This is a genomic window from Microbulbifer sp. ABF4_143, assembly GCF_056160225.1.
The window spans coordinates 1-57,671 of sequence record NZ_JBSWWT010000011.1 but is presented as its reverse complement, the minus strand read 5'-3'; the positions used below and the strand labels follow the sequence as shown (position 1 = coordinate 57,671).

Here is a 57,671-nt window from a genome sequence, read left to right as displayed (position 1 = left end):
TGCTATTCCTGGTGGTGATGTGGGTGATTGCCGGCCCATTGGTTCTGGTGCCTCTGACAGCCGTATTTGCGCTGATTATTCCAGGGCTGCTGGTGCAGAGAAAGTTGGCCAAGTTGGCCTCTGAATCGATGCGTGAGTCCTCGCTGCGCAATGCCATGCTGGTGGAAACCATCCAGGGCATGGAGGATATCAAGGCCCTGCAGGCGGAGCAGCGCTTCCAGCGCCAGTGGAACCACTACAACGCGGTGACTGCGGACTCCAACCTGAAACTTCGCTACCTGGTCAATATGCTGATGACCTGGACGCACAAGGTCCAGTCCTCAGTATTTGCGTTTATCGTTCTGTTTGGTGCGCCCATGGTGATGAGTGGAGATATGACCACCGGCTCCCTGGTAGCGGCATCGCTACTCGGCTCGCGCATGATGTCACCGATGGCGCATATCACTCAGGTACTGAGCCGCTGGCAGCAGGCCAAGTTTGCACTACAGGGGTTGGACGAGATTATGAAGCTGCCGGTGGACCACCCGGAGGGCAGCAAGCGCGTACACAAACCGGTGATTCACGGCGAATACCACTTCAAGCGCGCGATATTCCAATACGGGGAAGGTGCTGCAGAACCGGCGCTGATGATTTCGGAGCTGTCGATTGAGCCCGGGGAGCGCATCGCGATATTGGGCAGAAACGGTGCCGGCAAATCGACCCTGCTGCAGGCGCTGGCCGGCGTGCTGGAAGCCAGCAGTGGCCGCGTCAATCTGGATGGTGTCTGTATGGCCCATATTGATCCAGCGGATATCCGTCGTGACGTTGGACTGCTTAGTCAGAATGCGGGGCTCTTTCACGGTACTTTGCGGGAAAACCTGATGCTTGGTGCGCCCCACGCTACGGATGCGGAGATAATCTGGGCGCTGGACATGAGCGGAGCGCTCGAACTGGTACAGAAAATGCCCAGCGGGCTGGACCATATGATTCTGGAGGGCGGGCAGGGGCTGTCCGGTGGCCAGAGACAGTCGCTGTTGCTCTCGCGTCTGCTGATACGCCAGCCTCATATTCTGCTGCTGGATGAACCCAGTGCGTCGCTCGACGAATCGACGGAGCGCCGCTTGATCCAGCGCCTGGACGAGTGGTGTAGCAATCGAACCCTGATTGTGGCGACACACCGCACCAGTATGTTGAACCTGGTGGAGCGGATAGTGGTGGTGGATGGTGGCCGCATCGTGGTGGACGATTCCAAGGATAGGGCGCTGGCGAAACTGTCCGAGTCCGTCAATCGTGAGCAGCGCGAAAGCGAGCAGGTGTCTTGATGGCGAGCGAAAAGCGCGCGACCCTCGACAGCAGATCCTCCGGCACCACGAGCATTCCCCTGCTGGAGGCCGACTATCACAGTGGGGAGCAGCATTACAGTGACGAGGTGGACGAAGCCACCATCGTCCGTTCCACCCGGGTAGTTCAGGTATTTTTCCTGCTGATCGCAGTCCTGATCGTCTGGTCCTACTTTGCCCGGGTGGACGAAGTCTCCTCCGGCGCCGGCAAGGTGATACCCACTTCCCGCGCCCAGGTGATCCAGTCCCTGGAAGGGGGGATATTGGCCGAACTCAAAGTCGCGGAGGGGGATATCGTCGAGCGCGGACAGGTGCTGGCGCAGCTGGACCCGACCAAAGTGCGCTCCAATATGGAGGAGAGCGCGGCCAGATATCGCGCCGCGCTGGCCAGCGTGGCCAGGCTCACCGCCGAGGTCAACGGCACGACCCTGGTATTCCCTGAGGAGCTCGCCTCCTACGAAGATCTAAAGGCCAAGGAAACCAAGTTGTTCGCTACCCGGCAGAAAGGCCTGGCAGAATCCCTGAAGGGACTGCGCGAGTCACTGAAACTGATCGAAAGCGAACTCTCCATCACCAAATCCCTGGTGAGCTCCGGTGCCGCCAGTAATGTGGAGGTGCTGCGTCTGAGTCGGCAGAAATCGGAGTTGGAGCTGAAAATCCGCGAAGTCCGCTCGGAATATATGGTACGGGCGAGAGAGGAGCTCGCCAATGTCAGCGCCGAGGTCGCGGCGCTGTCCTCGGTTGTCGAGGGGCGTTCGGACTCGCTGACGAGGCTTACACACCGCTCTCCGGTGCGCGGTATCGTCAAGGACATCGCGGTTACCACGATTGGCGGCGTGATCCCACCCAATGGTCGGCTGATGGAAATCGTTCCCCTCGACGAAAAGCTGCTGATAGAAGCGCGGATATCACCTCGGGATATCGCATTTATCCACCCCGGTCAGCACGCCAAGGTAAAGATTACCGCCTACGACTACGCTATCTACGGCGGTCTGGACGGGAAGGTCACCACCATCTCGCCGGATAGCATCCAAGACGAAATCAACCCGGATGAATTTTACTATCGAATATTTATCCTCACGGAATCCGACGCATTGGTAAACAAGGCGGGTAAACGATTTCCGATAGTCCCCGGGATGATTGCCTCGGTGGATGTAAAGACAGGCTCTAAAACAGTGTTCGATTACCTGATTAAACCGATTAATCGTGCGAAAGAGGCGCTTCGGGAAAGATGAATATAACGAGAGATAAAAATATGTGTCTTCCGCGAGCCCCTATCTTTCTGCTTTAACCGAAAAGGCGATAGAAAATGTCTGAAGAAGTTACCAAGGAAAAAAAGGGGTTCAACAATCTCCATCTGAACAAAAATGCGGCAGCCATCTTCTATGCAGAGGATCCGGAGAGCTACATAGGTTTGGGCAATGTTAATCAAGTATTGTTGCGGCGATCATGCGCCGTGAGAAATATAAAATTTGAAATACTAAAAAAAAGGAAAAATGGAACCGTATGGGCTGCCGTCGGAAGAGATAGAATAGTAAGATTTATAAAAAATATGCCGGCTCAGACATCTTTAGCTGCGAGAAGGATCGCAAGTAATAAAGAGAAGACAAAGGAATATTTGAGAAGATGCGGCGTAAAAGTTCCTGACGGAAAACTAATAAACTATGAGGATATAGATGAGGCTTTGCGATGGTTCAGTAGATTGCAAGTTAAGAAAGCCGTCGTTAAGCCAGTTTCTGGATCCGGTGGTAGGGGAGTTACTTCAGCTATAACATCTTCTTCCGACCTGCTTCAAGCCATCGATAAATCCGGGTCCAGGAAGGTGATTCTAGAGCAACATATCGATGGAAGCGATCACAGGCTACTTGTAGTTGGCGGAAAATTCATTGCAGCTATACGGAGATTGCCCGCTTTTGTTATTGGAGACGGGCAATCGACCCTGGAGGGGCTGGTTCAAATAAAAAATCTTGCGCGCTCCCGCAATCCCTATACGAGAAAGTCCCCCTTATCCTTGGATGATGGCGTGCTAAAACGTCTTGGAAAAGTAGGAATAACCAAAGATAGTATCCTGCCGGAAGGCTATAGGGTGCAGCTTCAAACTATTGCAAACATCGGAGTGGGTGGGGACAGTGAAGATGTCACCAAGGACGTTCACCCGGATTTTGTTTCTATAGCGGAGAGTTGTTGGCATGCATTACCTGATATAGCTTTTTGTGGGATTGACTTAATAGCAGAAGATATAAGTAAGCCTGTTTCGGAGCAAAGCTATGCGGTAATAGAGATTAATTCAAACTGTGATATAGCGATGCATCATTTCCCTACATATGGGGGTGCAATTGATGTGGCTGGTGCGATTATTGACTACATATTTCCACGCGAACCTATGTCTAAATTACATGGCGTTAAAGTTAGTACTTCTTGTAAGGCCCATGGTGTTGGATTCAGGAATTGGATTAAGAAGAAATCAACTTTATATGGCGTAAACGGATACTGTGAAAGTGTTGATGATGGAACAGTAGTTGCCGTTTTTGAAGGGAGTGAGTTTTCTGTTAATGAAATGGTTCTTTTGTGTTGCAAGTGGCCGGAAGAAAGTTCTCCTCCATTTGTAGATTTCAAGTTGCAGTCAGTGACAGGGTATAGGAACTTTACTGTCAAATGATTTTTTATGAGCTTGTTGGTTTAGAGATATTTATCTTTTTCCCGCAGGGATGTATGTCGTATCTTGCTTAGAATACTGAACTTTGAAGGTGTGCATAAGAGTTAAAGATACTGCTAGAGGCTATAGGATATGCCTGAGGAAGAGATCGTCAGAAGTGGAATGGGGCTAAATAGTCTTCCGGTTACTAAGAAGGTGGCGGGCGCTTTCTATGTGGATGATCAGGAAGACTACATAGGGCTAGGTAATGTCAATCAGGTGTTGTTGAGGAGGGCATGCGCCGTAAGAAATATTAGATTCTATATATTGGAAAAGCGGAAAAATTTAACGGTGTGGATGGCTTTGGGGGAAAACAAAGCCGTCAGATTTGTCAAGAATATGCCGGCTCAAACGACTTCGCGTGCCCGCAGTATTGCAGTTAACAAGCAAAAGACAAAAGAATACTTGAGTAAATTTGGAGTTCAGGTTCCTGCCGGAAAGTTAATAAATCATGATGATACCGATGAGGCTTTACGCTGGTTCGACCAGCTGAATCCCAGAAGAGCTGTAGTTAAACCGAACTCTGGATCATCGGGTAGAGGCGTAACCTCATCTATAACTTCATCTGATGACCTCATCAAGGCTATAGAAAAGGCCGGATCAAAGAAAGTGATTCTGGAGCAGCATATCGATGGGAGTGAGCACAGGCTGCTCGTGATTGGCGGAAAGCTCACCGCAGCTATACGGTGGTTGCCTGCTTTTGTCATTGGAGACGGGGAGTCAACCTTGGAAGGCCTGGTTGAAAAGAAAAATCTTGTGCGCTCCAGAAATCCATATATAAGAAGGCTTCCATTATCTTTGCGAGGCGACGTTTCGAAGTATATAGAAAGCATAGGATTGACAAAAGATAGTGTAATTCCCAAGGGGTATAAGGTGCAGCTTCAAACAAATGCAAGCAACGGTCTCGGTGAGGATATTGAGGATATTACTCAAATTGTTCATCCGGATTTTGTTTCTATAGCGGAGAGATGTTGGAGTGCATTACCAGATATAGCATTTTGTGGGATTGACGTAATAGCAGAAGATATAAGTAAGCCCGCTTGTGAGCAGAGTCATGCGGTTTTGGAAGTGAACGCTAATTGTGATATAGCGATGCATCATTTCCCTACATACGGGGCCGCAATAGATGTGGCTGGAGCTCTTATTGATTATGTTTTTCCGGATAATCCGCCCCCAAAATTATGTAACATCAAGGCCTCGATTAGTGGCAAAGTCAGCGGTCTTATATTCAGGAAGTGGATTAAGAAGTTGGCGGTAATGTATGGAGTAAATGGGTACTGCAAGAAAGAGGATGATGGGATAGTTAGTGTGGTTCTAGAGGGTAGTGAATTCTCTGTCAATGAAATGCTCCGCTGGTGCTGTAAGGGGCCAGAAGAAGTCTCGCCATCATTTGTAGACTTCGAAAGGCAGGATGTGGAGGGGTATAGAAACTTTACTATCAAGTAATGTGTATTGAGTTTGTTGAGGATCTGGATCTGCTATTGGTGGTTGACGCAGAAGGTGCGTGTCCATGGCGGGATTTAATATTCAAGTCAAACAGATTGCTGGTATCAACACCGAGAGGTGATGGCGATGACCGAGAAAGGATTTACGTCAAGTTGTACTCAGATAATCGAGGGCAATTCGAATACAGGTCGTATTCCCCGCTATGTGAATAACGTCAAAAGAGTCTTGGTGACATCTTTGGTTTTGATGCTCGACTGGTTGGGGGCGTCTCTGGGATTTGCTGGTCAGACGCATCCGGTCACGCTGACTGCGGAGGTGACGGTTGTCAATGATTCTGATCTGGATATACGTGGCTATATCCATAGGTTCTCAGTTCCGGTTGCCGACCACATGCAGCAAAAACTGATCGCTATCAGATATGAATACGATGAAGGATTTAAACGGAAGAAGCGCAGGCGAGGTGAGGGAGAGTATGTCGAATTGAAGTGGGATATTCCATCGAGATCGTCCTCGACAAGGAGGATCCACTTTGACTTGGAGTTGTCAGACTATGATTACAGAAAAGAAAGTCCCCATAGTACTCCAGTACCGAAAAAGGTCTATTTGAATCCCTCAAAGTTTATCGAGTCAGAAGCGTCTTCCATAAAAAATCTAGCGCAGAAAATACAGAGTGATTTTCAACAGGATGATCAAAAGCTAATAGCTGCCTTTATGTTGCCTCAGGAAATGATCGACTACAAAGTTCAGAGCACAAAGGGAGCGCTGTATGCGATTCAGAATGGAGAGGGAGACTGCACGGAATTTTCGGCTCTGTTTGTTGCCCTGGCAAGGGCCATGGGCTACCCGGCGAGAATGACAACAGATTTTCTCTTCACCAAAAAATCTGAGTTCAGGAGACCGAATCATCATGCCGCCGAGGTGTACTTTAACGGAGGCTGGATTCCTGTGGATCCGAATCTGGCCCTGGATCCAACGTTTGGTTACGGATTTGGGGTGGGAAAAAGCAAAAAAATAGTGATTAATCGCAATCTTCAGTGGGTGTGGGCAAACCGGTGGCCAAAGGACTTTAGGAAGGCCTCAAAACATGCAAATGTGAAGGTCCGGTGGTTGGTTCACTAAACGAATAGGTGGGTTAAATATGTACGATGAGTTGCCGGCAGAGTTGGAGAAGCTTACAGGGCGTGAGAATGATTTTTCCGACTCTCCATATTTAAACAGCAAGTCGGTGGTTATAGATTTGATGAGTGAGGCTGCTAAAAGCCGTGGAATGCAGGTAAAAATGCATCGTGGTTTGGTATATGAAATTATAAATGATAATAAGCGTGTACCTTTTCGGCAAAACTCTCCAGCAAATTCCTCTGTATTTAGCTATTGCGCAAGGCAGAAGCATCTCACAAAAATTCTGTTGGAAAAGAGGGGGATACCGGTTCCACCTGGAAAGGTGTTTACGAGCTATGAAGATGCCCTGCGCTACTTCGAAAAGTGCGACTCGAAAGTGGCTGTTAAACCAGCAGATGGTGCCCATGGAAGTGGGGTCAGCACGGGTATATCTTCTCGGGATGAGTTTGAGTGCGCGTGGAATGTCGCCAAGTCTATCAGTAATAACGTGATCGTTGAGCAGTCGATTGAGGGGCACGATCTCCGTGTTCTTGTTATTGGCGGCCGAGCGGTGGCGGCGTATATCAGAGTGCCGGCGAATGTGGTTGGTGACGGTGTGAGTACCATAAAGCAGCTGGTTGAAAGGAAGAACAATCACAGGAAACTGAATCCCCATACTAGGAAATCGTTTTTGCGTAGATTTGACTTGCTTGAACGTGCAGGTCGCTCACTAGAGGACATTCCTGCGGTCAATGAGCGGGTATGGCTCAGGAGTGTATCTAATACGTCCGCAGGTGGGGATGTGGTGCAAATTTTTGACCATGTGAATCCCGAAGTGCTTAGAGTGGCAGAGCAGGCGGCGCAAGCCTTTCCCGGGCTGCCACAGGTTGGGGTTGACTTGATGGTTGATGATTTGGAGGGGGGGGAAGATATCTGCGTGATAGAGGTTAACTCAAACCCCACCATTGTCGGTGCTGTATTCCCGGGCTATGGAAGGCCGATTAACGTGCACGAAACCTTGCTTGATTATGTGTTTGGCCAAAGAGCACATATGCAGAATGGTCAGCGCGGAGTAATGCGGAGGCTAGCTTGTCTGCTTCCTGCAGGAAACGCCTGCGCCTATAAGTCTGGCAGTCTGAATTCATCGGAAAAAGACAAGGGCCAGATTGAGTTGATCAAGGAGGCGGCGATTTTTCACGGTATTGAGGTTGATGACATTTCTAAAGACGTTTTTACGTTATCATTCGGCGGTGAAATCGTAATTTTTAGACAGGGAGTTCCTGATAGAACAAATGTAATTTCTAGGCGAATTTGCCGGAACAGGAAGTGGATGTCGGATGTTCTTCTGCAGAATGGTATACCGTGTCTTCTGAATTCTGAGGTGTCGAAGGAGTCTTTTCAGTACCGTATTACCGTTGTCGATAGCGCCACTGTGGCGGGACTGTACGGTGGTAAATATAGGAGGTTGAAAGACGAGAGGTGTCGATTCAATCAGGGGCTACGGGATATTACCGAAGAGATACATCCGGAATTCATTGATATAGCGATAAATTCGGTCAATGCGATTTTCAGTCCGTTCCTGGCAGGTATCGATATTATTGCTGAGGATATAGGGCTGGATCCGCAACGGCAGTCCTGGTCGGTGAATCGTATTTTGTGTAACCCTTCACTTTCCTGGCACCACTTTCCGGACAGCGGCCCGGGGAGGGATCTGGCCGGAGCCCTGGTTCGTTCCCTGTTCCCTGAGCTGGAGAATATCACCATGGAAAATCGATGTGTCTTTGTAACGGTGGAGGGTAGGGTTCAGGGTGTCGGGTTTCGCAAATGGGTACAGAGGAATGCCGTTTTACAGGGTGTCAACGGATGGGTGCGGAATACTCCGGATGGCAAGGTTGAAATCTTGATGGAAGGCGCGCCAAAGGCCGTGGAATCGTTGTTGAAATTGTGCAAAACCGGTCCTCAGACCGCATCCGTATCGGAAGTTTCGGTCAAAGATTGCGATGTTTCCGGAATGTCATCCTTTTCGATTCGCCACTAGTGTCGGTAAATGGACTTATCGCTAGGTATCTCTTATGCACATTATTAAGACTGCTTTCAGTACTCCGATACTAGTCCGGGACTGGCCGGACGCCACTGGTTTCAACAAGAGGCTGAGTGAAATCCTGCTCGAGAAAGAGGCAGAAATGCCGGTCGTGCAGCGATCGAATATCGGCAGCTGGGATTCCAGGAAGGATCTGCTGGAGTGGCCCTATGAAGAGATTCGGGAACTGAAGCAGCGGATAGTGGAATCGGTCAAGGAGATGACCCTGAGCGCCACCAAAGGAAAATACGATCCGGATCCCGGAGAAATGCTCGCGCACGCCTGGGCTAATGTGTCCCGTGCAGACAGTTACCGCAAGATCCATAACCACGAGTCCTGTACCTGGTCTGGCGTCTATTATGTCAACTCGCAGCTGGTAAAGGAAAAGAGCAAGAGCAGTGGCAACATCGAGTTTCTGGACCCGAGGATGCTATGTATTTCAACGGAACTGCCGAGTAGTAATTTCGGCGGCAGAGTCAAGGTGACGCCCAGAGACGGCAGGATGGTGTTATTCCCGAACTGGCTGCACCATTACGTCAATCCGGTGGAGGACAGCTCTCTGAGAATCTGTATTGCCTTCAACGTCAAGCTGGAAACCAAGTCGGCCCGGAGACGCCTGGGTACGATGCGTGCACTCAGCGACGTTAAAAATTCCTTGGAAGTTCAGGCCTGAACGGATTGTCTATAGCTTGTCAGAGGATGAATTTCTGCCAATCGGGAGTTATTGGGATGGTGCTGAGTTATTAACCCGGCAAATGAAATTTGCGCGGGTTAATGCGGCACAGGGATGTGGCGCCGCCGGCCGTAGGCCGGCGCGAGCCCTTGAAATACCAGCAATTCCGCGCAATTGGGCCAGCATTTCAAGGGCGACAATCAAATATTTCAGGGCCGAAGGCGCCGCGGAAGCGGCTGGACCGAAATATTTGATTGCCGGGTTAATAAGTATATAGAACTGTATTGTATTTTTCGTGCACAACTTTCCCCGCTGTCTATACTGAGGCGGGCTGCTTTTCTTTCCCGGATTGGAGCGGGCAAAAAAGTGGAACAGTGCCGGTAAACCAGGGATATGCCGAAAATGTAACTGGGTAATGAGGCAGGGAGAGCGCCCGCGAAAGACCTGACGATAGAAGGTCGAGTGGACATGTGATGTACAAGGAACACGGGTGCAACTACGCCGGTAACGCGCTCTATGAGTCGAGTTCACCGCCGCACTCCCAAGGCTCGGGGGTTATTTTATCGTGTCTCACAGCTTAACGAAATTTGGAGTACTCGGTGGCGCCGGTCCCCTCGCGTCTGCCCAGTTTGTTTCGGACATCTATAACGGCAGCTCTTGCTTAATGCCAGAACAGGCGCGCCCAGGTGTTGTGGCAATACATGAGCCGCGCCTGCCAGACCGCACAACGGCAATTCAGAACGGCACCAAGGATACCCTGGTTTTTCCCCTCAAGCAGAACCTTGATTTACTGATCGGGCTCGGCTGCCAGAAGATTCTCGTCGCCTGTTTTACGATTCACTCGGTTTTCCCGTTGCTGCCGGATACATACCGGACTGTCTTGATCGATCTATTTGATATCGTCCGTACTGCGACCGAAGCCAATCGACGCTACCTTGTGCTGTGCACCAACGGCAGTCGTCGCGAGAAACTGTTCGACCGCGCCTTTTCCGACCGCCCGGATCAAGTGTGCTTTCCCAATAGTCCGGATCAGGATGCGGTGCATGAGCTGATCTACCGCTTGAAAGCGGGGGAGCGGCCAGACGGCCTGTGGCCGGAGATGGCCTCCATCGTCTCTGGATACGATGTGCAGGGAGTGATTGCCGGTTGCACCGAGATTTACCTGCTTCGCCGCCATCTGGCAGATTTCTGTTTGCAGCGAAAGTGGCATCCGGTGGATGCTCTCGGTGAATGGTTGGCAATGATTTACTAGGGAGCCTCTGATTAAGTCCGTAATGTCTCTGCGGGGCCTGAAGGCTGCAGATGTTAGGCGCAGCTCGCCGCGAATGGCCAGCCCTTTGCAAGAGCTGCAACGCCGCAGATGCGGCCTTCAGGGCCCGCCCTGCGGGGCTTGCAGAGCGATCCACGCTCTGCGTTGCGACTTCTTGAAAGGTCTAGACATTCCTGCGAAGCCGCGCCTTGATTGTGAACCGCTCCGCAAGCCAGAGGTATCGCGGAATTATTCAGAGGTTCCCTAGGCACGAAAGGGTGGGCTTGCGGCGCAGGTCCGTCAAGCCTCGACAACAAATCATAGGTGCTTGATTTGCGACCAGCCGATGCATGGCCGGGATATCCGGCCAATGATAAAAGTTTTTCTGCGGCCGGTTAGGCATAGCTGCTGCTTTTCCGCGCCTCCCCGAACAGCAGGCTGGATACCAATCCGAAGTCTGAATCCCGTCTGGATCCCTTGATGAGTATCAGGTCGGACTGGCCGGCGAATTCCACCAGGTAGCTGACCAGCTCGGGGGCCGTGGAAAAGTGCGGGCCCAGCAGTCTTTCCGGCAGCACGGCGCGCAGATACTGCATCTCATCGCCATGGGTCACCACCCAATCCACTCCGCTGGACAGGAGCGGCTCGGCCAGGCTCTCGTGGAGTGCCCGGGACTGCTCGCCGAGCTGAACTATGCGTCCGAGCACGGCAACCTTGCGTCCACCGCTTTCGACCTTCGTCTGCGCGAAAACAGAAAAGGCGTTCAGCATGGAGCTGATAGTCGCATTCCAGCTGTCGTCGATAACGCTCAGCGAACGCTCGCCCAGGTCGAGTTTTCTGCGGCGCAGATGCCCGTCGTCCAATTCCAGCTGGTTCAGTGTCTCGGCAGCGGTGGCTAGGTCGCGTCCCATGGCGTAGACGGCGCAGATGGCTGCCACTGCGTTGTACACCATTCCGATACTGGGGGCCGGGACGCGGAACTCCAGCTGCTGTTGCGGTGTGCGCAGGCTGACCCAGCTGCCGTCCTCGTCGCCGCGGATATCGACTATCCGCACTTCCGCTTCGTCGCTGGTGCCGAAGACGATGACCCGTTTGGCATGTTTATTCGCCCGGTTGAGCAGATAGTCGAAACACTGAAGATGTTCGCCGATGATGGCCACCGCCGGTCCGGTCAGGCCGTCGAAGATACGCGACTTCCACTTCGCCGTATCCTGCACCGTTTTCACGCGCTTGGTGGTTTGAGATACGCCGATCTCGGTAATCAGCGCAATGGTTGGTTTGATCCTGCGCGTGATCGGGCCGCGTTTCATCCACAGGGCGCTCTGTGCGACTTCGATAACGGCTGCCTCGTGATCCCGGCTCAGACTCGCGAGCATGGACGGGGCGCCGACGCGGGAGTTGTAATTGCCGAGGCTGGTCAGTGCCCTTTCCCGGCCGCCGAGCATCTGCCCGAGCATTTTCAGCGTGGTGGATTTGCCGGCGGTGCCGGTAATCGCGATCACATCGCCGTCGAAGCGGCTGCGTGCGGCCAGCCCCAGCTCGATAATCGCCCGGATGGGATCGTCGACCTGCAGGACCGGCAGATCCGGCGGCAGCCCGGCGACGGGCCTTGCGACTATGGCGCCGGCGATAGTATCGGCGAGGCCCGGCAGCCTGTCGTGCAGGTCCCAGCCGCGGGGCCAGGGGCTTGTACTCTGCTCGTGGTGGGCGCGGTCCAGATTGGTGTGGGCGACGAACATTACCGGCCCCAGGGACTGCTCGATAAAGCCTTTTCCCGAAACCACGCTGCGCACGTACCAGCCCTCGGGCGGCCGTACCAGCCAGGTACCTCCGGTCACGGTGGTGATCTGCTCGGCGTTCCAGGTCTGTCCGGGATGGTGCTCGTGGACCACTGCGGGGAACTCCGTCTGGTAGGCAGGCACTTTCCTTTTGCCGGCGTCATTCGAAGTGCCGGGTACGTCCAGCTTGGCCTGCATACCCGCGACGGGAATGGGCTCCACGCGGTGCTGGTTGGAGACGAGCCCCAGATATAACTGCAGGGTGCACTTGGTAAATGTCTTGGATGCGGGCGGCCGCAGCCCGTAAAAGTCCCGGTATATCACCCCGGGCTGCCAGCGGCTGGTGGGCATCTGCCAGTCGCAGGGATCGTGGTCCATGGACTTGCCCCAGTAGGGCATGCTGGTTTCCTCGGTGGGAATGGCGCGGAAGTCGATTCTGTAATCTTCCTCGACCGGGTTGTCCGCACGCCAGAAGGATTCGACCCACAGCAGTTGCCGCGACTTGATCTCGCGCGGATAGAATCGCAGCCCCAACAGGGTCAGGGGGCCGATGCGCACCTGCGTGATGCGGGCGTCTTCCGGCACCTGGTCCACCTGCCAGGCCGCTTTCACGGGGCGCTTCTGCGGTGCCAGTGGGGCGAGATCGTAGACGGTTTTGGGGGCGGCGGGACAGCGGTAGAACGGGCGTGGCGGCGGATCCAGTGTAATGGTGCCGCGCCCGTCTTGCAGCAGCTGCAGCTCGGTGCCGAGTGCGGCGCAGAGTTCCGCGTAGCGGCGGCACGAAATCAGGGCCTCGGATCCGCCGAGCTGTACGCTGAAACCGAAGCCGACACCTACGGGGACAAAGGTCACCCGCTCCACGCCCCTGGCGCTCAGCTCCAGCCGGAAAACGCCGCTCTCTGCGAGGGTGCGGCGTACCGAATCGAACAGCAGGTCCCCGGCGTCGTGAATGATCGGCCGCTGCCGGTATATCTCGATACCCTGTAGTACGTGGGCACTGGTGCCGAGTACCCCATCGGCGCCGGCGTCGATAATCGCATGGCCCACGGCGATCTCCTCCGCGCCGGGCTGGCGCTGCAGATTGGGGCCCCAGTGCACGGCGACGAGGACGACCTGGGCTTTCTGCCGCGCGGCGCTGATCCTCGGTTCCAGATGGGTCCGCCACACAGTCGGGTTCGACAGGGGCAGGTGGGCGCACCCCGGTTGCCCGCTGTCGGCGCCGAACTGCTTCTGGGTGGCGTCCAGGGAAAAAATGGCTACATTCAGTGGGCCGGCGGGCCTGATCACCGGGGTCAGGGCCTCCGCGAAATTGGCGCCGGAACCGGTATGGCCTATGCCGCACGCATCGAGCCACCGCTGCTGTTCCAGCAGCGCCTGCGGGCCATAGTCGCCGCTGTGGTTGTTGGCCGTGGTGACCACATCGATGTTTGCCGCGGCGAGCAGGCGCAGCATCTCCGGTCTGGCCCGGTAGTAGTAGGGCGACGCCTCGCCTTTTTCCGTACCCTGTTCTCCCTCGGTAGCCACCACGCACTCCAGGTTCACTACGCTGAGGTCGGCGTCGTTCAGGGCGGGGATCTGTCCCAGAACCTTTTCCTCGCCCAGCTGTGCCGCGCGGTAGTGCTGGCGACGGGCCAGGTTGACGTCGCCGCCCCAGGCGAGTACCGGCGCATCGCTGGGAGGAAGTGGGGAGAGCAGTGAGCGATCGACCTGCTTCGCCGGCTCGGCGGAGCGGTCGGCGCTTAGCAGGTACTTGCGATAGGCGACGAAGCCGGAGAGGTAGTGCTCCACATCGTCGATGCGTACGCGGAAGGCGTGGTGGCGAATAAAGAAGCTGCCGAGGATTTTCTGCGGGTTGCGGAAATACATCGCGAATTCCGGCCAGAAGTAGCCGTTCAGCAGGTAGTTTGCGCGCTTGTGCAGGGCCCGGTAGAACTGCTCCAGGTCCAGCTGCGCCAGCAGGTGAGGGTATTTCTCCCCGTGGCGCAGTCGGGCCACCATTTTTTCCGCCGCCATCATCAGCTCCAGCAGCGTGGGGAAGGTGGTGATGCGGTTCTCGACAAAGTCCAGGTGATCGGCGACATTCCTGATGCCGAACTGGTAGTACTTCTCTTCAGGCCGGTAGATGGTCAGCTCATTGACGCAGTAGCTGAGCCAGTGATCGTGGGCCTGCCAGTGGTTGGCGGCGATAAAGTAGGAGAAGGCTTTTTCTACCATGGCCAGCCAGCGGGGATCTTTGCTCAGCCCGTAGAGCCGCATCAGGCCGAAGGCAGCCTCGCCGTCGTAATAGACGATGCGAAACTCTTCCTTGACGCTGAGATCCGGGTAGTGCAGCACGTGTGCGAATCGGCCACTGCGCGGATCCTGCATATGCCGGATGCCCAGCGCCAGTTGTTCCATCAGCGCCGCGTACTGGTTCGATTGCGTGAGCTCGCTGAACTTGACCAGCGCCAGCAGGCAAACCGCATTGCCGCCGAGTTTTATCTCGGAGTTGCTCTCCACCAGAAAGGCGAGCCGTTCGCCGGAGGGCAGGGAAATGCGCCTGATCAGCTTGTCTGTCAGCAGCGCCAGTGAGCGGTCGATGGCGGATTTCAGTTTCCGGTCTCCGGTCACCTCCCAGGCCTCCAGCATCGCGTAGGTGCTGCTGGCGTGGCGCAGCGTGTTGTAGGTGTCGATGGATCTGTCGAAGCAGGCGTGCCAGCCATAGTAGAAGCGGCCGCTGGATTTGACCTGGCTGCACAGGTATTGGCTGCTGGTCTCTATCAGGTGGGTTACGGTTTTTTCGTCCAGTACTTCGATCACGCGGCGGCCCGCGTTGCGGCCGGGACCGTAGAGTTTCACCGGCCGCGTCTTTCCGTCGCAGAAGACACCCTCGGTGGACAGGACCAGCACGGTGTTTCCATCGGAAAAATCGACTTCCTGCTGTGCGCCGTAGCGCCGGTGCACATAGGAGCGGAAATTCTTCTCGTTGACGACTGCGTGGTCGATTTTATTGCCGCCGTAGAGCATGGCGTTGCCGTTGAGCTCCTGCTCCAGGAAGGCGACCTTGAGGTCCGGGTCCAGTGCCAGGCCGTAGCGGAAATAGGCGCGTTTGGTGCCGCTCAATATCTGTTTCAGGTCCTGCCAGGTTATCTCCTCGGCCGCCGTCACCCAGTCTATTCGCAGCCAACAGACATCCATCTTTGCCGACGCGGCGGTTTTCTGGATCAACTTGGCGGCGGACTGCCAGGCGCTGGTGATGTCCCCCGCGGTTGCGTGTTGCACCTTGGCGCGCTGCTTGCCGTCGGAGATGGAGAAGAACAGGGTGAAGGGCGGTGTCAGATCGCGCAGCGCCCGATCTACGGCCGGGCGGGCCTGCATCAACAATTTGGAAAGTGACATGGCTATCCGTTCTTTCAAGGTTGTGGCGCTTGAGTGGGGCCGGCTCGGGTAACGCCGTCGACGCTGATCGGGGCTTTGTCTTATGCCGGGACGCGAAAGCGGTTATAGCCGTCGCGCCGCCAATCACAGTACCGCCATCGCCAAAGTGACCGGGTGGCACTCAGGGGGTGACCAGATTGTTCGGGGGAGTATCCGCGGCGCAGAGTCGAGGGTGACGCCAGGAGAGGCGTCGAACTGCTTTCATCCCTGGGGAGTTTCGCTCCCAATCTATTCGTCGCTATTGCCGTATTGGAGTATAGACCCGGGGAAGGTTTCTGCCCGGCGGCGGCGCCGTTTGCGCGACTCGAGGCGCGCCCGGAAATTGCGGCGGGCGGCCCGTGTTTTGTTGAAACTTCCGCTTGCAAACGGCATTCACTCGGATACCATGGGGAACGATCGTATTCAACGTAACCGTGGCGTCTGGCGAAGTTCCCGATGAAATCTCCGAATCTCTCAATTGCACCGCGCATGCGCGCAGCCCTGCACTGCCAGCGACAGCTCGTCGCACGCCTGTGCTGTGTGGATGCCCGCGTCCTGTGCGTAGTGCGCGCGAGTGCCTCTACCAAGCGCCCGCTAGCCAGCGCGATGACCTAGTACACCCAACAACGCGACAGGCGATGGAAGGTGTTCAGCCTTCCTCCCCAAAAACCCGGAAGGCAGCCCTTCCGGGTTTTTTTTTGCCGAAATTTTCCGGCAGTTTGGGACATATCATCGACCAGGAGTTATGAGCAATGGACCGGCAGTGGTGGCAGCGGTTAAGCAGTTTTCCGCCTTTAATCTGGATTATCCTGATCGGCAGCTTTTTCGGCCGCGGCACCTATTTCATGGTGTGGCCTTTTCTGGCGATCCTGCTCTACGAGAGATTCCACCTGGGGGCGGCGGAGATAGGCCTGATCCTGACCGCCTCGGCGGCCGGCGCGGCGCTGCTGGGTTTCTATGTGGGCGCACTGTCGGACCGTTACGGTCGCCGCAATATGCTGTTCGCGGGTACCGGGATCAATTTCTTCGCCTTCGCCATTCTGGCGCTGGCGCAGTCGTTGCCGGTGTTTATTCTGGCGATGACGCTCAGCGCCATCGGCCGCGCCGTGTGGGAGCCGCCGGCCAGCGCGCTGATCGGCGATCTGGTCCGCGATGTGCAGAGCCGCGAGTTGGCCCTGCAGTTCCGCTACTTCCTGATCAACGTGGGGGCGGCGCTGGGGCCGATCGTCGGTGTCTGGGCGGGATTGAGTGCGCAGCAGTCCACCTTCGGCCTGACCGCCCTCAGTTATTTGCTGTTGAGCCTGGCGTTTCTGTGGGGCTTCGCGCACACGGAGAGTGGCCGGCTTGCGCACAGGCACCGGGACAGCAGCGTGACGCTGCGCGGCACGCTGGCGGTATTGCGCAGCGATCGGGTCTTCCTGGTGGTGATCATCGCCAATGTGCTGACGCTGTTTATCTATGCGCATATGGACTCGAGCCTGGTGCAGTACCTGACCAGGGCCGGGGCGCCGAGGCTGGTGGAGCTGATCTCGAGCATGATCCTGGTCAACGCATCCACTATCGTGTTGTTGCAGTTTCCGCTTCTGCAGCTGATGCGCGAGATCGATGTGAACGGGCGCATTGTGATTGGCCTGGGGGTTCTGGCCGCGGGGCAGGCGTGGTTTGCACTCAACCCGGTGCACTGGTTTGCCGGCTGGATGGGGGCAACCTTCGTCGTGAGCCTGGCGGAGGCCATTCTGTTTCCGACCATGAGCGTACAGATAGACAGGCTGGCGCCGGACCATCTGCGCGGCAGCTACTTCGGCGCTTCGTCCTTTTACTCGCTGGGCTGGTCTGTGGCGCCGCTGATCGGAGGGGTATTTATCGAGTACTGGGGCGGGCCGGCACTCTACTGGTCGATGTTCGCGCTGTGCGGACTGGTGTTTGCGCTCTACCGCCTGACCGCGCGGCTCAGCCGGCCGCAGTGGGATACGCCGGACGAGGCGGGGATAAATCCGGCAAGCGCTCGACTTGTTGCGCGGCGCTTGCCGGTTGCCGCCGTGGATTAGAGTTCCGCGGCCAGGCGCGAGCCCTGGTCGATGGCCCGCTTGGCGTCCAGTTCGGCGGCCTCGTCCGCGCCGCCGATCAGGTGGACCTTGACTGCGCGCTCGCGCAGCGCGTCGTACAGGGCCCGCGCCGGTTCCTGGCCGGCGCAGATGACGATATTGTCCACTTCCAGCAGTTGCTGTTCGTCGCCGATGCGGATATGCAGGCCGCGGTCGTCGATCTTCTCATAGCTGGCGCCGGCGACCATCTGCACATTGCGATGCTTGAGGCTGGTGCGGTGAATCCAGCCGGTGGTCTTGCCGAGGCCGGCGCCCACTTTGCTGGTCTTGCGCTGCAGCAGGGTCACCTGGCGCGGCGCGCTTACCGCCGCGGGCTGTTTCAGGCCGGCGCGGTTTTCGAGCCGGATATCCACACCCCACTCATCGAAGAACTCCTCCTTGCTGCTGGCGATCAGTTCCCGGCTGTTGTCGCCCTCGTGGGTCAGGTATTCCGCCACATCGAAGCCGATACCGCCGGCGCCGATAATCGCGACCTTTTTGCCCACCGGTTTTCTGTGCTTCAGCACATCCAGGTAGCTCAGTACTTTTTCGTGCTCTATGCCGGGAATCGGCGGCGTGCGCGGCTCGATACCGGTGGCGATAATCACTTCGTCAAATGCCTGCAGGTCTTCGGCGGAGGCGCGGGTGTTGAGTTTGACCTCGACGCCGGTGATTTCCAGGCGGCGCTTGAAGTAGCGCAGGGTTTCCTCGAACTCGGCCTTGCCGGGAATCCGCTTGGCGATATTGAACTGGCCGCCGATTTTGTCTTCGGCCTCGAACAGGGTGACCTGGTGACCGCGTTCCGCGGCGACGGTGGCGGCGGCGAGACCGGCCGGACCGGCGCCGACCACGGCGATCTTTTTCGGGTTTTCCGTCGGCAGGTATTGCAGTTCCGTCTCGTGGCAGGCGCGCGGGTTGACCAGGCAGGAGGTCAGCTTCAGTTCGAAGGTGTGGTCCAGGCAGGCCTGGTTGCAGCCGATACAGGTGTTGATTTCGTCCGCGCGGTTCTGCGCGGCCTTGTTGACGAACTCCGCATCGGCGAGGAAGGGGCGCGCCATGGAGACCATGTCGGCGTGGCCGCTGGCCAGCACCTCCTCCGCCACCTGGGGCATGTTGATGCGGTTGCTGGTCACCAGCGGCACCTTGAGGTGTTGTTTCACCCTGGCGGTGATTTCGGTAAAGGCGGCGCGGGGCACGCTGGTGGCGATGGTGGGGACGCGCGCTTCGTGCCAGCCGATGCCGGTGTTGATTATGGTTGCGCCGGCCTCTTCAATCGCCTTGCCCAGTGCGATGACCTCATCGAAGCTGCTGCCGTCCTCGACCAGGTCGAGCATGGACAGGCGGTAGATGATGATAAAGTCCTTGCCCACCGCTTCGCGCACGCGGCGCACGATTTCGATCGGCAGGCGGATGCGGTTTTCGAAGCTGCCGCCCCACTCGTCGCTGCGCTTGTTGGTGCGCGAGACGATGAACTGGTTGATGAAATAGCCTTCCGAGCCCATGATCTCGACGCCGTCGTAGCCGGCCTCGCGGGCCAGGGTGGCGCAGCGCACATAGTCGTCGATCTGGCCTTCGATTTCCTCGCCGGTCAGTTCGCGCGGCGTGAAGGGGTTGATCGGCGCCTGTATCGCCGAGGGAGCGACCAGGTTCTGGTTATAGGCGTAGCGGCCGGCGTGCAGTATCTGCATGCAGATCTTGCCGCCTTCGGCGTGCACTGCGTCGGTGACTTCCCGGTGCTGCTGCGCCTCTTCCGCGGTGGTCATCTTGGCGGAGCCCATAAACACGCCGCCCTCCTCGTTGGGCGCTATGCCGCCGGTCACAATCAGGCCCACGCCGCCGCGGGCGCGCTCGGCATAGAAGGCCGCGAGCCGCGTGAAGCCGCCCTGGTGTTCCTCCAGATTGGTGTGCATCGAGCCCATCAGCACGCGGTTCTTCAGTGTGGTAAAGCCCAGGTCCAGCGGGGCCAGCAGGTGGGGGTAGGCTTGTGACATGGCGGTTCTCTCTACTCGTGCTTCTTGTGACCACTGAGGTATATGCAAAGAGTTGCATAATGTTGGGGTCGAGAATAGCAAGGGAGGGGTGGGGCGGCAGTGACCGAATCGGTCGAATTCTTTGGCCTGTTCGGGAGGCACTGAGGTGAATGTAGGGGCCGAAGGCGCCGTGAATGCCTGGATGGTCCCGGGCAGCAGGGCCTTCGCAATACCCTTCTTGACAGAGGTCCCGAGTCCCAAATCAAACGAACAGTTCCATCAACTGCTCCCGCAACCACCGGTTGGCCGGGTCGTCGTGCTGGTTCTTGTGCCAAAGCAGGTGCCAGTCCATCTGCGGGATCTGGAACGGCAGCTCGAACAGTCGTGCCGCGTACTGGTTGGCGAGGCTGGCCGGCACCGTCAGGGCCAGATCGGTGCGCAGCACGACAAGGGGCGCCACCCGGTAGTGTTGTACGCGCAATTTGATACTCCTCCGGCGGCCCAGTTTGTTCAGCGCGATATCCACCAGCCCCGGTCCGCTGCGGCGGCTGGAGACGTGAATATGCTCGAGCTGCAGGTACTGCTCCAGGGTCAGACTGGTCTGCTCCGCGAGCGGGTGGTCGGCGCGCAGCATACACAGGTAGCGGTCGTTGATCAGGCGCCGCTGTTGCAGTTGGGTGGCGCTGGCGAGGGGGATATCGAGGCCGAAGTCCAGGGTGTTTGCGGCCAGTTCCTTGACCAGCTGGTCTCTCGGCACATAGTAGGATTCGACACAGATACCCGGCGCCCGCTGCTGCAACCGCTCCAGCAGCCGCGGCAGCAGCAGCGTCTCGGCCATATCGTTCATCGACAGCCGCAGCGTCTTGCGCGCGCTGGCGGGATCGAACTGGCGCTGCTCGTTCAGGCTGCGGCCGAGCAGCGTCAGTGCCTGCTGCACCCGCGGCATGATGCGCTCGGTCAGCGGTGTCGGGTTCATGCCCGTCGGTGTGCGGGTGAACAGCGGGTCATCCAGCGTGCGGCGCAGGCGCGCCAGGGCGTTGCTGACCGCGGGCTGGGTGATATGCAGTTGTTCGGCGGCGCGGGTCAGGTTGCGCTCGTTATAGATCGCCTCCAACACCAGGAACAGATTCATATCCATCTGCTGTAGCTGCACGGTTGCCACCATCAATGCTGTGAATGGTTGGATATTCGCATAATAAACTTTGATGATTCAACGGCCGGGGCTAGGGTAGGGATCCAGATAAGAGGGGATTCCATTGGCTGAGTTCTACACGGTGCGCCACGGCCAGGCCTCGTTCGGTGCCGCCGACTACGACAAGTTGTCCGAGCTGGGCTGGCGCCAGGCGCGCTGGCTCGGGGAGCACTGGCGGGGCGCGGGGATGGGCTTCGACCGCATTCTGTGCGGCAGCCTGCTGCGCCACCGGGAGACGGCTCAGGGTATCTGCGAGGGCATGGAACTGGACTCCGCCCGGGTACAGATAGTCCCGGAGCTGAACGAGTTCGATTTCCACAGTGTGCTGCAGTGCTACGGCGAGCGGGATCCGCAGTCTGTGCCGCCGCCGGGCGCCGGCCGCTCCGATTACTACCGCTTTTTGCAGCGGGCCATGTTGGCCTGGGCCGGGGGCGATATCCGCCCGGCGGAGAGCTGGCGCGACTTCGAACAGCGCATCGAAGCGGCGCTGGGACTGATCGGCGACAGCCCGAAGGGCAGCAGAACCCTGGTGGTCAGTTCCGGCGGCGCCATCGCGATGATGGTGCGCCAGGTGCTGGGCGGCCACGCGGAGGCGGTGACCAGACTCAATATGCAGATAAAAAACACCGCGGTGAGCCGTTTCTTTACCGGCGCCGGCAGCATCAGCCTGCACAGCTTCAACCATGTGCCGCACCTGGAAACGGCAGACCGGCAGGAATTTATAACCTACAGCTAAACAGGGCACTCCGCGATGGATTTTGAATATTCGGACAAGGTGAAAGGGCTGCTCGAGCGCCTGAGACGCTTCATGGACGAGCACATCTACCCGGCCGAGCGGACTTTTTATGAACAGTTGCTGGAAGATCGCTGGGGCGAGCCGCCGATACTGGCGGAGCTGAAGGCGAAGGCCCGCGAGGCGGAACTGTGGAATCTGTTTATGCCGGATCCGCGCTTCGGCGCCGGGCTGACGAATCTCGAGTACGCGCCGCTGGCGGAGGAGATGGGCCGGGTGATCTGGTCTTCGGAGGTCTTCAACTGCAGCGCGCCGGACACCGGCAATATGGAGGTGCTGGCCCAGTACGGCAATCCGCAGCAGCAGGCGCAGTGGCTGAAGCCGCTGCTGGCCGGCGAGATCCGCTCCGCCTTCGCGATGACCGAGCCGAAGGTCGCGTCTTCGGATGCGACCAATATCGAAACCTCGATAGTGCGCGACGGCGGCGACTATGTCATCAACGGCCACAAATTCTATATCAGCGGTCTGATGAACAAGCGCTGCAAGCTCCTGATCGTGATGGGCAAGACGGATCCGGAAAACCCGAATCGACACCGCCAGCAGTCGCAGATCCTGGTGCCGAGCGACACGCCGGGTGTCAAAATCCTGCGCCCGATGACGGTGTTCGGTTACGACGACGCTCCCGAGGGCCACGCGGAGGTGATCTTCGACAATGTGCGCGTGCCGGCGGGCAATTTGATTCTGGGGGAGGGCCGCGGTTTCGAAATCGCCCAGGGGCGCCTGGGGCCGGGCCGCATCCACCACTGCATGCGCCTGATAGGCCAGGCGCAGCGCGCGCTGGAGTCTATGGCCAAGCGTGCCGAGCAACGTATCGTATTCGGCCGCCCGATGAGCAAGCAGGGCTCGGTGCGCGAGGATATCGCCAGGTCCGCCTGCGAAATCGAACAGGCGCGTCTGCTGACTCTGAAGGCGGCGCAGCAGATGGACAGCTACGGCAACAAGGCGGCCAGGGACCTGATCGCGATGATCAAGATAGTCGCGCCGCAGATGGCCTGTAGCGTGATCGACCGCGCGATACAGATCCACGGCGCCGCCGGTCTGAGCCAGGACTACGATCTCGCACACCACTACGCCTACGCGCGCAGCATCCGCCTGGCGGACGGACCCGACCAGGTACACATGATGCAGCTGGGGCGCAACCTGGCGGCGCGCTACGGCGCGGAAGAGTAACGGGGGCAGTGAATGACGGAAGAAATGGTGTCCGGCGCACGCGATGCGGTGGAGCGGTTACCGGTGGAGAAACTGGAAAAATATCTGGCCGCGCATGTCGATGGCTTCAGGGGGCCGCTTGCGGTCAGTAAGTTTCCCGGTGGCCAGTCCAACCCCACGTTCAAATTACAGGCCGCATCCGGCACCTATGTACTGCGCCGCCAACCGCCGGGCAAACTGCTGAAATCCGCCCACGCGGTGGATCGCGAGTTTCGTGTGATGCGCGCTCTGGCCGGTACCGGGGTGCCGGTGCCCCGCGTCTTGCACCTGTGCGAGGACCGGGCGCTGATCGGCTCACTCTTTTTTGTCATGGAGTTCTGCCAGGGGCGCATCTTCTGGGACGCCGCGCTGCCGGAAGTGGACAAGGCCGAGCGCTCGGCGATTTACGACGAGATGAACCGCGTGCTGGCCGCACTGCACAGTGTCGATATAGACGCCGTGGGCCTGTCCGACTACGGCCGCCCGGGCAATTATTTCCAGCGCCAGTTTGAGCGCTGGAGCAGCCAGTACCGCGCATCGGAAATCGACAAGATCGACGCTATGGAGCGGCTGCTCGACTGGCTGGGTGCGGCGCTGCCGCCGGACGATGGACGCGTCGCGCTGGTGCACGGCGACTACCGCCTCGACAACATTATTTTCCATCCCGGCGGGCCGCGCGCGGTGGCCCTGCTGGATTGGGAGCTCTCCACCCTCGGACACCCCTTCGCCGATCTGGCCTACCAGTGTATGCAGCTGCGCTTGCCGGCCCAGGGCGACAAGATATCCGGGCTGATGGGGCTGGATATCGACGCGCTGGGTATTCCGTCGGAAGCGGAGTATGTGGCGCGTTACTGCGAGCGCATGGGGATCGAAAAAATCGACAACTGGACCTTCTACCTGGCGTTCAGCTTCTTCCGCCTGGCGGCGATTATCCAGGGCGTGGCCAAGCGCGCGCGGGATGGCAATGCGTCCAACAGGAGTGCGGCCAAGCTGGGCGCGCTGGTGGATCCCGTGGCGCGCCTGGCGCTGGATGTTATCGAAAAAGGAAACTGACCTTCGTCAAGAATATCGGAGAAAGAAATGGCGACCAATCTTTTTGATCTGAGCGGAAAAATTGCCCTGGTAACCGGCGCCAGCCGCGGCATCGGTGAGGCGATAGCCAAACTGCTGGCGGAACAGGGCGCCCATGTGCTGGTTTCCAGCCGCAAGGCTGACGGCTGTCAGGCAGTGGCGGATGCCATCGTCGACGCCGGTGGGTCCGCCGAGGCACTGCCGTGCCATATCGGCAGTATGGAGGACATAGAGCGGCTGTTCGCCGAGATCCGCAACAGGCACGGGCGGCTGGATATCCTGGTCAACAACGCCGCCACCAACCCCTATTTCGGCCATATACTGGATACGGATCTGGGGGCCTTTCAGAAAACCGTGGATGTGAATATTCGCGGTTATTTCTTTATGTCAGTGGAGGCGGGCAAGCTGATGCGCGAGCAGGGCGGTGGCTGCATCGTCAACACCGCCTCGATCAATGCGCTGCAGCCCGGGGTCGGCCAGGGCATTTACTCGATCACCAAGGCGGCGGTAGTGAATATGACCAGGGCTTTCGCCAAGGAGTGCGCGCCGTTCAATATCCGCGTCAACGCGCTGTTGCCGGGGCTGACCAAGACCAAGTTTGCCGGTGCGTTGTTCAGCCACGAGGAGATTTACCAGACCGCTATCGACCATATTCCGATGCACCGCCACGCGGAGCCGGAGGAGATGGCCGGTACCGTTCTGTATCTGGTTTCCGACGCGGCGAGCTATACCACGGGGGAATGCATCGTGGCCGACGGTGGCATGACTTCCTGTGGGGGCATCTGAGTGCACTGCGATCCGATACTCGATTTCTCCGGCCAGGTCGCGCTGATTACCGGTGCCGCCAGTGGTCTCGGTGCCGCGCTCGCCCGTGCGCTCGGGGCCCGGGGTGCCAGCCTGGTGCTGGGCGATATCAATGCGCCGGCGCTGATGGAGCTGGCGGATGAACTGGGCGGCGGCGGAGTGGAGGTGCAGGCGCAGCGCTGTGACGTCTCCGTGGAGCGCGACTGCGCGGCGCTGGCGGGCCTCGCCGAATCCCGCTGGGGGCGGCTGGATATCGCGGTGAATAACGCCGGCATAGCGCCACCGATGATGGCGATCGAAGAGACCAGCGAGGCGGAGATGGACCGCCAGTACCGCGTCAACCTGAAAGGCGTGCTGTTCGGGATGAAATACCAGCTGCCGCCGATGAAGCGGCGCGGGGCCGGTGTGATTCTGAATGTCTCGTCCATGGCGGGCCTGGGCGGCGCGCCCAAAATCGCCTCTTACGCCGCCGCCAAGCACGCGGTGGTGGGGTTGACCAAAACCGCGGCGGTGGAAAATGCCAGGTACAATATCCGCGTCAACGCCATCTGTCCCTTCTTTACCTTGACGCCGATGGTGGCCGGGATCGAGACTCCCGGCGTCAGCAAGCGGGATTTTCACGATTTCCTGGCCTCGGGCACACCGATGAAGCGCCTGGGGAATGTCGGAGAGGTCGTCGCCGCGATGCTGATGCTGATCTCCCCCAAAATGACCTATGTCACCGGCCAGGCGCTGGCCGTGGATGGCGGGTTGTCGGCCTTTTGATAAGACAATCTGGAGTAGACGATGCCAACAATCATTCCCCGGGACCGGATTCAGGACTTTATCGGCTCCGAGACAGAACCCAGCGATTGGTTGCGGATAGATCAGAATCGCATCGACGCCTTCGCCGAGTGCACCCTGGATCGCCAGTTTATCCATGTGGACCCGGAGGCCGCGAAGCTGACCCCCTTCGGCACGACTGTTGCGCACGGTTTCCTGACCCTGTCACTGCTGTCGCATTTTGCCGAGCAGCTGCAGGTGGGTATCGAGGGCGTGCAGATGGCGCTGAATTACGGCCTCGACCGAGTGCGCTTTATCAATCCGGTCAAGGTGAACAGCAGGGTGCGCGTGCGCGCGAAGGTGATGGATATTCTGGAGAAGGGGCCGGGCCAGTATCAACTGAAGCTGGAAGTTACGATGGAAATCGAGGGGGAGCAGAAACCGGCGCTGATCGCCGAGTGGCTGGTTATGCAGTTCGTCTGACGGTATTTCCGGCGGAGGCGCCAGGGGCTATCGCCCCGTCTAAAATGCTGTAACCGCGGTGCCGAACTCACTATAAAGGAAGGGGATAAGAGCCCGGAGGCCGCTATGCGCGCATTGGTGTGTGAGGAGTATGGCTCGGCGGAACTGCTGGTCATTGCCGAGCGAAAACTGCCGGAGCTGAAGGATGACGAAGTCCGGATCGATGTACGCGCGGCCGGCCTGAATTTTCCCGATGTGCTCGTGATCGCCGGCAAATACCAGATCAAGCCGCCGCTGCCGTTCGTGCCCGGCGGCGAGTGCGCCGGGGTGATCAGCGCGGTCGGAAGCCGGGTGCAGCGTTTCAAGGTCGGCGACCGGGTCATCGCCATGCCCGGCCTGGCGGCCTTTGCCGAACAGGTGCAGGTCAAGGAGCACCTGCTGGTACCTATGCCAGACAAGCTGAGCTTCGAGCAGGCGGCCGGTTTCTGCATCACCTATTCCACCTCTTATTACGCGCTCAAACAGCGCGCGGCGATACAAGCGGGCGAGACGCTGGTGGTGCTGGGTGCGGCCGGCGGCGTCGGCGTGACCGCGATTCAGCTGGGAAAGGCGCTGGGTGCGCGCGTGATCGCCTGTGCCTCGTCGGAGGATAAACTGCAATTCTGCCGGGATATGGGCGCCGACGAGCTGATCAACTACTCCCGCGAAAACCTGAAAGAGCGGATCAAGGCGCTGACCGGTGGCCGCGGGGCCGACGTGATTTTCGATCCGGTGGGCGGCGCCTATACCGAGGAGGCCTACCGCTCTATCGCCTGGAGCGGGCGCTACCTGGTGATCGGTTTCGCCTCTGGCGATATTCCCAAGCTGCCGCTCAACCTGCCGCTGCTGAAGGCCGGGGATATTATGGGGATCTTCTGGGGCAGCTGGGCGCAGCGGGACCCGCGGGCCAATCTGGAAAACTTCGCCGAGCTGTTGCAGATGGTCGAGGACGGCAAGCTGAACCCGCTGGCCACCGAGGTCTATCCCTTTGAGGAGTATGTCCGCGCCTTCGCCGCCATCACAGAGCGGCGCAGGCGCGGGAAGGTGATCCTGGTGATTGGCTAGCAGGCTGCCGAAAAAGTATTTTTCAGCAGCCTGCTAGCCCGGCCATGGATGGCCGGGTCGCAAATCAAGCACTTAAGTGCTTGATTTGTCGTGGAGGGTTTGCGGACATGCGCCGCAAACCCGGGCTGAAAAAACCATGGATGGTTTTTTTAGCAGCCTGCTAGCGGCGCCGCAGCTCAGGGCAGCAGGCGGCAGTGGGCGCGGGCCTCGTCGGCGAGGTCGCGCGGCAGCGGCTCCGAGACGGCGTTGCGCTGCTGGCGGCGCCAATGGCTGCAGAGCTCTATATAGCTGCCCGCGTCCACCTGGCTGCGCAGGGAAAACCATGGATCCACCGTCTGTGCCGGTACCGGTTTGTGCTGCCAGTTGGCCAGCGGACCCCGCTGGGGAGCACTGGACGGGCTCAGGTTGGGGGTCAGGGCGCCGAGGTATTGGGCCGGGTGCACCAGCAGAATGGCGATCGCAATCGCCGCGCAGCCGCTCGCCGTTTTGGAAACCCAGCGCCTGTTCCCGTTGACCGGCTTGAACTGCCGGGCCCGCTGCAGGATTTTTTCGTCGAGGGAACCCGGAGATGTGATCCCCGCTACCGCGTCCCGGTATTGGCGTTCCCAAACACTCATACTGTGACCTCTTTGACTTCTTCGACAGGCCAGGGCTGTCTGTGCGATCCGTGCAGCATTTCCTGCAGCCGCTCCTTGCCGTTTTGATACAGCGCCTTGCAGCGCTTCAGAGAAATTTTTTCGATATCCGCGACGGTGGCCAGTGGCAGTTGGCACTCGGTGTGCAGCAGCAGAATGTTGCGTTCGGTTTTCGGCAACTGCTGGATGGCGGCGAGCAGTCTGTTGTCCCGCGGCACGGCCTGGCGGGCGACGTCGGGATCCGCTGCGGGGCGGTTGCGCAGCAAATGGTTGATGCGGATATACAGCCAGCTGCGCAACAGGCGCCCGCGGAGCTCCGGCGGGCGTTCGAGCAGACTGTGCCACAGTGCCTCCAGCAGGCTGTCGGCAGCGGCGGGATTCATTTGTACACAGTAGCGGTAGAGGCCGTCCTTGTGGCGGGCGTAGAGGTGGCGGAAGGCGCGCAGGTTCCGGGTGGCGTGATAGTGGTCGAGCAGCGCCTCGTCGCTCAGGTACTGAAAGTCTCTCCGTGACACGTTACCGAGCCTCCATGCTCTGGTGAATCCAGCTCAAGCGGTAGCGGTTGCGGGCCCCGCTCCGATCCGCTTCTGTCAGGGGCGAATCTGCCTGGCGCTCAGGGACCGCGACCGCCGGCGCGCGGATTTTCCTTTATCCGCTCGCCACTCCCTCTGCCGGCAAATTTTTCCGTCACTTCGGGATCCGGGCGGCCGTTGTGAGGCTTTTTTCTACTGCCCAGGTAGAGTGTGGCCAGCCCCAGAAGAATCTCGTCGACAAATGGCAGCAGGTCCGGGATAAACAGGTTGACCAGAAAGATGGCGCAAATCCACTTGAATAGCTGTGGGTGCTTTAGTCTCTCGGAGTAACTCAGAAACCAGCCAACGAGGGCACTGGGAAGCACTCTTTTCATCGGCCTGTGCTTAAGTGTCGGTTCGAGAAGTATAGTTGGCGGCCGGATGGCGCATCGATGGCGGAGTGTGGGGCGACGCCATATTTACTGACTGGTAAGTGTTGCCCGGTATCGACCTATGCCGACAGGCGCTTCCACTCCGGCAGCGGCAGCGGGAGCTGCTCCGGGCCCAGCTCGGCGCGCAAGTCCCTGAGTTTGACCCCCACACCGAGCAGGCGTATCGGGGCCGGGCGCCTGTCCCAGCACTGTTGCAGCAGCTGGCGGAACTCGGAAATACGGCCCGCGTGGCTTGTGCGTTCCTGGGTGGTGAGGGAGAAGTCACCGTACTTCACCTTCACTGCGGCGCCGCTGATCTGGTAGCGCTGGTCCAGGTTCTGCAGCCGTTCGAGCAGCTTCATATAGAGCGCCGTGAGCTGTTCCAGCCATTCCTCCAGCGTACACAGATCCTCGCTGAAAGTGCGCTCCACGCTGACACTCTTGCGCGAGCCGTCGCCGTTCACCGGGCGCTCGTCGATACCGCGACACAGCTCGTACAGGCGGCGGCCGAACTTGCCGTAGGCCTGGCTCAGTTCGATCAGGGAAAAGCGGCGCAGATCCGCGCAGGTGCGGATGCCCTGGCGGTGCATCTTCTCCGCGGTGACCCGCCCCACACCGTGGATCTTGGCCACCGGCAGGCGCAGAACGAACTGGTCCACCGCGTCCGGCGCAATCACCGTGAGACCATCCGGCTTGCGCCAGTCGCTGGCGATCTTGGCCAGGAACTTGTTCGGCGCCACGCCGGCGGAAATGGTGATACCCAGTTCCCCGCGCACCCGGCGGCGGATTTCCTCCGCCATCAGGGTGGCACTGCCCTGGCAGCGGCCGCTGTCGCTGACATCCAGGAAGGCCTCGTCCAGGGATAGAGGTTCTATAGTTTCGCTGTACTCCAGAAAAATATCCCGGATCTGAGCGCTGACCTCTCGATATTTTTTCATGTTACCGGGTACTACAATCAGATCAGGGCAGAGTTTTTTTGCCTGGGCGGTCGGCATGGCGGAGCGCACGCCGAAGCTGCGCGCCTCGTAGTTGCAGGTGGAGATGACGCCGCGCCTGTCGCTGGCGCCGCCCACTGCCAGGGGGCGGCCGCGCAGGTTCGGATCGTCGCGCATTTCGACCGAGGCGTAGAAGCAGTCGCAATCGCAGTGGATGATCTTTCGCATGCTGGGATTATATACAGTACCGTGGTGTTGCGGAAAGCGGATATCAGCGCAACAGTGCAGGCTTGGAACAGATTGGGCAGGTGAACTATGAGCCGTATTCCTCTGGTGGAGAACCCCGCGGAAGATCGGGTGGAGGCGTTATTCGCCGAGATTGAGGGTGAGCTGGGCGCGGTACCCAGCCTGTTTCGCGCCTTCGCCCACCAGCCGGATCTGCTGGAAGCCAACTGGCACAGGTACAAGGTGGTGATGGTCCACGGCGTCTTGTCGCCACAGTTGAAAGAGGGCATCGGGCTGGTGATCTCGTCAGACAGCAACTGCAACTACGGTATCTACCACCACAGCGTTACCCTGAAGGACCTGGGCGTGGACCCGGCGGAGGTGATGCGCATCCGTACGGATCCAAAGCATGTGCACTACTCGGAGAAGGAGCACGTGCTGTTCGACCTGGCCCGCAAGGCCAATAGTGCGCCAAACGACCACGGCGAGGGGCTGATTGCCGAGGCGCAGAAACTGGGCGCCCGCGACGATGAAATCATCGAGGCCCTGGGGGTGATGGAGCTGGTAGTGGGGTTCAACCGGGTTGCGGATTTTCTCGGCCTGGAGCCGCACCGGGATAGATAGGTAGCGGCGTTCACCGACAGCAGAGGAATAGGGTATGAACACAGCGCGCAATCGATCGCGGGCCGTCGTGGCACTGGTGGCGGCGGTTTTTGTCTGGGCGAATGGCGCCGTGGCGCAGAGTGGCGCGGGGGATAAGGAGGCCTCTCTCTATCAGCGTCTCGGTGGGCTGGCGCCCATCTCGGTGGTGGTGGACGAGCTGGTCGACGCCCTGGTAAGCGACTCGGTCCTGAACGGGAATCCCGCGGTCGATGCGGCGCGCAAGCGGGTTCCGGCCCCCTACCTGAAATATCAGGTGACCGCCCTGGTCTGCGAGTCCGCCGGTGGCCCCTGCAAGTATCACGGGCGCGGAATGAAAGAGGCGCACGCGCATCTGAATATCACCGAGCGGGAGTGGCAGCGGTTTATCACCCTTTTCAAGCAGATACTCGCCAGGCACAAGGTGCCGCCGCAGGAGACCGGGGAGCTGCTGGAAATGGTGGAGTCGACGAAGGCGGATATCGTGGTGTCGCCGCAGCAGTGACCGCCGCATTTTCACGGACGAGGGTCAAACGCAAAAACGGCGGTCTGTGACCGCCGTTTTTGCGTCTTGGCTTGTATGGAGCGGGCAGAAGAAAAGCCGTCGACGACGGTTTTCTGCGGTGGCTCTTGTGGGCTCGCCGATCAGCGCTCGAGCAGATCCAGCTTGCCTTTCTTGCCGTCCCACTCGGCGGCATCCGGCAGCGGGTCCTTCTTTTCGGTGATGTTGGGCCAGATCTCCGCCAGCTCCGCGTTCAGTTCGATAAACTCCTGCTGGTCCTCGGGCACCTCGTCCTCGGAGAAGATCGCATTGGCGGGGCACTCGGGTTCGCACAGGGCGCAGTCGATACATTCGTCCGGATGGATCACGAGGAAGTTGGGGCCTTCATAGAAGCAGTCCACCGGGCAGACTTCCACACAGTCGGTGTATTTGCACTTGATGCAGTTTTCCCCAATTACGAATGTCATGCTTGTCCCTCGATAGTCCTACTGAGTTGGCGCCGCAGAATCGGTGAAGCAGCGGATTTTAGCAATTACTGGCGCGAATTGTAGTGGCTTTTCAGTCGAATTGGTTGGGTGCTTATAACCCGGGAGCGCGGAGCCGTTGGTTCTAGGTACTGAGGGCTCCAGCTCCGCTCGGGCGAACACAGGGTTCGCCCCTACTGCCTACTGTAGGAGCGGCCCGTGGCCGCGATCGGGCTGCGCCATGTGCCACAGCGTGCTCATAGCAGCGCCCGCAGCGCGTACAGCTTCTCCAGCGCCTGCCGCGGCGTCAGGTCGTCCGGGTCCAGTTCCTCCAGTGCCTCCACCGCCGGGTGGCTGGGGGCGCCGAACAGGTCCACCTGCTGGGGGGAGGCGGGGGCCGGCTGCGGTTCCGGGTGGACCTCCGGCCCGCGCGGGCGAACACAAGCTTCGCCCCTACGGTTCGGCGCTTCCGTACCGGATTCCAGCGCCGCCAGGCGCTGTTTCGCCTCTACCAGCACCTCCCCGGGAATGCCGGCCAGCTTGGCCACCTGCAGGCCGTAGCTCTTCGACGCCGGGCCCTCCTGGATGCGGTGCAGGAAGACGATGCCGTCGCCGTGCTCTGTGGCGTCCAGGTGGATATTGGCCGCCTGCGGGCACTGGCTCGGCAGGTCGGTCAGCTCGAAATAGTGGGTCGCGAACAGTGTGAAGGCGCGCACCTTGTCCGCCAGGTAGTGGGCGCAGGCCCAGGCCAGGGACAGGCCGTCGTAGGTGCTGGTGCCGCGGCCGATCTCGTCCATCAGCACCAGGCTGTGCTCCGTCGCATTGCGCAGGATATTGGCCGTCTCGGTCATCTCCACCATAAAGGTGGAGCGGCCGCCGGCCAGGTCGTCGGCGCTGCCGATGCGGGTGAAGATGCGGTCCAGCAGGCCTATTCTGGCCTGGTCCGCCGGCACATAGCTGCCCACATGGGCCAGCAGCGCGATCAGCGCCGTCTGGCGCATATAGGTGGATTTACCGCCCATGTTGGGGCCGGTGATCACCAGCATGCGGCGGTCGTCCCGCAGCTCTATATCGTTGGCGACGAAGGGCTCGTCCAGCACCTGTTCCACCACCGGATGGCGGCCGGCACTGATATGCAGGCCCGGCTCTGTGCCCAGCTCGGGGCGGCACAGGCGCAGGTTGTCGGCGCGCTCCGCCAGGCAGGCGAGCACGTCCAGCTGCGACACGCCGGCGGCGGCGGTCTGCAGTTCCGCCAGGGACTGGTTCAGCTGGTCGATCAGCTCCTCGTACAGGGCCTTCTCCCGCGCCAGAGCGCGGCTCTTGGCGGACAGCGCTTTGTCCTCGAACTCCTTCAGTTCGGGGGTAATGAAGCGCTCGGCATTCTTCAGGGTCTGGCGGCGGATATAGTCCGCCGGCGCCTTGTCGCTCTGGCCGCGGCTGATCTCGATAAAGTAGCCGTGTACGCGGTTGTAGCCCACCTTGAGGGTTGGGATGCCGGTGCGCTCCTTCTCCCGCTGTTCCAGCTGCACCAGGTAGTCACCGGCGTTCTCGCTAATCGCGCGCAGCTCGTCCAGCTCGCTGTCGTAACCCTCGGCGATTACGCCGCCGTCGCGGATCACCACCGGCGGGTTCTCCACCAGGGCCCGCTCCAGCAGCTCGACGGTTTCCGGCCACTGGCCTATCTCCCGCGCCAGCTCCTGCAGCAGCACCGCGTCGGTCTCCGCCAGCTGCCGCTGTATTTCCGGGAACTGCGCCAGGGACTGGCCGAGGCGCGCCAGGTCCCGCGGGCGCGCGGAGCGCAGGGCCAGGCGACCGAGGATGCGCTCCATATCGCCCACCGGCTTCAGCGCGTCGCGCAGCGGCTCGAAGCGGTAGCCGTCGATCAGCGCGGCCACGGCGTCCTGGCGGTTGTTCAGTGTGGTCAGCTGGCGCAGCGGGTTGTTCAGCCAGCGGCGCAGCAGGCGGCTGCCCATGGCGGTCTTGCAGCTGTCGAACACCGACAGCAGGGTGTTTTCGTCGCCGCCGGTCAGGTTCTGGTCGATTTCCAGATTGCGGCGGGAGGCGCCGTCCAGGGCCACGGTCTCGTCGCTGCTCTCTGTCTGCAGACTGCGGATATGGGGCAGCTCGGTGCGCTGGGTGTCGCGGGCGTACTGCAGCAGGCAGCCGGCGGCGATGATGGCGGCGTGCATATGGCTGCAGCCAAAGGCCTCCAGGTTCAATGTGCCGAACTGCTGATTCAGCAGGCGCAGGGCGGTTTCCAGCTCGAATTCCCACGGTGCGCGGCGGCGCAGGCCGGGGCGGCGCTCGATGTCCACCGGCAGGGCCAGGTCCTCCGGCGCCAGCAGCTCCGCCGGGCTGTGGCGCTGCACCTGCTCCGCCAGCGCCTCCAGGCTGTCCACCTCCTGCACCACGAAGCGGCCGGTGGCCAGATCCAGCAGTGCCAGGCCGAAGGCGTCGCCCAGCTGTGCGGTGGCCGCGAGCAAATTGTCGCGGCGCTCGTTCAGCAGCGCCTCGTCGGTGACGGTACCGGGGGTGACGATACGCACCACCTTGCGCTCTACCGGGCCCTTGCTCGCCGCCGGATCGCCTATCTGCTCGCAGATGGCCACGGACACGCCCAGTTTGATCAGCCGCGCCAGGTAGCCCTCGGCGGCGTGGTACGGAATACCGGCCATCGGGATCGGCTGGCCGCCGGATTTGCCGCGGGCGGTCAGGGTCACATCCAGCAGCTCGGCGGCCTTCTTGGCGTCGTCGTAGAAGAGTTCGTAGAAGTCCCCCATGCGGTAGAAGACCAGTTCCTGGGGGTGCTGGGCCTTGATGCGCAGGTACTGCTGCATCATGGGGGTGTGTTCGGACTTTTGTGCGGCGGCCGGGCTGGTGTTGGAATTCATTCTACTTCTAGGCTGGATTGCTGTTGCTTGTGGTAGGCATCAGCGCGGCAGAATACCAAAGCGCCTGGAAAATCACTATCTGACCATGGGGTCGACCCGGCCTATAGGGGCAGCAAGGGCCCGCCGTGGGTGGCCCCCGGGTCCGGGTCACGGATTTCCCCGGGCGCCATAGCCGCGCGACTGACAGCCTCGGTCAATACTCTACTCTAACGGTGCGGATTCTTGCCGGTGCGCCGCTCGGCGTCGTAAAGCAAGCCGTGGCGGGCGGAATAGAAGTGCCAGGTAATGAGCAGGCAGATAACGTAAAAGGCGAAAAAGCACCACAGGGCGGCCAGGGGGGTTCCAGTCAGCTCGATCGAAGAGCCGTACGCCTTGGGAATAAAGAATGCGCCGTACGCGGCGATGGCGCTGGTGAAGGCAATGATGGCGGCGCTCTCCCGGTCGGTCTGTTTCTGCCGTTCCGCGGCGGACAGATTCGGCATCAGGCGGGGGATCTCCCTGCCCATGATGACCGGAATCATCTGGAAGGTGGACGCATTGCCCACACCGGTGAGAAGGAACAGGGCCATAAAGCACATAAAGAAGCCCCAGAAGGCTCCGGGCATCTGGTTGTTCATAAGGAAATAGATGACGCCGGCAACGGCGACAATCATCAATGCAAAGGTCCAGAAAGTGACCCGTGCTCCGCCATATTTATCGGCGGCCCAGCCGCTGCCGGCGCGGCTTAAGGCGCCGACAAGGGGGCCCAGGAATACCAGCTTCAGCGCATCCACGTCCGGGAACTGTAGCCGCGTCAGCAATGGAAAGCCTGCGGAATAGCCGATGAAGCTGCCAAATGTGCCGGTATAGAGAATGCACATCAGCCAGTTGTGCTTGCGTTTGAATATGATGGCCTGATCGCTGAAGCTGGCGCGGGCGTCGGCTATATCGTTCATGCCGAACCAGGCTGCCGCCGTAGAGGCAATAATCAGGGGTACCCAGATAAACCCCGCATTTTGCATCCACAGCAGAGTGCCGTCGTCGGCTTTCTGTGGGGCGCCGCCCACTATGCCGAAGACGCCAACGGTAATCACCAGCGGCACCAGGAATTGCATGAGCGACACGCCGAGATTTCCCAGCCCCGCATTCAATGCCAGCGCGTGCCCTTTTTCCTTTTTCGGGAAAAAGAACGCGATGTTCGCCATCGAAGAGGCAAAGTTGCCGCCACCGAAGCCGCACAGGAGGGCGAGAATCAGGAAAATCAGAAATGGAGTCTCTGGATCTTGTACCGCGTAGCCCATGCCGAGCGCCGGAATCAGGAGCGAGGCGGTCGACAGTGTCGTCCACAGGCGTCCACCGAAGATGGGTACCATAAAGCTGTAAAAAATCCGCAGCGTGGCCCCGGACAGACCGGGCAGGGCCGCGAGCCAGAACAGCTGGGCGGAGTTGAAGTCGAATCCGATGGCCGGCAGGCGGGCGACCACTACCGACCAGACCATCCACACCGCAAACGCGAGCAGCAGCGCCGGGATCGAGATCCACAGGTTGCGGCGGGCAATGGCGCGGCCCCGGGTTTCCCAGAATTCAGGATCTTCGGGGCGCCAGTCCACCAGTACCCGTTCGTCGCCGGCGCGCTCCATTTCCGGGCGCATCGCTTCCGCCGGCGGTGCCATTTCCCCCTCCACAGCGCGGCGCTCTTCCGCGCGGATGGCAAAATGCATCCAAACCAGCGACAACACCACGATGATAAACAGGATGGCGAAACAGCTGGTATAAATACCCGTGAGATCGAGCGCGACGCCGAAGATGATCGGCAGGATAAAGCCACCCAGACCGCCGATCATGCCGACGAGCCCTCCCACGGAGCCGACGTGCCCGGGGTAGTACATCGGAATGTGCTTGTAGACCGCCGCCTTCCCGAGACTCATAAAAAAACCGAGCGCGAACAAGGTCACAACGAAAGGCCAAAGCCCCATTTCGGTGGTCAGTGTCAGCGGCCCGCGCTTGGTTTCGATAATGTATTGCGTCGGCGGGTAGGAAAGCATGAACAGCAATACCAGCGACAAACCGAAGGTCCAGTACATGACGGACCGCGCACCAATGCGGTCCGAGAGGTGCCCCCCGTAAGCGCGGAAGAGCGAGGCCGACAGTGAAAAGGCAGCGGCGCACATGCCGGCTGTGCGCACATCCACTTCGTATACTTCGACCAGATAGTGCGGCATCCAAAGCGCTAGCGCGACGAAACCACCGAATACGAAGAAGTAGTAGAGTGAAAAACGCCACACCCGAATATTATCCAGGGGCTTGAACTGCTGCGCGAAGCTGGGCGGTTTGCTATCCGATGACCGCGCGGCAATCAGCTTTGGGTCGTCCTTCGCAAACAGATAAAATACAATGGCCATCAGTGCCAGACCGGCTGCCCAGACATGCGCCACGGCGTGCCAGCCGTAAGCCACGAGAATGAAGGGCGCTACAAACTTCGTCACCGCCGCCCCCACATTGCCGGCGCCGAAAATACCCAGGGCGGTGCCCTGGCGTTCCGCTTCATACCATCGCGATACATAGGTCACGCCGATGATGAAGGAGCCCCCGGCAAGGCCGATACCCAGTGCGGCGACGAGATACATCGGGTAGGTGGAGGCGAGTGTCAGCAGCCACGTGGCGACGGCCGTGAGCAGCATCTGTAGCGAGAATACGATGCGGCCGCCATAGCGCTCAGTCCATATGCCGAGAATCAGGCGGCTGACGGAGCCGGTCAGGATCGGCGTGGCCACCAGCACGCCGAACTGAGAATCACTCAGATCCAGTTCTTTCTGGATTGCAATGCCGATGATCGAGAATATCGTCCAGACCGCAAAGCAGGCGGTAAACGCGATGGTGCTGAGGCTCAGCGCGCGGACCTGATCCGATCTCGATACGGCCGCTAGTGAATCCATGGTGAACCCTCCCTATCGAAGCACCCGGCTCAGGGAATCAGAAGGTATAAGGTGATCAATAGGCAGGCCACGGTCACTATCGCCCAGACAAGCGGCCAGAGTCGCCGTTTTTGCGGCGTCACCGACACCGTTTGCATCGGGTCCTGCCCCTGTTGATCCGGGCCATAGGACTCGTCGCGGGTGGCGTGCAGTTCTGGGTTCAGCTGCGTTTCCTCGGGCGGTTTTTTCTCACTCATGGGGGAGTCGCTCACTTTCCATGGCCTCGGGATCGAGTTGTACGCCCTCGATACTGGCGCGGCGCGCCAGTGCGAGGATGTAATGCGATGCGGCAGTCACCCAGGCCCTCGCTTCCAGCATGTCGAAGATTTTGTCCCTGGCCAGCTCGAACGGCAGCGTCTGTCCGCAGATCCTGCGCTGCAAGCGGATCAGGTGCCAGCCGAAGCGGCTGCGAATCGGCTGCCGGGTCGTGCGCCCCTCGGGCAGGGCTTCCAGGGCGTCGTGCAGGGCCGGCTCGAGTTCGCCGCGCCGCACCTGGCCCAGGGCGCCGCCCTGCGGGGCGGTGGGGCAGCGGGACAAAGCCTTCGCCGCTTCGCTAAAACGCCGCGCATCGTCGCCCACCTCGGCGGCGAGGGCGCGGGCCGTCTGCTCCGCATCCCGCCAGCCGTTCTCGCCATCCTCACCGGGTTCGATCAGAATGTGAGCGGCCTCGAACAGGTCCGGTGTTCGGAAGCGGTGGATGTGGCAATCATAGTATCGGCGGCACTCCTCCTCACTGATGCTCGCCGGCGGCAGCTGTCGCTCCAGCAGGGTACGCACTCTGGCGTCGTCGTCGGTCTCGATGCGGCCGGCCGCGTCATATTCCGGTTCAGCCTCGATCTGCTGCCTGGCCGCTTCCTGCAGCAGCAGCTCTCTAATCGCCAGGGCCCGGGCCGCGTTTCGCCATGCGGTTTCGCCGTTATCGGCGGGATGATTCTGCATCTCGCGCGCGATCTGCTCCGCGGTAATTTCCACGTCGTTGACACGCACCCTGCCGAAAGAGGGCATAGGAGTCGGCGCCTGCCTTGCGGGTGTCCCGCAGCCACCGGTCTCACACATGGACGGTAGAGCGGGCGGCGGATGTGGTTCCGATGTCGAAGCCGGCGTTATGTCTACATAGCGTATGGCGCTGTCTTTGCTCATTGCCCGCGCTCACTTCGTTGTCGTAGGCGTGGAGCCGCCGGTGTCCGGCCTGACGGGCGCCGGCACGGGGGTGCTTGCTTTTCGACCCAGCCGCCTTGAACGGACGACCTGATAACCCGGCCGCAACAGGTACCAGATGGGCGCACTCCAGATATGCACCAGGCGTGAAAACGGCGTGACCAGGAACAGCGTCAATCCGAGCACAATATGCAGCTTGTACACGAGCTGCGCGTCGATGATCAGGTCGGCGGCCTGAGGGTTAAAGGTGATTACCCCCTGCGCCCAGCCCATGAACAACACCATCGCGCTGCCATCCAGGTGGTCGATGGTCCAGACGGTGGTCGCCAGTCCGAGAAACAGCTGCAGCCAGAGTAAAACCAGTACCAGAATATCGCCGACCGATGAGCTCCGCCGCACTCTCGCGTCGAACAGCCGGCGATGCAGCAGCATACTGCAGCCGATAAACGCGAGCACACCGGCGATACCGCCCACCACCAGCGCCATTATCTGTTTGAAGCCGTGGCTGATGCCAAAATAGTCGAAAAAACCGATGGGCGTGAGCAGGCCGACAAAGTGGCCGAACAGCAGGATCAAGACCCCGAGGTGAAACAGGTTGGATCCGACCATCATTTGCCTGCGGCGCAGGAATTGAGACGACTGGGATCGCCAGCTGTACTGTCCTTTGTCGAAACGTATGATGCTGCCGAGTATCAGCACGGTGAGGGCTACATATGGATACCAGCCGAACAGTAAATAGTTGATGACGCCGTCCATGGGGATATCTCTCAGGTGTCTCTCGATGTAATGATCAATTTGCCGGCGGCCTTCAGCCTTGAAATGACGTCCTGTGCCGGCCGGTCCTGACTGGCCGCCATAAAGGTCACCGGCGGTTCTTCCCAGTTGTCATCGATGGAGTCCGTTCTGGCTTCCCGCCCCCGTGCCAGAAGCTCCCGAACCGACTCGGGGTCGGGTTTTTTCCCGGCCAGGCAGAGCAGTGCGTGGAAGAGGCCCGCATACTCCGATTCCCGTTCGTCGAGCCGCGTCATCAGTGCGGCGAATACATGCGCCGGTTGCGAAAGCCAGTCAGTGGCCTCGTTCTCCGGCAGGCAGGAGGCAAACTCCAGAAACATCGGGATGAAATCGGGCAGCTCGTCGCGCACGATGAAAAAGCCGCGCTCTGTGTACTCCTCGCCAAGATCGATCATGGCCTGGCCGCGTTCGCGATTTTCTCCGTGAATATGTTCGAAAAAGTGCAGCGAGAAAGTGCGGGAACTGTCAAACAGTGCCGAGTAATCGAGCTGCAATTCCAGCAGCGGGCGCCGTTCAAATTTCTGCAGCAGCGGCTCGAGGCGGGCCAGGGCGTCAGAGGGCAGTAGCGCATCGGCTTCTAGTGCCTCCCGCACCTCGGAAATATGCGCCTGCAGTGTCTCTCTGGGGTAATCCATCAGAAGCGCCAGAGCGCGTAGCGTTCTTCTCATCAGGGGACATCCGTGTAGGGTTTCCGGGGCATGCGTTTTGGTCCGCCGAATACATCCCTGTGCTTGCTCCTGCCATTGCGCGGCTCGGTGAACCCGAAACCCGTCGAGCCCCGCAGCTGGTAGGCGTTTTCGTCAGATTCCCGGTGGTTGGTGGGAATGACATAGCGGTCCTCGTAGGCGGCGAGGGCCATATAGCGGTACATGGTCTCAATGGTGGCGCCGCTGAGGCCTACGCTCTGTGGGATCTTCTCGTCCGTCACGCCATCTACGGTCTTGGCGCGCATGTAGGCGCGCATCGCCAGCATTCGCTCCAGCGCCCTGGCAATCGGTGCCTCATCGCCGGCGGTCAGCAGATTGGCGAGGTAGCGCAGCGGGATACGCAGAGATTGCACATCGGGCATGCCGTGATTGACGGCGAGCCTGCCGGCTTCCGCTGCGGACTGGATTGGAGACAGCGGCGGTATGTACCACACCATGGGCAGGGTGCGATATTCCGGGTGGAGCGGGAAAGCGACCTCCCAATCCATCACCATCTTGTACACCGGAGACCTTGCCGCCGCATCTATCCAGGCCTGGGGTACGCCATCCCGACGCGCCTGCCGCTGTACCTCGGGATCGTGCGGGTCGAGGAAAATGCCCCGCTGCGCTGGGTAGAGATCTTTTTCATTCTCGACCGCGGCGGCGTCCTCGATCCGGTCCGCATCGTACAACAGTACGCCGAGATAGCGGATTCGGCCGACGCAGGTTTCCGAGCAGACGGTTGGCATACCGGCTTCGATACGGGGGTAGCAGAAAATGCATTTTTCGGATTTTCCGCTAGACCAGTTGTAGTAGATCTTCTTGTACGGGCAGCCGGATACGCACATGCGCCAACCGCGACATTTATCCTGATCGATGAGGACTATGCCGTCCTCTTCCCGCTTGTAAATAGCGCCGGAAGGGCAGGAGGCGACACAAGAGGGGTTGAGGCAGTGTTCGCACAGCCGCGGGAGGTACATCAGGAAAGTCTGTTCGAACTGGCTGTAGATTTCTTTTTCTACGCCCGAAAAGTTGTAGTCCCTGGAGCGTTTGCTGAACTCTCCGCCCAGATCATCCTCCCAGTTTCCGCTCCACTCGATCTTTGTCAAAGCCTCTCCGGTAACCAGAGATCGGGGTTTTGCGGAGGGCTGTGCCTGTAGTTCCGGCGCCTTTTGCAGCCAGTCGTATTCAAAAGTGTAGGGTTCGTAGAAGTCATCTATCTCCGGGAGGTCAGGATTTGCGAAAATATTGGCCAGAAGCCGCCATTTTGACCCGGCCCGGGGCTGCAGCTTGCCGTTCTTTTTACGAATCCAGCCGCCATTCCAGCGATCCTGGTTTTCCCAGTCCTTGGGATAGCCGATGCCAGGCTTCGATTCGACGTTGTTGAACCACGCGTACTCGACCCCCTCGCGGTTGGTCCATACGTTTTTGCAGGTGATCGAGCAGGTGTGGCAGCCAATACACTTGTCGAGGTTCAACACCATCCCGATCTGCGCTCGGATTTTCATCGCACCGTCCTGTGCCTCAGTGAGTCGAGATTGAATTCCATGTCTTTTTCCACTGCTGGGCTCTGAAGGGCATGCGCGCGGCAGATGCCCGGCTTTTACGTCTCGAGGGTTTTCACTTCCTTGTCGAACCAGTTTATCTCGCTCATTTTGCGGATAATCACAAACTGATCCCGGTTTGCGCCGACGGTGCCGTAGTAATTAAAGCCGTATGCCAGCTGGCAGTAGCCGCCGATCATATGCGTGGGTTTCATGTTTACCCGGGTCACGGAGTTGTGAATTCCGCCGCGCTGACCGGTAATCTCTGAGCCGACGGTGTTTACAATCTTTTCCTGGGCGTGGTACATGATGGCCGAGCCGGGCATGATGCGCTGCGAGACAACGGCGCGCGCTGTCAGGGCACCGTTGATATTGAAGGCTTCAATCCAGTCGTTGTCCTCGATGCCCGCCTTCTCGGCGTCGATCTCGCTGATCCAAACCACCGGGCCGCCGCGGTTTAGGCTCAACATGATCAGGTTTTCGGTGTAGGTGGAGTGGATGCCCCACTTCTGGTGCGGCGTCAGGATGTTCAGCTGAATTTCCGGGTTGCCATTGGGTATTTTCCCCAGCACCTGTTTGACCGAGCGGGTGTCTATGGGCGGGCGCCAAGTGACGAACCCTTCCCCGAAAGCGAGCATCCAGGCGTGGTCCTGGTATAAGTGCTGCCGCCCGGTCAGTGTGCGCCAGGGAATCAGTTCGTGGACATTGGTCCAGTTGGAGGTATAGGAAACATGTTCGCTCTCGATACCGGACCAGGTGGGGGAAGAGATGATTTTTCGCGGCTGGGAGATAACATCGCGAAAGCGGATCTTCTCCTCTTCCTTGCCTTCGGCCAGGTGTGCATGGTCGCGGCCGGTGAATTTTCCCAGGGCCTGCCAGGCTTTGACGGCGACTTCTCCATTTGTCTCCGGCGCCAGCATCAGGATGGTTTCACAGGCGTCTATTTCGGTTTCGATTTTCGGGCGGCCGGCGCAGTCGCCGGCGGCGATAGTTCCGTTGAGCTTGGCCAGGTTGGCGATTTCGCTGTCGGTATTCCAGTTCAGGCCCTTGCCGCCGTTACCATTCGCCTCCAGTTGCGGGCCCAGGGAGATGAAACGCTCGTAAGTGGCGGGATAGTTCCGCTCAACCAGGGTCACATTGGGCATGGTGCGTCCCGGAACGGGTTCGCATTCGCCGCGCTTCCAATCCCTGGGGTGATAGGGCTGTGCGATTTCCTCAGGGGTGTCGTGGAGGATCGGGGTCAGTACCAGATCCTGTTCGACTCCGAGGTTTTCCGGGCAGACTTCGGAAAACTTCTTGGCAATGCTTTTGAAAATATCCCAGTCGCTGCGACACTCCCAGACCGGGTCTACCGCCGCGGTCAGCGGGTGAATGAACGGGTGCATGTCCGAAGTGTTCAGGTCGTGCTTTTCATACCAGGTCGCCGTCGGCAGGACTATGTCGCAGTAAAGGCTGGTGGTCGACATTCTGAAGTCGATATTGACCATCAGGTCCAGCTTGCCGGTGGGTGCCTCGTCGTGCCAAGTCACTTCCGTGGGGCGCTCATTGCCGGAGCCGTTTTCGGTGCCCACCACGCCGTGTAGGGAGCCGACGAAGTGCTTGAGAAAGTACTCGTGCCCCTTGCCGCTGGCCCCCAACACATTGGAGCGCCAAAAGAACATATTGCGCGGCCAGTTCTGCGGGTTGTCCGGATCCTCGCAGGCAAAGGCGAGCTCTCCGGACTTCAACAGTTCCGGGATGGCCTCCCGGGGAGAGGAGCCGGCTTCCTTGAGCCGTTTGGCCAGGTGCAGTGGGTTGGTCTGCAGCTGTGGCGCCGAGGGGAGCCAGCCCATGCGCTCGGCGCGCACGTTGTAGTCGATCATCGCGTGGTTCCAGTCACCCTCCGGTGCGAGCGGTGACAGGATGTCGGAGATCTTCAACGATTCGTAACGCCATTGATCCGTGTGGGCATAGAAGAAGGAGGTGCCGTTCATATGGCGGGGCGGGCGGCTCCAGTCGAGCCCGAAGGCCAGCGGTAACCACCCGGTTTGTGGGCGCAGCTTTTCCTGGCCGACATAGTGCGCCCAGCCTCCGCCGGACTTGCCGACACAGCCGCACATGATCAGCAGCGCGATGATGCCGCGATAGCTCATGTCCATGTGGTACCAGTGATTCAGACCGGCGCCCAGAATCACCATGGAGCGACCTTCAGTGATCTCCGCATTGGTGGCGAACTCGCGCGCGACATGAATGATTTTGTCGCGTTCTACACCGCAAACGGACTCGGCCCAGGCGGGGGTGAAAGGTATGTCATCGTCGTAGCTCCGCGCTACGTCGCTGCCGCCAAAGCCCCGATCGACGCCGTAGTTGGCGAGAAAGAGGTCAAATGTCGACGCAACGCGACAGGGCCCTTCCTTCAGGTCGATGGTTGCAACCGGTACCGTCCGCTCGAGGATTGTATCGTGCCCGGTTGCGACGAATGTCTCGGGCGCGTCGGCGCCAAAATAGGGGAAGGCGACGGCCTCCCTGCGCTCGGCGATATCCGCAAGGCTGAGTCGCAGCCGGGTTTCCCGGCCCCGGCCATCCTTTTCCTCCAGGTTCCACTTGCCCGGTTGACCCCAGCGGAATCCGGCGCTGCCGGTGGGGCTGACAATTTCGCCGCTGATTTCGTCGTAGGCGACCGGCTTCCAGTCCGGATTGTTGGTTTCGCCCAGTGCGTCGGTAAAGTCGGCGGCTCTCAGCAGACGGTCTGGCACCAGGCGGCCATCGCGTTCGACCAGCTTTACCAGAAAGGGCAGATCGGTATAGCGCCTGGCATAGTCGATGAAATAGGGCACCTGCCGCTTCACATAAAATTCGGACAGAACCACATGGCCAAGGGCCAGGGCCAAAGCGGCATCCGTGCCCTGTTTGGGGTGCAGCCACAGGTCGGCAAACTTAGAGGCTTCGTTGTAGTCGGGGGAGATGACTACGCTCTTGGTGCCCTTGTAGCGCACCTCAGTATAGAAGTGGGCGTCCGGAGAGCGCGTCTGGGGGACGTTGGAGCCCCAGACAAGCAGGTAGCCGGCGTTGTACCAGTCGGCACTTTCGGGAACATCGGTCTGCTCGCCCCAGGTTTGGGGTGAGGATGGGGGAAGATCGCAATACCAATCATAAAAACTCAGCAGCACGCCGCCGATCAGCGACAGGTAGCGACTGCCGGCGGCGTAGGAAATCATCGACATCGCCGGAATCGGCGAGAAGCCGGCCACCCTGTCCGGCCCGTATTTTTCAATGGTATAGGCGTTGGCGGCGGCAATCAGCTCGGTGACTTCATCCCAGTCAACCCGCACGAAACCGCCGCGGCCCCGGCGCGATACCCAGCTCTGGCGGGTGGGGGGCTCCTCGACGATGGAACGCCAGGCCGCGACCGGCGTTTTGCTGGCCCGGGCGGCGCGCCAGGCTTCGATCAGCTGTGCGCGCACCAGCGGGTATTTCACCCGTGCGCCAGAATAGAGGTACCAACTGTAACTGGCGCCGCGGGGACAACCGCGCGGCTCGTGATTGGGGAGGTCGGCGCGTGTGCGCGGGTAGTCGGTTTGCTGGGTTTCCCAGGTGACGATGCCGCCTTTGACATAAATTTTCCAGGAGCAGGACCCGGTGCAGTTGACGCCGTGGGTCGAGCGCACGATTTTATCCGCGGCCCAACGCCTGCGATAAGCGTCCTCCCAGTCGCGCGACTCATCGGTGGCGATGCCGTGCCCGGCGGCGAAGGGTTCTGCGTGTTGACGGAAGAACGTCAGGCGGTCGAGAAAGTGACTCATCGGGAGCCCATCCTTGGGATCGTGCTTTTGGCGATGAATAGTCAACGTAGTTTTGGCTCTGGAGGCTGTCAAATCGGGCTTTCCGGGAGATCGAATGTGTGCGCGCGATGCGACCCGGCAGAGGATGCCGGCGACATTTCGCGGCGAAGGGGCTCTGGTTCCGGGCTTCCGGCGGGGCGCTTTCCCGGCCTCCATTGAAGGCGCTATCCTTGCCGTTTGCTCAAATGGAGGCAGGTAATGGGGGATGAACTGGAGATCTCCGCGCTGGCGCAGTCGCTCGGCGAGGAGTTGGAAAAGCGCGGCTGGCGCGCCACTGCGGCGGAGTCCTGCACCGGCGGCGGCATCGCCGCGGCCATCACTTCGGTGCCGGGCGCCTCCAACTGGTTCGACGGTTCGCTGGTCAGCTATGCCAACCGCATCAAGCGCGACATGCTGGCGGTATCGGGGGAGGACCTGGACACCTTCGGCGCAGTCAGTGAGCAGGTGGCGCGGCAGATGGCCAGCGGCGTGCTGGCGATGATGGATGCCAATATCGCGGTCGCGGTCAGTGGGATCGCCGGCCCCGAGGGCGGCAGCGAGGAGAAGCCGGTGGGCACCGTGTGGATCGCCTGGGCGCATTCGGTCGGACAGGAGCCGGTGGATATCGACGCCCGGTGTTTTCACTTCGAGGGCGACCGCGCGGCGATCCAGCGGCAGACGGTGGCCGCGGCGCTGAAGGGGATGCTCGAGCTGGTGCGGGCGCATCCGCTGTAGCCGATTACTGGTTGCTTATACAGTAATCCTTCGCTAAGCTTGCCCCCAATCAACAACATTCACGTACACGGGAAGGGTCATGGATTCCAACAAAGACAAGGCACTGCAGGCGGCGCTGTCTCAGATCGAGCGCCAGTTCGGCAAGGGTACTGTGATGCGCATGGGGGACAAGGGGCGCGAGCGCATTCCGGCGATCTCCACCGGCTCCCTGGGTCTGGATGTGGCCCTGGGCATCGGCGGCCTGCCCCGCGGCCGTATCGTCGAGATCTACGGTCCGGAATCCTCCGGTAAGACCACCCTGACCCTGCAGGTGATCGCCGAGGCCCAGCGCAAGGGCGGCACCTGTGCCTTCGTCGACGCCGAACACGCGCTGGATCCCATCTATGCCGAAAAACTGGGCGTCAATGTGGACGAGCTGATCGTGTCCCAACCGGACACCGGCGAACAGGCCCTGGAAGTGGCCGATATGCTGGTGCGCTCCGGCGCCGTGGATGTGCTGGTGGTCGACTCTGTGGCGGCCCTGACCCCGCGCGCCGAGATCGAGGGTGAGATGGGTGACTCCCACGTGGGTCTGCAGGCGCGTCTGATGTCCCAGGCCCTGCGCAAGCTGACCGGCAATATCAAGAACACCAATACCCTGTGTATCTTCATCAACCAGATCCGCATGAAGATCGGCGTGATGTTCGGCTCCCCGGAGACCACCACCGGCGGCAACGCCCTCAAGTTCTACTCCTCCGTGCGCCTGGATATCCGCCGCATCGGCTCTGTCAAAGAGGGCGACGAGGTGGTGGGCAACGAGACCCGCGTCAAGGTGGTCAAGAACAAGGTGGCGCCGCCGTTCAAACAGACCGAGTTCCAGATCATGTACGGCGAGGGTATCAACCTGCTCGGCGAGATCGTCGACTACGGCGTCAAGCTGGGCCTGGTGGACAAGGCCGGCGCCTGGTACAGCTACAAGGGCGACAAGATCGGCCAGGGCAAGGCCAACGCGGTGAAATTCCTGAAGGAAAACCCGGATATCCGCAATGAGATCGAGGGCCAGTTGCGCGCGCAGATGCTGGGCGACGTGGTGGCCCAGCCCGAAGAGGTCGCAGAGGCCCCGGAAGAGTAAGTGTCTTCCGCGGACGCCCCCTCCAGCACAGAAGCGGCTCAGGCGCTTTTCGGCGCGGCGCTTGAGCTGCTCGCCCGCCGCGAGCATTCGCGCTTCGAATTGAAGCAGAAGCTCGCGGACAGGTTCCCCGGCGCCGATTTCGATGCGCTCTTCGAGCGCCTGCAGTCTCTCAACTATCAGTCCGACCGGCGTTTTGCCGAAGTCTTTGCCCGCTCCCGGCTGCAGCGCGGCCAGGGGCCGCTGCGCATCCGCCGCGAGCTGCAGCAGCGCGGAATCGACAACCGCCTGGCGGAGGACGCCCTGGCGCAGCTGCAGGCGGACTGGTTCGCGCTCGCCGCGCAGCAGTTGCAGCGCAAGTTCCGCAGGCCGATCGATGCGGCGCTGCCGCGCGAACAGCAACTCAAGGAGCGCGCGCGGCGCAGCCGCTATCTCGCCTACCGCGGTTTCCCCGCCGATGCCATCCACTGGGCGCTGGACGCGGAGGAGCCCGGCTTATACTCTGACCCGTAGCAGCCCCGCTGGCATGGCTCCGGTCCGCCAGTGGCGGCCTTTTGGAAGCAGAGAATAAGAACGAGCACTCCAGATGATCTTGTCCATCGACCAGGGCACCACCGGCACCACTGCCTTCGTCTTCGATACCAGCGGCACCCTGATCGGCCGCAGCTACTCCGAACTCCCGAATTACTACCCCAAACCCGGCTGGGTTGAGCAGAAAGCCGACGAGATCTGGCAGGTCAGCCTGCGCGTCTGTGCCGCGGCGCTGGAGCGCGCGGGTATCGAGGCGTCGCAGCTGGCCGCGGTGGGCATTACCAACCAGCGGGAAACGACCATCCTGTGGGACAGGGAGAGCGGCGAGCCAGTGTGCCCCGCCATCGTCTGGCAGTGTCGCCGCTCGGCGGATATCTGCTCGGAGCTGGTTGACGCAGGCAGGACCGAGTGGCTGCGCGACAGAACCGGCCTGCTGCCCGACGCCTACTTTTCCGCGAGCAAGTTGCAGTGGCTGTTCCGCAACCAGCCGGAACTGTTGCGGCGCGCCCGCGCCGGCGCGCTCTGTTTCGGCACCGTGGACAGCTGGCTAATATGGAAGATGAGCGGCGGTCGCGCCCATCTGACCGACCACACGAATGCCAGCCGCACCCTGCTGTACAACCTCGACAACAAGGACTGGGATCCGGAACTGCTGGCGCTGTTCGGCTGCCCCGAGTCCCGCGGGGCGGGCCTGCTGCCGGAGATAAGGCCGTCCGCCGGCCATTTTTCCGACACAGACCCGGAATCCTTCCTCGGCGCGCGGATCCCTATTTGCGGCGTGGCCGGAGACCAGCAGGCCGCACTCTTCGGCCAGGGCTGTACACGCCCCGGCGACATCAAGAACACCTACGGCACCGGCTGCTTTATGCTCGCCTATGCAGGCAGCGAGCGGCCGCAGCCGCCACAGGGGCTGCTCGCCACCATCGCCTGCGATGCCGGCGGGCAACCCGCCTACGCGGTGGAGGGAGCCGTATTCACCGCCGGTTCCGCGGTGCAGTGGCTGCGCGACGAGATGGGGCTGATCCAGCAGGCGGCGGAAACCGAGATGATCGCCCAGGGCGTGCCCGACACCCGCGGCGTCTACCTGGTGCCCGCGTTCAGCGGACTCGGCGCCCCGCACTGGGATTCCTCGGCCCGCGGCACCATCTGCGGCCTCAGCCGCGGCACCGGCCGCGCCGAACTGGTGCGCGCCACCCTGGAATCAATTGCCTACCAGAGTGACGAACTGGCGCGCCTGATGGGCGACGCGCTGGCGCTGCCGATCAGTCATATGCGCGTCGACGGCGGCGCCAGCGCCAACAATTTCCTGATGCAGTTCCAGGCGGATATCTCCGCCCTGCGGGTGGAGCGCCCGCGGCAGATTGAGTCGACGGCGGTGGGGGCGGCGCTGCTGGCGGGTATCGGTGCCGGCATCTGGCGGGCCGGTGATCTGCCGGAGAGCCTGCTGGAAATAGAGCGCGACTTCCTGCCGCAAATGGCCGCAGCGCGGCGCGAGCAGCTGCTCGCCGGCTGGCGCCGGGCGGTTGCTGCCTGCCGGGCATTTTGAGCCAGTCGTCCTATTCTCTTATTAATCCGGCGCAAAAATCGTCGCCGCGTGCAATAAGTGGAGGTGGATCCGATGTCCGTCAACGAAGAGTTGCAGAACACGATAACCGATATGGTGGACGGCCGCCGCGGCATACTGGCCGCCGACGAGAGCAGCGGCACCATCGCCAAGCGGTTTGAGTCGATCGGAGTCGAGTCGACGGAGGAGAGCCGGCGTTTCTACCGCGCCGCGCTCTTGTCCACCGAGGGACTGGGCGAATACGTCAGCGGTGTGATCCTGTTCGAGGAGACGCTCGCGCAGGCCGATGATGCGGGCAGGCCGCTGCCCGAACTGGCGTCGGCGCAGGGCATAGTGCCCGGCATCAAGGTGGACAAGGGCAAGGGGCCGCTGGCGGGCAGTCCCGGCGATATGATCACCTACGGTCTCGACGGGCTCGCCGAGCGGCTGGCGGGCTACAAGGCGCAGGGGGCGCGCTTCGCCAAGTGGCGGGAGGTCTATCCGGTCAGCCCGCACAACCCGACCCGGCTCGGCCTGTCGGCAAACGCGGAGATGCTGGCGCGCTACGCGGCGGTCTGTCAGTCCCTGGGGGTGGTGCCGATCGTCGAGCCGGAGGTGCTGATGGATGGCGACCACGATATAGAGCGCAGCGCCGAGGTGAATGAACAGGTGTGGCACTCGGTGTTCCACGCCCTGCACCGGCACGGCGTCCGGCTCGAGTGGATGATTCTGAAGCCGAGTATGGTGACCCCGGGAAAAGACAGCGCCAAGGCCCCGCCGCAACAAGTAGCCGAATACACAATGCGCAGCCTGCGCCGCGCGGTGCCGGCGGCGGTGCCCAGTATCAATTTCCTGTCCGGAGGGCAGGGGCCGGAGGAGGCCACCGCCAACCTGAATGCGCTCAACCAGCTGTGGCATGCGCCCTGGCAGCTGAGCTTTTCCTACGGCCGTGCGCTGCAGGAGCCGGCGCTCAAGGCCTGGCGGGGCGATGCCGAAAACGGTCCGGCCGCGCAGCAGGCGCTGTTGAAGCGGGCGCGCCTCAATCACCTGGCGATGCTGGGCGAATACCGGGAGTCCATGGAGCGGGAATAACCCGATCGCCGAACACCGAATAACAAGAGGGGGAGAGCAATGGAGTTTGTCACTCGCGGAAACCGCCTGCACTACCGGCGCTGGTGGGTTGAGAAGGCGCTCGGCGTCGTGGTTATCGCCCACGGCCTCGGCGAACACAGCGGCCGCTACCGATCGCTGGCGCGCGACCTGAACCGCGCGGGCTTCAGCGTCTATGTGCCGGACCACTTCGGCCACGGCCAGTCCGAGGGCAAGCGCGGGCATATCGACGACTTCGCCCACTACAGCGAAGACCTGCACCACTTTATCCGTCTGGTGAAACGCGACAACCCGGGGACCGGCCTGCACCTGCTGGGGCACAGTATGGGCGCCGTGGTCGCCTGTGGCTGCGCCGTCCGCTACGGGGGAATCGACAGCCTGATCCTGTCCGCACCGGGCTTCCGCGGCTACACAGAGCCCCGGGGCCTGGAGCTGTGGCTGCTGCGGCGTCTGGCAAAGCTGGCCCCGCGCCTGACGCTGCCCAACCGGCTGGATGCCGGCCTGATCTGCCGCGATCGGGCCGTGGTCGAGGCCTACAGGGGCGACGAACTGGTGCACGGGCGGGTGTCGCTGCGCTGGTTCGAGGCGTTTCTGCGCGAGCGGGATTACCTCTACCCGCGTCTGGGGCAGATCGCCGAGCCCTGTCTGATGCTGTTGCCCGAAGGCGACCGCCTGGTGGACGCGGCCACAGGGCGCGCCTGGTTTGAGCGTCTGGGCAGCGACGTGAAGCGGCTGCACGCTTTCCCCGGGGCCTATCACGAGGTGTTCAACGAGGTGGAGGAGGGCCCCCGCGCGCGCGAACTGCTGCTCGAGCACCTGCGCGCCAGGTTGCCGGCGGAGGAAGCCGCCACTTCCGCCTGAGCGGTCCGCGGGGGCGCCGCAGAAGCTGCTGCGCATACGGTGAAAAACCCCATCAACCGTTGTACTATACGCGGTCATTTTTGACCCCGGGCACTGGGCCGCGGGGTTTTGTGGGGTGGAAGATGGACAAGAAGTTGCTGAGCCTGTTGGTTTGCCCGGTGAGCAAGGCGCCGCTCGAGTACCGCGAGGAGACCCAGGAACTGGTGTGCAAGGCGAGTGGCCTGGCCTATCCGGTGCGCGATGGCATCCCGGTGATGCTGGAATCCGAGGCGCGGCCGCTGACCGCCGAGGAAAAGCTGGAAAAGTAGCGATCATGTCCCAGTCGTCGCCTGAGCCCAGCGTTTTCAGCCGGATCATCGCCGGCGAGATTCCTGCCGAGCGCGTCTACGAAGACGAGCAGTGCATCGTGATCGAAGACCGTGCGCCACAGGCCCCGACCCACCTGCTGATCATCCCGCGCAAACCGCTGGTCAACCTGTCCGACGCGGAAGCCGGCGACAAGCCGCTGCTCGGCCACCTGATGTGGGTGGCCGCTGAGCTGGGCAGGAAGCTGGGGCTCGAGGGCTTCCGCCTGGTGGTCAACAACGGCCGCAGCGCTGGACAGACGGTCTTCCACCTGCATATCCACCTGCTGGCACAGAAGACGATGCCGGAGCAGAGCCTGGGCGCGGGCTGACAAGGCGCAGTTTGGTACGCGGCCGGGCGGAGGCGCCGCGGCCATGTGCTGCGGTGGGACTGGCGCAACAGGAGCCGGATCGAACAAGCCCCGGCCTCGCCGTGATGGCAAGCGGAGGCTTACTGCTTGCATAACCGATTTAATTTGATTAACGAAGTGGAATTACGCCGGATGAAGAGCGCACAGATTCGCGACGCCTTTCTGAATTACTTTGCCGAGCAGGGCCATACCATAGTGCCCTCCAGTTCCCTGGTGCCGGGCAACGACCCGACCCTGTTGTTCACCAATGCCGGCATGGTGCAGTTCAAGGACACCTTCCTCGGCCAGGAGCAGCGGCCCTACAACCGCGCGGTCAGCTCCCAGCGCTGCGTGCGCGCCGGCGGCAAGCACAACGACCTGGAAAACGTCGGCTACACTGCGCGCCACCACACCTTCTTTGAGATGCTGGGCAACTTCAGCTTCGGCGACTACTTCAAGCGCGAGGCCATCCGCTTTGCCTGGGAATTCCTGACCAAGGTGCTGGAACTGCCGGAGGAGCGCCTCTGGGTGACCGTGCATATCAGCGACGACGAGGCGGCGGATATCTGGCTGAAGGAAGTGGGTGTCAGCGCCGAGCGCTTCTCGCGCCTGGACGAGGACAACTTCTGGCAGATGGGCGATACCGGCCCCTGCGGCCCCAGCTCCGAGATCTTCTACGACCACGGCGCAGACGTGCCCGGCGGCCCGCCCGGATCCGACAACGACGATCTGGACCGCTATATCGAGATCTGGAACCTGGTGTTTATGCAGTACGAGCGCACCGCCGACGGCGAGCTGCACCCGCTGCCCAAGCCCTCGGTGGATACCGGCATGGGCCTGGAGCGTATCGCCGCGGTGATGCAGGGGGTGCACTCCAACTATGAGATCGACCTGTTCCAGGCGCTGCTGAAGGCGGCCGGCCGGGTCGTCGGCTGCGACGACCTGGAAGAGAAGTCTCTGCGCGTGATCGCCGACCATATCCGCTCCTGTTCTTTCCTGATCGCCGACGGCGTCATGCCCTCCAACGAGGGGCGCGGCTTTGTACTGCGCCGTATCATCCGCCGCGCCGTGCGCCACGGCCACAAGCTGGGCCACAAGGAGATCTTCTTCTACAAGCTGGTGGAGGCGCTGGCGGAGCAGATGGGCGATGCCTATCCGGAACTGCGCGAGAAACAGCAGATTATCGAAAACGCCCTGCGCAAGGAGGAGGAGCAGTTCGCCAAGACCCTGGACAAGGGCATGGCGCTGCTCGAGGATGCCCTGGCCTCCCTCGAGGGCACAGAGATTCCCGGTGAGTTGGTCTTCACCCTGCACGACACCTACGGCTTCCCCACCGACCTGACCCAGGATATCGCCCGCGAGCGGGGCCTGAGCCTGGATATGGCCGGTTACGAAAAGGCCATGCAAGCGCAGCGCGAGCGCGCGCGTGCCGCCGGCAAGTTCAAGCAGGATTACAGCGGTGCCCTGGACCTCCCGGGGGCCACCGAGTTTGTCGGCTACGAGACCACCGCCGCCGAGGGCACAGTGGTCGCGATAGTCCGGAACGGCGAGCAGGTGCAGCGGCTGGAAGAGGGCGAAGAGGGCGCTGTCGTTCTGGATAGCACCCCCTTCTACGCCGAGTCCGGCGGCCAGGTGGGCGACTGCGGCTATCTGAGCGCCGGCTCCAATCGGTTTGAAGTACGCGATTGCACCAAGCAGGGGGCGCACCACCTGCACACCGGCAAGGTGCTGGGCGGCGCCATCGCCGTGGGCGACAGGGTCGACGCGGAGGTGTCCGCAGACGTGCGCCAGGCGACGGCCCTGAACCACTCCGCCACCCACCTGCTGCATGCGGCGCTGCGCCGGGTGCTCGGCGAGCATGTGACGCAAAAGGGCTCGCTGGTGGACTCCGAGCGCCTGCGTTTCGACTTCTCCCACCCGGAGGCGGTCACCGCCAAGCAGCTGCACGCGGTGGAGTCCCTGGTGAACGCGCAGATCCGCGCCAATACCCCGGTGCGCGTCGAGGAGACAGATATAGAAACCGCCAAGCGCAAGGGCGCCATGGCCCTGTTCGGCGAGAAGTACGGCGACACCGTGCGCGTGCTGTCGATGGGAGAAATAGATGACGGCAGCGCCTTCTCGGTGGAGCTGTGCGGCGGTACCCATGTCGCGCGCACCGGTGATATCGGCCTGCTGCGCATCGTCGGCGAGAGCGGTATCGCCTCCGGCCAGCGCCGCATCGAGGCGGTGACCGGCGCCCACGCGCTGGCGCTGTTCGACCAGGCACAGCAGCGCCTGGACCATGTCGCCGCGCTGCTGAAGGTGCGTCCGGACGCGCTGGCGGACAAGGTTGAGCAACTGCTGGCCAACAACCGCAAGCTGGAGAAGGAGGTCGCGCAGCTGAAGACCAAGCTGGCCAGCGGCGCCGGCGGTGACCTCTCCAGCCAGGCGGTGGAAGTGGCGGGGCACAAGCTGCTGGCGGCGTCCGTCGACGGCGCGGATCCCAAGTCCCTGCGCGACCTGGCCGACCAGATGAAAAACAAGCTCGGCAGTGGCGTCGTGCTGCTGGCCGCGCCGGCGGAAGGCAAGGTGGCACTGGTGGCCGCGGTGACCAAGGACCTGACCGGCCGCCTGTCCGCCGGGGACCTGATGCGCTTCGCCGCCGGCAAGCTCGGCGGCAAAGGCGGCGGTCGCGCGGATATGGCTCAGGGCGGTGGTACCGATGTGGCGGCGTTGCCGACGCTGCTGAAGGAGGTGCCGAACTGGGTCGAGGGCTGCTTGCGGGGCGAGTGAGCGGCGATTTGAGGGCCGGGATCTCCGCGCCCCGCGCCGGCGCCCCTCCAGGCTGGTTAATTTCGGTCATTTTGGCGCCAATGGTTGGTTTCGAAGTTGATTTCGCCAAAGTTTGGTGATTTAGTGCGCGGCTCGCGCAAATTGGTACAGCGAGCGCAACGTCCGGGCTTGGCAGTAGTAAGGAAACACTACATCTCATGAGTTTGTTCGTGCAGAAATACGGCGGCACCTCGGTGGGTTCCATCGAGCGCATCGAGGCTGTGGCCGACAAGGTGGCGGCGTTCCGTGCCCAGGGGCACGAGATGGTGGTGGTGCTTTCCGCCATGAGTGGCGAGACCAACCGCCTGATCGACCTCGCCTACCAGATCCAGGAAAAGCCGGATCCCCGCGAACTGGACGTGCTGGTCTCCACCGGCGAGCAGGTGACTATCGCCCTGCTCAGCATGGCGCTGAAGAAGCGCGGCTATGACGCCTGCTCCTATACCGGGGGCCAGGTGAAGATCCTCACCGACAACGCCCACACCAAGGCGCGTATTCAGCGCATCGACGTGGAGCGTATGCGTCGCGATCTGGATGCGGGCAGGGTGGTGGTCGTGGCAGGTTTCCAGGGGGTGGATGAAGAGGGCAATATCACCACTCTCGGCCGCGGCGGCTCGGACACCACCGGTGTGGCACTGGCGGCGGCGCTGAACGCCACCGAGTGCCAGATCTATACCGATGTGGACGGCGTCTATACCACCGACCCGCGGGTAGTGGACAGTGCGCGCCGCCTGGACCGCATTACCTTTGAAGAGATGCTGGAAATGGCCAGTCTCGGTTCCAAGGTGCTGCAGATCCGCGCGGTGGAATTTGCCGGCAAGTACAAGGTGCCGCTGCGCGTGCTCTCCACCTTCGAAGAGGGTGAAGGCACACTGATTAGTCTGGATGAGGAAGACAACGAGATGGAACAGCCAATCGTTTCCGGTATCGCTTTTAACCGCGACGAGGCGAAACTGACCATTCGCGGTGTGCCGGACACTCCCGGCGTCGCCTGCCGTATTCTCGCTCCCATCGGCGCCGAGAATATCGAGGTGGATGTGATCGTGCAGAACATCAGTTCCGTCGATGGCACCACCGACTTCACCTTCACCGTGCACCGCAACGACCTGGCCAAGGCCCGGGACGTGCTGCAGCGGGTAGCGGACGAGTTGGGGGCCAGGGAGGTGGTTACCGATGACAAGATCGCCAAGGTGTCCATCGTCGGTGTCGGCATGCGCTCCCATGCCAATGTGGCGAGCCGCATGTTCAGTGCCCTGGGTGAAGACAATATCAATATTCAGATGATCACCACCTCGGAGATCAAGATCTCCGTGATCATCGACGAGCGCTATCTGGAGCTGGCGGTGCGGGCGTTGCACAGCGAGTTCGAACTGTCGGAGCCCAGGGCTGCGGACGAAAAACTATAACCAGAGTTAAGGCGGCGGTGGGCTTTCCATAGCAATTTGGTCACTTGGCGTGGAGTCCAACCTGTTGAGATTTTGATCGGCTGGTCAATACTCAATAGTGTGATGGGCAGTTTTCGACCTTTTGCGCCGCCGTCCGGTTATTATGACCATAAGTGCAGCTCCAGGGAGTATCCCGCTGCGCTCTATCACAGGATGATCAAGGAGAAGTAGGTAATGTTGATTCTAACCCGCCGGATTGGCGAAACGCTGATGGTTGGTGACAATGTAACGGTTACCGTGCTCGGGGTGAAGGGTAACCAGGTGCGCATCGGTGTCAACGCTCCGAAAGAGGTGGCGGTGCACCGGGAGGAAATCTACCAGCGTATCCAGCGCGAGAAGCAGTCCTCCGAGGAGGGCGGCAACGAGTAGTCGTCGTTGCCGCGGAGAAAAGGCCGGTATCCCCGGCCTTTTTTGTTTTCAGGTGTTGAGGCGCGGGGGAATTTGGCCCTCCGCCGGGGATGCGGCAGCTGGTGTACAGCATCTGTACAATAAGTGCTCTGTAAGAAGCCGGTCGTCAAAAAGTTATTGATTCCCCATTGATTTTTGCCTCGCCGTTGGTATGATGCCGTCCACTTTCAGCGGTCACCCCGCAGTGGTCGACAGCTGATACAAGACCTCTGCGAGGAGGCGCTCCCGGAAGGCGGATGTCGCAGTGGGGAGTGGAAGATTACAAGGTGAGATGGCCGAGTGGCTGAAGGCGCGCCCCTGCTAAGGGCGTATGGGTTAACACTCATCGAGGGTTCGAATCCCTCTCTCACCGCCATCTAAAAAACACCCTCTCTTGAGAGGGTGTTTTTTTTGGCTTCGCGCATCCATGCCGCGGAGTGTCGGAGCCGGAATTTTGGCTCCGCAAACTGCCCCGAAAGTGGCCCTCAAAAAATATTGAGAAAGTGCTTGCGGGGAGAAAGTTGGTCGCTATAATGCGCGCCACCTTCAGCGAAGCCGGCAGCGGATTCGCTGCTTCAGAAAGGCTTTTTGATGGCACTTTCTGAAGTGAAAAAGCTCTCAAAAAGAGCTTGCCAAGGTCGGAGGGGTCGCTATAATGCGCGCCACTTCGAGGGTCGCCGGAAGCGGTGATCCGGAGGTTCCGGGAGGTCTTTAGAGCCCGCTTCGGAAGCCTCAAAAAAGTCTGCAAAAAGCGCTTGCTTCAGCAGATTGGATGTGTAGAATACGCGTCCCACAGTTAAGGCCAGGCGCCTAACTGAGTTGTTTAAAAATTCGATCAAGCAATATGTGTGGGTGCTTGCGGAGCGATGGATCGACACATCTGGCTTCGGCCAGAAAACGATTTATCGGAAGCAAGTAACTCATGTCAATGAATTACGTTTTAATTCCGAGCAAGACTTAAGCCTGATAGGTAGCTGATGTTTAGCTGCCTTGAAGTTCAGGCGACTCTTTAAACTGAAGAGTTTGATCATGGCTCAGATTGAACGCTGGCGGCAGGCCTAACACATGCAAGTCGAGCGCGAAAGCTCCTTCGGGAGCGAGTAGAGCGGCGGAC

The 57,671-nt window shown here is 60.5% G+C and carries 45 protein-coding genes, 1 tRNA gene and 1 rRNA gene (1 of these 47 running past the window's edge); 31 read left to right on the top strand and 16 right to left on the bottom strand.

Going from position 1 to position 57,671, the window contains the following annotated elements; translation table 11 throughout:
* The 8 genes from ACXAF3_RS10435 to ACXAF3_RS10400 all read left to right on the top strand — a co-directional run.
* Positions 1-1,301 carry the 3' portion of a type I secretion system permease/ATPase gene (locus ACXAF3_RS10435; protein ID WP_475112237.1) on the top strand. It extends 901 nt beyond the left edge of the window, so only the last 1,301 of its 2,202 coding nucleotides appear in the window; its start codon lies off the left edge, out of view; it ends in the stop codon at positions 1,299-1,301.
* Positions 1,301-2,554, top strand: coding sequence for a beta-barrel domain-containing protein (locus ACXAF3_RS10430; RefSeq protein WP_475112236.1), 1,254 nt, complete (start codon positions 1,301-1,303; stop codon positions 2,552-2,554). The genes ACXAF3_RS10435 and ACXAF3_RS10430 overlap by 1 nt, the downstream gene beginning before the upstream one ends.
* A 74-nt stretch (positions 2,555-2,628) precedes the next feature.
* Entirely contained in the window at positions 2,629-3,978 is a 1,350-nt protein-coding gene (locus ACXAF3_RS10425) for an ATP-grasp domain-containing protein (RefSeq protein ID WP_475112235.1), read from the top strand.
* Positions 3,979-4,107: 129 nt separating this feature from the next.
* Positions 4,108-5,460 carry an acylphosphatase gene (locus ACXAF3_RS10420; RefSeq protein WP_475112234.1) on the top strand — a complete coding sequence of 451 codons (1,353 nt, stop codon included), beginning with the start codon at positions 4,108-4,110 and terminating at the stop codon, positions 5,458-5,460.
* Between the two features lie 126 nt (positions 5,461-5,586).
* Positions 5,587-6,579 (top strand): transglutaminase-like domain-containing protein, encoded by a 993-nt coding sequence (locus tag ACXAF3_RS10415; protein WP_475112233.1) that lies wholly within the window; start codon positions 5,587-5,589, stop codon positions 6,577-6,579.
* 19 nt (positions 6,580-6,598) lie between these two features.
* On the top strand, positions 6,599-8,596 hold the full coding sequence (locus tag ACXAF3_RS10410; RefSeq protein ID WP_475112232.1) for an acylphosphatase: 1,998 nt from the start codon (positions 6,599-6,601) through the stop codon (positions 8,594-8,596).
* A gap of 34 nt (positions 8,597-8,630) precedes the next feature.
* Positions 8,631-9,311 carry a TIGR02466 family protein gene (locus ACXAF3_RS10405; RefSeq protein WP_475112231.1) on the top strand — a complete coding sequence of 227 codons (681 nt, stop codon included), beginning with the start codon at positions 8,631-8,633 and terminating at the stop codon, positions 9,309-9,311.
* Between the two features lie 565 nt (positions 9,312-9,876).
* Entirely contained in the window at positions 9,877-10,563 is a 687-nt protein-coding gene (locus ACXAF3_RS10400) for an aspartate/glutamate racemase family protein (RefSeq protein ID WP_475112230.1), read from the top strand.
* 392 nt (positions 10,564-10,955) lie between these two features.
* Here ACXAF3_RS10400 and ACXAF3_RS10395 read toward each other — a convergent pair whose 3' ends face one another.
* The gene (locus ACXAF3_RS10395; RefSeq protein WP_475112229.1) at positions 10,956-15,716 is read right to left on the bottom strand and encodes a CapA family protein; all 4,761 of its coding nucleotides are present in this window, start codon (positions 15,714-15,716) and stop codon (positions 10,956-10,958) included.
* A 770-nt stretch (positions 15,717-16,486) separates the two neighbouring features.
* Between ACXAF3_RS10395 and ACXAF3_RS10390 the strand changes: the two genes are divergently transcribed.
* A complete protein-coding gene (locus tag ACXAF3_RS10390) occupies positions 16,487-17,782 on the top strand; it encodes an MFS transporter (protein WP_475112228.1) in 1,296 nt (431 codons plus the stop codon).
* On the opposite strand, the gene ACXAF3_RS10385 is transcribed toward ACXAF3_RS10390, so the two are convergent.
* Positions 17,779-19,809 (bottom strand): NADPH-dependent 2,4-dienoyl-CoA reductase, encoded by a 2,031-nt coding sequence (locus ACXAF3_RS10385; protein WP_475112227.1) that lies wholly within the window; start codon positions 19,807-19,809, stop codon positions 17,779-17,781. The genes ACXAF3_RS10390 and ACXAF3_RS10385 overlap by 4 nt on opposite strands.
* Positions 19,810-20,050: 241 nt before the next feature.
* On the bottom strand, positions 20,051-20,941 hold the full coding sequence (locus ACXAF3_RS10380; RefSeq protein WP_475112226.1) for a LysR family transcriptional regulator: 891 nt from the start codon (positions 20,939-20,941) through the stop codon (positions 20,051-20,053).
* A gap of 103 nt (positions 20,942-21,044) precedes the next feature.
* On the opposite strand from ACXAF3_RS10380, the gene ACXAF3_RS10375 reads away from it, so the two are divergent.
* From ACXAF3_RS10375 to ACXAF3_RS10345, 7 genes are all read left to right on the top strand, one after another.
* Positions 21,045-21,716: a histidine phosphatase family protein gene (locus tag ACXAF3_RS10375; protein WP_475112225.1), complete on the top strand. Its 672-nt coding sequence runs from the start codon at positions 21,045-21,047 to the stop codon at positions 21,714-21,716.
* 15 nt (positions 21,717-21,731) lie between these two features.
* Positions 21,732-22,943, top strand: coding sequence for an acyl-CoA dehydrogenase family protein (locus ACXAF3_RS10370; RefSeq protein WP_475112224.1), 1,212 nt, complete (start codon positions 21,732-21,734; stop codon positions 22,941-22,943).
* A 12-nt stretch (positions 22,944-22,955) separates the two neighbouring features.
* The gene (locus ACXAF3_RS10365) at positions 22,956-24,014 is read left to right on the top strand and encodes a phosphotransferase (protein WP_475112223.1); all 1,059 of its coding nucleotides are present in this window, start codon (positions 22,956-22,958) and stop codon (positions 24,012-24,014) included.
* A 27-nt stretch (positions 24,015-24,041) separates the two neighbouring features.
* Positions 24,042-24,818 carry an SDR family oxidoreductase gene (locus ACXAF3_RS10360; protein WP_475112222.1) on the top strand — a complete coding sequence of 259 codons (777 nt, stop codon included), beginning with the start codon at positions 24,042-24,044 and terminating at the stop codon, positions 24,816-24,818.
* On the top strand, positions 24,819-25,601 hold the full coding sequence (locus ACXAF3_RS10355) for an SDR family NAD(P)-dependent oxidoreductase (protein ID WP_475112221.1): 783 nt from the start codon (positions 24,819-24,821) through the stop codon (positions 25,599-25,601).
* 21 nt (positions 25,602-25,622) lie between these two features.
* Positions 25,623-26,081, top strand: coding sequence for a MaoC family dehydratase (locus ACXAF3_RS10350; RefSeq protein WP_475112220.1), 459 nt, complete (start codon positions 25,623-25,625; stop codon positions 26,079-26,081).
* A 105-nt stretch (positions 26,082-26,186) separates the two neighbouring features.
* Entirely contained in the window at positions 26,187-27,164 is a 978-nt protein-coding gene (locus ACXAF3_RS10345) for an NADPH:quinone oxidoreductase family protein (RefSeq protein ID WP_475112219.1), read from the top strand.
* Between the two features lie 176 nt (positions 27,165-27,340).
* Here the strand turns inward: ACXAF3_RS10345 and ACXAF3_RS10340 are convergent, their stop codons facing one another.
* From ACXAF3_RS10340 to dinB, 4 genes are all read right to left on the bottom strand, one after another.
* Entirely contained in the window at positions 27,341-27,781 is a 441-nt protein-coding gene (locus tag ACXAF3_RS10340) for a hypothetical protein (protein ID WP_475112218.1), read from the bottom strand.
* The gene (locus tag ACXAF3_RS10335) at positions 27,778-28,314 is read right to left on the bottom strand and encodes a sigma factor-like helix-turn-helix DNA-binding protein (protein ID WP_475112217.1); all 537 of its coding nucleotides are present in this window, start codon (positions 28,312-28,314) and stop codon (positions 27,778-27,780) included. Before ACXAF3_RS10335 ends, ACXAF3_RS10340 begins: the two co-directional genes overlap by 4 nt.
* 98 nt (positions 28,315-28,412) lie before the next feature.
* Positions 28,413-28,706 (bottom strand): DUF6116 family protein, encoded by a 294-nt coding sequence (locus ACXAF3_RS10330; protein ID WP_475112216.1) that lies wholly within the window; start codon positions 28,704-28,706, stop codon positions 28,413-28,415.
* Positions 28,707-28,822: 116 nt separating this feature from the next.
* Positions 28,823-29,905, bottom strand: a complete 1,083-nt coding sequence (gene dinB, locus ACXAF3_RS10325) for a DNA polymerase IV (RefSeq protein ID WP_475112215.1) — start codon at positions 29,903-29,905, stop codon at positions 28,823-28,825.
* A gap of 87 nt (positions 29,906-29,992) precedes the next feature.
* Here dinB and ACXAF3_RS10320 point away from each other — a divergent pair, with 87 nt between their 5' ends.
* Both ACXAF3_RS10320 and ACXAF3_RS10315 read left to right on the top strand, forming a co-directional pair.
* Positions 29,993-30,526, top strand: coding sequence for a carboxymuconolactone decarboxylase family protein (locus ACXAF3_RS10320; protein ID WP_475112214.1), 534 nt, complete (start codon positions 29,993-29,995; stop codon positions 30,524-30,526).
* A 34-nt stretch (positions 30,527-30,560) separates the two neighbouring features.
* Positions 30,561-31,046: a group I truncated hemoglobin gene (locus ACXAF3_RS10315; protein WP_475112213.1), complete on the top strand. Its 486-nt coding sequence runs from the start codon at positions 30,561-30,563 to the stop codon at positions 31,044-31,046.
* Positions 31,047-31,186: 140 nt separating this feature from the next.
* On the opposite strand, the gene fdxA is transcribed toward ACXAF3_RS10315, so the two are convergent.
* From fdxA to ACXAF3_RS10270, 9 genes are all read right to left on the bottom strand, one after another.
* Positions 31,187-31,510 carry a ferredoxin FdxA gene (fdxA, locus tag ACXAF3_RS10310; protein WP_475112212.1) on the bottom strand — a complete coding sequence of 108 codons (324 nt, stop codon included), beginning with the start codon at positions 31,508-31,510 and terminating at the stop codon, positions 31,187-31,189.
* Between the two features lie 254 nt (positions 31,511-31,764).
* Entirely contained in the window at positions 31,765-34,398 is a 2,634-nt protein-coding gene (mutS, locus tag ACXAF3_RS10305; protein WP_475112211.1) for a DNA mismatch repair protein MutS, read from the bottom strand.
* A gap of 206 nt (positions 34,399-34,604) precedes the next feature.
* A complete protein-coding gene (locus ACXAF3_RS10300) occupies positions 34,605-37,313 on the bottom strand; it encodes a nitrate/nitrite transporter (protein ID WP_475112210.1) in 2,709 nt (902 codons plus the stop codon).
* Between the two features lie 29 nt (positions 37,314-37,342).
* Positions 37,343-37,549: a hypothetical protein gene (locus ACXAF3_RS10295; RefSeq protein ID WP_475112209.1), complete on the bottom strand. Its 207-nt coding sequence runs from the start codon at positions 37,547-37,549 to the stop codon at positions 37,343-37,345.
* Positions 37,542-38,357, bottom strand: coding sequence for a peptidylprolyl isomerase (locus ACXAF3_RS10290; RefSeq protein ID WP_475112208.1), 816 nt, complete (start codon positions 38,355-38,357; stop codon positions 37,542-37,544). The genes ACXAF3_RS10295 and ACXAF3_RS10290 overlap by 8 nt, the downstream gene beginning before the upstream one ends.
* A 144-nt stretch (positions 38,358-38,501) precedes the next feature.
* The gene (narI, locus tag ACXAF3_RS10285) at positions 38,502-39,266 is read right to left on the bottom strand and encodes a respiratory nitrate reductase subunit gamma (RefSeq protein ID WP_475112207.1); all 765 of its coding nucleotides are present in this window, start codon (positions 39,264-39,266) and stop codon (positions 38,502-38,504) included.
* Between the two features lie 11 nt (positions 39,267-39,277).
* Entirely contained in the window at positions 39,278-39,937 is a 660-nt protein-coding gene (gene narJ / locus ACXAF3_RS10280; protein WP_475112206.1) for a nitrate reductase molybdenum cofactor assembly chaperone, read from the bottom strand.
* Positions 39,938-39,969: 32 nt separating this feature from the next.
* Positions 39,970-41,496, bottom strand: a complete 1,527-nt coding sequence (gene narH / locus ACXAF3_RS10275; protein ID WP_475112205.1) for a nitrate reductase subunit beta — start codon at positions 41,494-41,496, stop codon at positions 39,970-39,972.
* Positions 41,497-41,591: 95 nt separating this feature from the next.
* Positions 41,592-45,314 (bottom strand): nitrate reductase subunit alpha, encoded by a 3,723-nt coding sequence (locus tag ACXAF3_RS10270; protein WP_475112204.1) that lies wholly within the window; start codon positions 45,312-45,314, stop codon positions 41,592-41,594.
* Between the two features lie 237 nt (positions 45,315-45,551).
* Here ACXAF3_RS10270 and ACXAF3_RS10265 point away from each other — a divergent pair, with 237 nt between their 5' ends.
* The 13 genes from ACXAF3_RS10265 to ACXAF3_RS10205 all read left to right on the top strand — a co-directional run.
* The gene (locus ACXAF3_RS10265) at positions 45,552-46,067 is read left to right on the top strand and encodes a CinA family protein (protein ID WP_475112203.1); all 516 of its coding nucleotides are present in this window, start codon (positions 45,552-45,554) and stop codon (positions 46,065-46,067) included.
* 79 nt (positions 46,068-46,146) lie between these two features.
* Positions 46,147-47,178: a recombinase RecA gene (gene recA, locus ACXAF3_RS10260; protein WP_475112202.1), complete on the top strand. Its 1,032-nt coding sequence runs from the start codon at positions 46,147-46,149 to the stop codon at positions 47,176-47,178.
* Positions 47,179-47,688: a regulatory protein RecX gene (locus ACXAF3_RS10255; RefSeq protein WP_475112201.1), complete on the top strand. Its 510-nt coding sequence runs from the start codon at positions 47,179-47,181 to the stop codon at positions 47,686-47,688.
* Positions 47,689-47,761: 73 nt separating this feature from the next.
* The gene (gene glpK, locus ACXAF3_RS10250; RefSeq protein WP_475112200.1) at positions 47,762-49,252 is read left to right on the top strand and encodes a glycerol kinase GlpK; all 1,491 of its coding nucleotides are present in this window, start codon (positions 47,762-47,764) and stop codon (positions 49,250-49,252) included.
* Between the two features lie 72 nt (positions 49,253-49,324).
* Entirely contained in the window at positions 49,325-50,341 is a 1,017-nt protein-coding gene (locus ACXAF3_RS10245) for a class I fructose-bisphosphate aldolase (protein ID WP_475112199.1), read from the top strand.
* A gap of 39 nt (positions 50,342-50,380) precedes the next feature.
* Positions 50,381-51,220 carry a lysophospholipase gene (locus tag ACXAF3_RS10240; RefSeq protein ID WP_475112198.1) on the top strand — a complete coding sequence of 280 codons (840 nt, stop codon included), beginning with the start codon at positions 50,381-50,383 and terminating at the stop codon, positions 51,218-51,220.
* A gap of 122 nt (positions 51,221-51,342) precedes the next feature.
* Entirely contained in the window at positions 51,343-51,528 is a 186-nt protein-coding gene (locus tag ACXAF3_RS10235) for a Trm112 family protein (RefSeq protein WP_475112197.1), read from the top strand.
* 5 nt (positions 51,529-51,533) lie between these two features.
* Positions 51,534-51,896, top strand: a complete 363-nt coding sequence (locus ACXAF3_RS10230) for a histidine triad nucleotide-binding protein (protein ID WP_475112196.1) — start codon at positions 51,534-51,536, stop codon at positions 51,894-51,896.
* Positions 51,897-52,067: 171 nt separating this feature from the next.
* Entirely contained in the window at positions 52,068-54,686 is a 2,619-nt protein-coding gene (gene alaS / locus ACXAF3_RS10225) for an alanine--tRNA ligase (protein WP_475112195.1), read from the top strand.
* Between the two features lie 197 nt (positions 54,687-54,883).
* The gene (locus tag ACXAF3_RS10220; protein WP_475112194.1) at positions 54,884-56,131 is read left to right on the top strand and encodes an aspartate kinase; all 1,248 of its coding nucleotides are present in this window, start codon (positions 54,884-54,886) and stop codon (positions 56,129-56,131) included.
* A 213-nt stretch (positions 56,132-56,344) separates the two neighbouring features.
* Positions 56,345-56,539, top strand: a complete 195-nt coding sequence (gene csrA / locus ACXAF3_RS10215; protein ID WP_091391203.1) for a carbon storage regulator CsrA — start codon at positions 56,345-56,347, stop codon at positions 56,537-56,539.
* A 304-nt stretch (positions 56,540-56,843) separates the two neighbouring features.
* Positions 56,844-56,933: transfer RNA gene (locus ACXAF3_RS10210), tRNA-Ser, on the top strand.
* A 635-nt stretch (positions 56,934-57,568) separates the two neighbouring features.
* Positions 57,569-57,671: ribosomal RNA gene (locus tag ACXAF3_RS10205) — 16S ribosomal RNA — on the top strand; the annotation flags it as partial.

Bases quoted from the DNA above. Each gene is read 5' to 3' on its own strand.
- ACXAF3_RS10235 (WP_475112197.1), top strand. From the start codon at position 51,343: ATGGACAAGAAGTTGCTGAGCCTGTTGGTTTGCCCGGTGAGCAAGGCG.
- ACXAF3_RS10230 (WP_475112196.1), top strand. From the start codon at position 51,534: ATGTCCCAGTCGTCGCCTGAGCCCAGCGTTTTCAGCCGGATCATCGCC.
- narI (WP_475112207.1), bottom strand. From the start codon at position 39,266: ATGGACGGCGTCATCAACTATTTACTGTTCGGCTGGTATCCATATGTA.
- ACXAF3_RS10270 (WP_475112204.1), bottom strand. From the start codon at position 45,314: ATGAGTCACTTTCTCGACCGCCTGACGTTCTTCCGTCAACACGCAGAA.
- mutS (WP_475112211.1), bottom strand. From the start codon at position 34,398: ATGAATTCCAACACCAGCCCGGCCGCCGCACAAAAGTCCGAACACACC.
- ACXAF3_RS10410 (WP_475112232.1), top strand. From the start codon at position 6,599: ATGTACGATGAGTTGCCGGCAGAGTTGGAGAAGCTTACAGGGCGTGAG.
- ACXAF3_RS10405 (WP_475112231.1), top strand. From the start codon at position 8,631: ATGCACATTATTAAGACTGCTTTCAGTACTCCGATACTAGTCCGGGAC.
- alaS (WP_475112195.1), top strand. From the start codon at position 52,068: ATGAAGAGCGCACAGATTCGCGACGCCTTTCTGAATTACTTTGCCGAG.
- ACXAF3_RS10300 (WP_475112210.1), bottom strand. From the start codon at position 37,313: ATGGATTCACTAGCGGCCGTATCGAGATCGGATCAGGTCCGCGCGCTG.
- ACXAF3_RS10415 (WP_475112233.1), top strand. From the start codon at position 5,587: ATGACCGAGAAAGGATTTACGTCAAGTTGTACTCAGATAATCGAGGGC.
- csrA (WP_091391203.1), top strand. From the start codon at position 56,345: ATGTTGATTCTAACCCGCCGGATTGGCGAAACGCTGATGGTTGGTGAC.
- ACXAF3_RS10425 (WP_475112235.1), top strand. From the start codon at position 2,629: ATGTCTGAAGAAGTTACCAAGGAAAAAAAGGGGTTCAACAATCTCCAT.
- ACXAF3_RS10390 (WP_475112228.1), top strand. From the start codon at position 16,487: ATGGACCGGCAGTGGTGGCAGCGGTTAAGCAGTTTTCCGCCTTTAATC.
- ACXAF3_RS10345 (WP_475112219.1), top strand. From the start codon at position 26,187: ATGCGCGCATTGGTGTGTGAGGAGTATGGCTCGGCGGAACTGCTGGTC.
- ACXAF3_RS10350 (WP_475112220.1), top strand. From the start codon at position 25,623: ATGCCAACAATCATTCCCCGGGACCGGATTCAGGACTTTATCGGCTCC.
- ACXAF3_RS10365 (WP_475112223.1), top strand. From the start codon at position 22,956: ATGACGGAAGAAATGGTGTCCGGCGCACGCGATGCGGTGGAGCGGTTA.
- narJ (WP_475112206.1), bottom strand. From the start codon at position 39,937: ATGGATTACCCCAGAGAGACACTGCAGGCGCATATTTCCGAGGTGCGG.
- ACXAF3_RS10295 (WP_475112209.1), bottom strand. From the start codon at position 37,549: ATGAGTGAGAAAAAACCGCCCGAGGAAACGCAGCTGAACCCAGAACTG.
- ACXAF3_RS10420 (WP_475112234.1), top strand. From the start codon at position 4,108: ATGCCTGAGGAAGAGATCGTCAGAAGTGGAATGGGGCTAAATAGTCTT.
- ACXAF3_RS10245 (WP_475112199.1), top strand. From the start codon at position 49,325: ATGTCCGTCAACGAAGAGTTGCAGAACACGATAACCGATATGGTGGAC.
- ACXAF3_RS10220 (WP_475112194.1), top strand. From the start codon at position 54,884: ATGAGTTTGTTCGTGCAGAAATACGGCGGCACCTCGGTGGGTTCCATC.
- ACXAF3_RS10290 (WP_475112208.1), bottom strand. From the start codon at position 38,357: ATGCCCTCTTTCGGCAGGGTGCGTGTCAACGACGTGGAAATTACCGCG.
- ACXAF3_RS10360 (WP_475112222.1), top strand. From the start codon at position 24,042: ATGGCGACCAATCTTTTTGATCTGAGCGGAAAAATTGCCCTGGTAACC.
- ACXAF3_RS10240 (WP_475112198.1), top strand. From the start codon at position 50,381: ATGGAGTTTGTCACTCGCGGAAACCGCCTGCACTACCGGCGCTGGTGG.
- ACXAF3_RS10320 (WP_475112214.1), top strand. From the start codon at position 29,993: ATGAGCCGTATTCCTCTGGTGGAGAACCCCGCGGAAGATCGGGTGGAG.
- ACXAF3_RS10385 (WP_475112227.1), bottom strand. From the start codon at position 19,809: ATGTCACAAGCCTACCCCCACCTGCTGGCCCCGCTGGACCTGGGCTTT.
- glpK (WP_475112200.1), top strand. From the start codon at position 47,762: ATGATCTTGTCCATCGACCAGGGCACCACCGGCACCACTGCCTTCGTC.
- narH (WP_475112205.1), bottom strand. From the start codon at position 41,496: ATGAAAATCCGAGCGCAGATCGGGATGGTGTTGAACCTCGACAAGTGT.
- fdxA (WP_475112212.1), bottom strand. From the start codon at position 31,510: ATGACATTCGTAATTGGGGAAAACTGCATCAAGTGCAAATACACCGAC.
- ACXAF3_RS10370 (WP_475112224.1), top strand. From the start codon at position 21,732: ATGGATTTTGAATATTCGGACAAGGTGAAAGGGCTGCTCGAGCGCCTG.
- ACXAF3_RS10395 (WP_475112229.1), bottom strand. From the start codon at position 15,716: ATGTCACTTTCCAAATTGTTGATGCAGGCCCGCCCGGCCGTAGATCGG.
- dinB (WP_475112215.1), bottom strand. From the start codon at position 29,905: ATGCGAAAGATCATCCACTGCGATTGCGACTGCTTCTACGCCTCGGTC.
- ACXAF3_RS10340 (WP_475112218.1), bottom strand. From the start codon at position 27,781: ATGAGTGTTTGGGAACGCCAATACCGGGACGCGGTAGCGGGGATCACA.
- ACXAF3_RS10315 (WP_475112213.1), top strand. From the start codon at position 30,561: ATGAACACAGCGCGCAATCGATCGCGGGCCGTCGTGGCACTGGTGGCG.
- ACXAF3_RS10265 (WP_475112203.1), top strand. From the start codon at position 45,552: ATGGGGGATGAACTGGAGATCTCCGCGCTGGCGCAGTCGCTCGGCGAG.
- ACXAF3_RS10330 (WP_475112216.1), bottom strand. From the start codon at position 28,706: ATGAAAAGAGTGCTTCCCAGTGCCCTCGTTGGCTGGTTTCTGAGTTAC.
- ACXAF3_RS10430 (WP_475112236.1), top strand. From the start codon at position 1,301: ATGGCGAGCGAAAAGCGCGCGACCCTCGACAGCAGATCCTCCGGCACC.
- recA (WP_475112202.1), top strand. From the start codon at position 46,147: ATGGATTCCAACAAAGACAAGGCACTGCAGGCGGCGCTGTCTCAGATC.